This is a genomic window from Bosea vestrisii (assembly GCF_030144325.1).
Taxonomy (GTDB): Bacteria; Pseudomonadota; Alphaproteobacteria; order Rhizobiales; family Beijerinckiaceae; genus Allobosea; species Allobosea vestrisii_A.
In genome coordinates this window covers 5,884,862-5,934,299 of record NZ_CP126307.1, presented here as the reverse complement: position 1 = coordinate 5,934,299, position 49,438 = coordinate 5,884,862, and the positions used below count along the sequence as shown (strand labels likewise).

The following is a 49,438-nucleotide window of genomic DNA, read 5'->3' as shown; positions in this document are numbered from 1 at the left end:
TCTTCAGGCCGGCAGTATCAGGAGCGGATGCACGCGGCCGTTGAGGCAGGCCTTACCCTTGTTCCGCCTGCTCACCGGCACCTCCTGAATCAGCCCTAGGCTATGAGGCAGGGTGCGGCTCAAGTGGCCCGCCAACAAAAAAGGCCGCCGGCAGAACCGGCGGCCTTTCTATTCGCGAGCGTGGAGCTCAGTGGGCGACGAGACCCGTGGCCGCATCGTCCTCGGTGGCCTTGGACGTCGCCGCCTTCAGGTCCTCCTCCCAGACGATCGGAACAGGCTGGCGCACCAGCGCATGCTGCAGCACCTGCTCCATCCGCGAGACCGGGACGATCTCGAGCCCGTTCTTCACGGACTTCGGCAAATCGACCAGATCCTTGGCGTTGTCCTCGGGGATCAGCACCTTCTTGATACCACCGCGCAGGGCGGCCAAGAGCTTCTCCTTGAGGCCGCCGATCGGCAGCACCCTGCCCCGCAGCGTGATCTCGCCGGTCATGGCGACATCGCGGCGGACCGGGATGCCGGTCAGAACCGAGACGATAGCCGTGGCCATGCCGACGCCCGCCGACGGACCGTCCTTCGGGGTCGCTCCCTCGGGAAGGTGGACGTGGATGTCACGCCGGTCGAACAGCGGCGGCTCAATGCCGAAATCGATGGCGCGGGAGCGGACATAGGAGGCCGCCGCCGAGATCGATTCCTTCATCACATCGCGCAGATTGCCAGTGACGGTCATCTTGCCCTTGCCGGGCATCATCACGCCTTCGATCGTCAGCATCTCGCCGCCGACCTCAGTCCAGGCCAGGCCAGTAACGACACCCACCTGATCCTCGGTCTCGGCCTCGCCATAGCGATAACGCGGCGGACCGAGATACTCTTCCAGCACCGCAGGCGTGACCGCGACCTTCTTCTTCTTGGTCAGCACGATCTCCTTCACCGCCTTGCGGACGGTGTTGGCGAGCTCGCGCTCGAGGTTACGCACGCCAGCCTCGCGGGTATAGCGGCGGACCAGCGTCATCAGGGCCTCGTCGTCGATCGACCATTCCTTGGATTCGAGGCCATGCTTCTTGATCGTCCCCGGAATCAGGTGGCGGCGCGCGATCTCGGCCTTCTCGTCCTCGGTATAGCCGGCGATACGGATCACCTCCATGCGGTCCAGAAGGGCCGGCGGGATGTTCAGCGTGTTCGCCGTGGTCACGAACATCACGTTCGACAGGTCGTAGTCGACCTCGAGGTAATGGTCGTTGAAGGTCGAGTTCTGCTCGGGATCGAGTACCTCGAGCAGGGCCGCCGACGGGTCGCCGCGGAAGTCCTGACCCATCTTGTCGATCTCGTCGAGCAGGATGAGCGGGTTCGAGGTCTTGGCCTTCTTCATCGACTGGATGATCTTGCCGGGCATCGAGCCGATATAGGTGCGGCGGTGGCCGCGGATCTCGGCCTCGTCACGCACGCCGCCAAGCGACATGCGCACGAACTCGCGGCCGGTCGCCTTGGCGATCGACTTGCCGAGCGAGGTCTTGCCGACACCCGGAGGGCCGACGAGGCACAGGATCGGCCCGGCGAGCCGATTGGCGCGCTGCTGCACGGCGAGATATTCGACGATGCGGTCCTTGACCTTGTCGAGGCCGAAATGATCGTCGTCGAGCACCTTCTGGGCGGCAGCGAGATCCTTCTTGATCTTCGAGCGCTTCTGCCACGGGATGCCAAGCAGCCAGTCGAGGTAATTGCGCACGACAGTGGCTTCCGCCGACATCGGCGACATCTGGCGCAGCTTCTTGACCTCGGCGATCGCCTTGTCGCGCGCTTCCTTGGTCAGCTTGGTCTTGGCGATGCGCTCTTCCAGCTCGGCCAGCTCGTCACGGCCTTCCTCGCCGTCGCCGAGCTCCTTCTGGATCGCCTTCATCTGCTCGTTGAGATAATACTCGCGCTGGGTCTTCTCCATCTGGCGCTTGACGCGCGAGCGGATGCGCTTCTCGACCTGCAGCACCGACATCTCGCTCTCCATCAGGGAGAGCACCTTCTCGAGCCGGTGGGCGACGTTCATCACCTCGAGCACGGTCTGCCGGTCAGCGATCTTGACCGCGAGATGCGAAGCGACCGTATCGGCGAGCTTGGCCGGCTCGTCGATCTGGGAGACCGCTGCAACGATCTCGGGCGAGATCTTCTTGTTGAGCTTCACATAGTTCTCGAACTCGCTGATCACCGAGCGGGCCAGCGCCTCGACCTCGACCTTCTTGCCGGCCTCTTCGGCAAGCGCCTCGGCCTCGGCCTGATAGAAGTCGTCGGTGGCGGTGTAAGTCTGTGCCTTCGCCCGACCAATGCCCTCGACGAGCACCTTCACGGTCGAGTCAGGCAGCTTGAGCAACTGGAGCACGCGAGCGAGCGTGCCGATTTCATAGATGTCGCCGGTTTCCGGATCGTCGTCGCCAGCATTCTTCTGCGTGGCGAGCAGGATCAGGCCATCATTCTTGACGACTTCCTCAAGCGCGCGAATGGACTTCTCGCGGCCGACGAAGAGCGGCACGATCATGTGCGGGAATACGACGATGTCGCGCAGCGGCAGGACCGGATAGGTATCGGTCGTACCGGGGACAAGCGGGGCGCGGGGCGTCGAGCCAGTCATGTCTAGTCCTTCAAGTTTTCGCCCGGCCGACCCCCGAAAGGCAATCGAACGGACGTACCGCGCGACGCGACCATTCACGCCAGGCGCCCCTGCGGGCCACGCCCTCAACAGGCACGCGACTCTCGCAAGTGATCCTAAGGTGGAGGTTTCAACGCCGCCTTTCAAGCGACGCCCTCGCGAAGTCCACCGCAGCTTCCGCTGCCGGCCGCACACGAGGCCGTGAACCTGCCGCCAAGCCAAAACCAGATGATGGGCTGTCGTGCCCAGGCAGAGTCAAAAAGCAAAACGCGCGCCAGCGGCGCGCGTTCCAAACCGGGTCAGACGAGGGCTGAGATCAGGCCGAGGCCGACTTGGCCTCTTCTTCGCGGTCCGCATAAATAAACAGCGGACGCGACTTGGTCTCGACCGCCTCGGGGCCGATCACGACCTGCTCGACGCCTTCCAGCCCCGGCAGTTCGTACATGGTCTCGAGCAGGATGCCCTCCATGATCGAGCGCAGGCCACGCGCGCCGGTCTTGCGCTCGATCGCCTTGCGGGCGATCAGGCTGACCGCCTCGTCGGTGAAGGTCAGCTCGGTGTCCTCCATCTCGAACAGGCGCTGGTACTGCTTGACCAACGCGTTCTTGGGCTCGGTGAGGATGGTCTTGAGCGCGGCCTCGTCGAGGTCCTCGAGCGTCGCCAGCACAGGCAGGCGGCCGACGAACTCCGGGATCAGGCCGAACTTGAGCAGGTCCTCGGGCTCGACCTCGCGGAAGATCGCGCCGGTGCGCCGGTCGTCCGGCCCCTTCACGTTCGCGCCGAAGCCGATCGAGGTGCCCTTGCCGCGGCTGGAGATGATCTTGTCCAGCCCGGCGAAGGCGCCGCCGCAGATGAACAGGATGTTGGTGGTGTCGACCTGCAGGAATTCCTGCTGCGGATGCTTGCGCCCGCCCTGCGGCGGCACGGAGGCGACGGTGCCTTCCATGATCTTGAGCAGCGCCTGCTGGACGCCTTCGCCCGAGACATCGCGGGTGATCGAAGGGTTGTCGGACTTCCGGCTGATCTTGTCGATCTCGTCGATGTAGACGATGCCGCGCTGCGCCCGCTCGACATTGTAGTCGGAGGCCTGGAGCAGCTTCAGGATGATGTTCTCGACATCCTCGCCGACATAGCCGGCCTCGGTCAGCGTCGTCGCATCCGCCATGGTGAAGGGCACGTCGAGAATGCGCGCCAGCGTCTGCGCCAGCAGCGTCTTGCCCGAACCGGTTGGCCCGATCAGCAGGATGTTCGACTTGGCAAGCTCGACGTCATTGTGCTTCGAGGCGTGCGAGAGCCGCTTGTAGTGGTTGTGGACCGCGACCGAGAGGACCTTCTTGGCGTGGTCCTGGCCGATGACGTAGTCGTCGAGGACCTTGCGGATCTCCTTCGGAGTCGGCACGCCGTCCTTCGACTTCACCAGCGCGGACTTCGATTCCTCGCGGATGATGTCCATGCAGAGCTCGACGCATTCATCGCAGATGAACACCGTCGGGCCCGCGATCAGCTTGCGGACCTCATGCTGGCTCTTGCCGCAGAAGGAGCAGTAGAGCGTGCTCTTGGAATCGCCGCCGCTGGCCTTACTCATCATGATTCTCCATCTCGGAGGACGAAATCCGCCACCGAATAACGGCAGGCTGATGTCGTCTCCCCGTCATAATAGGCGCTCAGATCACGATTTTTAGGTTAACGCGTCGCTCTGGCGCAGGTGGCGACGAAACTGACCCAAAACCGGACCGCTCGAGCGCCTTGCTGCGCCCTTCCGATGCCCCATGCAAACATGGGGCCTAGTCTCTAGGCAATATGGTCCTTCGGGAGCCACTCGCCAACCCACAGGCGCGTCGTGCCGGGGTAGCCTTTTAAAGCACCGGCTTCCTCTGAAAACCGGTACCCACTTTTCCGGCGGATGCTTTAGGCGGCCGCCTCGTCCGCGCGCTTGTCGATGACCTTGTCGATCAGCCCGAAATCGCGCGCCTGCTCGGAGGTCATGAAGTTGTCGCGCTCCAGCGCCTGCTCGATCTCCTCGTAGGAGCGGCCGGTGTGCCTGACGTAGATCTCGTTCAGGCGCCGCTTCAGGCTCTCGACCTCGCGGGCATGGATCAGGATGTCAGTGACCTGGCCCTGGAAGCCGCCGGAGGGCTGATGGACCATGATCCGCGCGTTCGGCAGGGCAAAGCGCATGTCCTTGGCGCCTGCGGTCAGCAGGAGCGAGCCCATCGAGGCGGCCTGGCCGACGCAGAGCGTCGTCACCGGGCAGCGGATGAACTGCATGGTGTCGTAGATCGACAGGCCCGAGGTCACCACGCCGCCGGGCGAATTGATGTAGAAGGAGATTTCCTTCTTCGGGTTCTCGGCCTCGAGGAACAGGAGCTGCGCCACGATCAGCGAGGCAGAGTAATCCTCGACCGGGCCGGTCAGGAAGATGATGCGCTCGCGCAGCAGGCGCGAATAGATGTCGAAGGCGCGCTCGCCGCGGCTCGACTGCTCGACCACCATCGGGACGAGATTGTTATAAGTCTCGATCGGGTCACGCATCATGGTCGGTCCTTGGGGTCAAAGCGGGCGGGAATCAGCCGAGAGCGGCGAAACCCCACATAAGCATGCCGGCGGCAGCTGAAAAGGGAAGCGCCGCCCGGCAATGCGGGCGGCGCGAAATCGTAAATCAGGGACGTTGGGTCAGGCCGAAGCCTCGTCGTCCGCAACCTTCTTGGCCTTCTTCGCCTTGGCGGCCTTAGGCTTGGCCTCGGCCGTACCCTCTTCCTCGTCGTCGGCGAAAAGCACCTCGCGCGAAACCGACTTGTCGGAGACCTTCACCTGGCCGAGCAGATGGTCGACGACCTTCTCCTCGAAGATCGGGGCGCGGATCTCGGCGAGTGCCTGCGGGTTCTTGCGGTAGAACTCCCAGACTTCCTTCTCCTGGCCCGGGAACTGGCGAGCGCGCTGGATCAGCGCCTGCGTCACCTCGTCGTCAGCGATCTGGATCTTGGCCTGCTCGCCGATCTCCGCCAGCACCAGGCCGAGCCGCACGCGGCGCTCGGCGATCTTGCGGTACTCGGCGCGAGCCTCATCCTCGGTGGTATTCTCGTCGGCGAAGGTCTTGTTGGCGTTCTTCATATCCGCCTCGACCTGGCTCCAGACCGCAGCGAACTCCTGCTCGACCAGGGTCGGCGGCAACTCGAAGCTGTACTTGCCGTCGAGGGCGTCGAGGAGGCTCTTCTTGACCCTGCGACGCGACTGCTCGCCAAGCTCGCGGCCGACCTGCTCGCGGACAGCGGCCTTGAGCGCGTCGAGCGACTCCATGCCGAAACCCTTGGCAAGCTCGTCGTCGATCTTGAGCTCGCCCGGCGCCTGCACGTCGTCGACGGTGACGGCGAATTCGGCCGGCTTGCCGGCGAGATTCTCGGAGGCGTAGTTTTCGGGGAAGGTCACCGAGACGGTACGCTGCTCGCCTTTCTTCACGCCTTCGAGCTGCTCCTCGAAGCCAGGAATGAACTGGCCGGCGCCGAGCTCGAGCGGGATTTCCGAGCCGGTGCCGCCGTCGAAGGGCTTGCCCTCGAGCGTGCCGACGAAGGAGATCAGCAGGCGATCGCCCTTGGCCGCCTTGGCAGCGTCCTTCTTCGAGACGAAGCTGCGGTTCTGCGAAGCCATGCGCTCCAGCGCTGCGTCGACGTCAGCCTCGGGGACCTCGGCGACCGGCTTCTCGAGCGCGACGTCCGAGAGGTCGACGATCTCGATCTTCGGCAGCACCTCGAGCGCGACGGTGAAGGCGAGATCGCCCTTGGCCTCCATCGCGGCCTCGATCTCGTCCTTGTTCTCGGGGAACTTGATCTGCGGCTCGAAGGCGAGCTTGAGCTCGTTGTCGGCGATGATCTTCTGGTTGGCTTCGTTGACGGCGTTCTGCACCACATCAGCCATGACCGAGCGGCCATAGAGCCGGCGCAGATGGCCGACCGGGACCTTGCCGGGACGGAAGCCGTTGATCTTGGCCTTGCCCTGCAGGTCCTGAAGGCTGTTATCGAGCCTCGATTTGAGGTCGGTGGCGTTCAGCACCACCTGAAATTCGCGCTTGAGGCCCTGGGACAGGGTTTCCGTCACGTTCATCGTTCTGATCCGCCAACAGCTCTTTACTTCAATGTCCAAAGCGCGACGCCGGGTGACCGCCGCCGCGCTCGCGAAATCCGAATCCTGGTGCGGGCGGAGGGACTCGAACCCCCACGACTTTCGCCGCTGGTACCTAAAACCAGTGCGTCTACCAGTTCCGCCACGCCCGCCAACCCGGTGCGCCATATCGCAGTCTTCGCGACAGCAGCACCGTAGGCCGCGCCGCTATACCATTTCGGGCGCGTCATGCAGCAAAAAAATGCGACAGTTCTGCGAACGCCGCCGCCGCACGGCTTTGCGCTCGCCAGAATGGCGCGGCGAGGCTATGTCGCGAGGCATGAGCAAAGACGCTTCGCCGCCGGCCTCGCGCCCTCATCCCAGCCGACGCCTGGTTCTCGCACAGGGCGCCGGAGCCGCGACCCTGCTCAGCCCGCTTTCTGCACTGGCTCAGCAGCCGCCAAGCGCGCCGCAGCCAGTTGCCACTGGAGCGGCGCGAGAGCTGGTCGCGACCTCAGCCAAGGTGCGGCTGCGGCCTGCGCCAGCGCCCGAGACCGAGATCTGGGCCTTCGACGGAGCCACGCCGGGCCCGGTGCTGAGGGTGAAACAGGGCGAGGCATTGCGTCTCATCTTGCAGAATCGGACCGACAAGCCACTCTCCCTGCACTGGCACGGCCTGCGTGCCGATCACGCCATGGACGGCGTCGGCGGCTTCAGCCAGGAGCCGGTGCCGCCGGGCGGGCAGTTCGAATATCGGCTGACGCCGCCCGATTCCGGGACCTTCCTCTATCGGCCGATGCTGATCGGTGGCTCGTCCGAGCCGGCCGGGCGCGGACTCTCCGGCATGTTGATCGTCGAGGAGAAGGAACCGCCTGCGGTCGATCTCGACCTGCCCGCCTTGATCGGCGACTGGCTGCTCGGCGACGACCAGAAACTACTGCCCTTCGCCGCCGATGGACAAGACGGCGCCGCGGCCGGGCGGCTCGGCAGCTGGCTCACCGTCAACGGCAAGCCGCCGCCGCTGCCGGTCAAGCTCCCGCCCGGCGCTCGCGTCAGGCTTCGCCTCGCCAATGCCTGCAATGCGCGGATCATGCGATTGCGTTTCGACGAGATGAGGGCCTCGGTCGCAGCGGTCGACGGCCAGCCGACCGACACCTTCGAGCCGGTCCGGGGGCAGCTGCCTTTCGCGCCGGGCACACGTTACGACGTGATTTTCGACATGCCTGAGACGGTCGGGGCCGCAGTCAGCGTCACCGCGCTGATCGGGCCCGGCGTGCCGCTGGTTCGCTTCGTCTCGGACGGCGCGGCCAAGCCGGCGCGCGCGCCGATCGCCGCGATGCCGCTCAACCCGGCCCTGCCGGCAGCGGTTCGGCTGCAGGACGCGAAGCGTGCCGATATGGTGATCGAAGGCGGCGCCAGAATCACGCCCGAGAACAAGCTCGACCTCGTCGGTCTCGACCTCGCCAGGCCCTGGACCGTCAATGGCGGCCAGGGCGACCCGAAGGGCAAGCCGCTGCTCAGCGTGAAGCGCGGCGCGCCGGTCGTGATTGCCATCACCAACAAGACCGCCTTCCTGCAGCCGCTGCACGTCCACGGCCACAGCTTCCGCCTGCTGCACCCGCTCGATGACGGCTGGGAGCCCTATTTCCTCGACACGGTCCAAATCCCCGAGGGCAAGCGCCTGCACATCGCCTTCATCGCCGACAATCCCGGGCGCTGGCTGATCTCATCGACCGTGCTGGAGCGCTTCGACCGCGGGCTGTGGAGCTGGTTCGAGGTGACGTGAGGCGATGAGTGCAGGGCGGCGCGCCCTGCTCTGGCTGCTGGCGGCGTTCTATCTCGCTGCCGGGCTGCTGCATCTGCGCTCGCCTTCGGCCTTCCTGCCGATCGTGCCGGATTGGGTGCCGGCGCCGCAGCTGACTGTAATCGCGACAGGCATCGCTGAAATTATAGGAGCCCTCGGCCTGCTCATACCGCGGCTTCGCAAGACTGCGGGGATCGGGCTTGCGCTCTATGCGCTCTGCGTGCTCCCGGCCAATCTCAAGCATGCCTTCGAGGGCGTCGTGCTTTCAGAATTGCCCAGCAGCTGGTGGTATCACGGCCCTCGCCTCGCCTTCCAGCCGGTGCTGATCTGGGCGGCGCTCTACGCCTCGGCTGTCACGAACTGGCCATGGCGGCGCTTGCCACACAAGTGAGCGGCTTCTAAACCCGCGCCCTCAATCAGGAGCTCGCCATGACCGCCAACGCCATCGTCACCGTGGGCGCCGATCTCACCAAGCCCGTCCGCTTCGGCAACGGCCTGCCGCTCGCTTTGATCGCCGGCCCCTGCCAGATGGAAAGCCGGGACCATGCGCTCGAGGTCGCCCTGGCGCTGAAGGAGACCGCCGAGAAGCTCGGCATCGGCCTCGTCTTCAAGGCCTCCTTCGACAAGGCCAACCGCACCAGCGTGAAAGGCCAGCGCGGCATGGGCGTCGAGGCCGCCCTGCCCGTCTTCGCCGAGATCCGCGAACGGACCGGCATGCCGGTGCTGACCGATGTGCACGAGGCTGGCCAGTGCGCGCCGGTGGCCGAGGTGGTCGACGTGCTGCAGATCCCGGCCTTCCTCTGTCGGCAGACCGACCTGCTCGTCGCCGCCGCGAAGACCGGCCGCGTCGTCAACGTCAAGAAGGGCCAATTCCTGGCGCCCTGGGACATGGTCAATGTCGCCGCCAAGGTGACCGAGAGCGGCAATCCGAACGTGATGCTGACCGAGCGCGGCGCCTCCTTCGGCTACAACACGCTGGTCACCGATATGCGCAGCCTGCCGATCATGGCGGAGATCGGCGCTCCGGTGATCTTCGATGCGACCCATTCGGTGCAACAACCCGGCGGCAAGGGCGCCTCGACCGGCGGCCAGCGCGAATTCGTACCGGTGCTGGCGCGGGCTGCGGTCGCGGTCGGCGTCGCCGGCGTCTTCATCGAGACGCACCCGGACCCCGACAACGCGCCGTCGGATGGGCCGAACATGGTGCCGCTGCGCGACTTCCATGCGCTGATTGCAGAGCTGCAAGAGTTTGATCGGCTTGCCAAGCGCATAGCGCATTCTACGCTGGCGTATGTCTGACAACCCAGCAGCTTCGCCTCCGCCTGGTTCGCTCAATTCGCTCATCCTCGTGCTCGGGGCCTGCGGCTTTGCCTCGACCTTCACGATGCGCCTGCTCGATCCGCTGGTGCCGACGCTGGCGGCCGAGTTCGGCCGCAGCATCGCCCAGGTCGCCGCCGTCGCGACCGCATTCTCCTTCGCCTACGCCGTCGGCCAGCCTTTCCTCGGGCCGATCGCCGATTCGCTGGGCAAGCTCAGGACGATCGCGGCCTGCCTCGGCGGGCTCGCGTTGCTGTCGCTCGGAGTGGCATTCGTCGGGTCGTTCGAAGCGCTGACAGTCGTGCGCATGGTCGCCGGTATCGCGGCCGGAGGCATCATCCCGGTCGCGATGGCGGCGATCGGCGACCGGGCGCCCATGGCCGAGCGGCAGATCATGCTCGGCCGCTTCCTGGTGCTGATGATCGTCGGGCAGATGGTGGGCGCCGCCTGCTCGGGGTTGATCGCCGAGCACCTGGGCTGGCGCTACGTCTTCGTGATGGCGGCCGGCCTCGCCGCGATCGCCGGCATTCTGGTGCTGGTCGTGCTGAAGCCCAGGCCGGATGCGCGGCGCGCGCCGCTCAGCTTCGCCGGCGCGCTCGCGAACTATGCCGCCGTCTTCGCCAATCCGCGTTCGAAGCTGCTCTATGGGCTCGTGATCGTCGAGGGCAGCCTGATCTTCGGCATGCCGCCCTACATCGCGGCGATCCTGCAGGAGCGCGCCAGCGTCGGGCCGTCGCAGGCCGGCCTCGTCATCGCCGGCACTGGGCTCGGCGGCATCGTCTACGGTGTGCTGACCCGCATCCTGGTCGAGCGGCTCGGTCCGACCCGGATGACGACGCTAGGCGGCATCGTGATGGGCGTGGCCTTCGCTCTCTTCTCGCTCAGCTTCCTGCCCTGGTGGAGCGCGGTCGCGATCTTCACGCTGAACGGCTTCGGCTTCTTCCTGATGCATGGCACCTTCCAGGCGCAGGCGACCGAGCTCGCACCGACCGCGCGCGGCTCGGCGGTGGCGCTGTTCGCCTGCGCGCTGTTCTGCGGCCATGCGCTCGGGCCGGTACTGATGGGCGCTGCCCTGCATTTGTTCGGCACCAGCGGCGCGATCCTGCTTTTCGCTGCCGGAATCACGCTGCTCGGCTTCGCAACGCCGCGCATCCTGCCACTGGCGGGAAGCCGGACCTGAGCTTTTGCGCTGAGGCTCAGCGCCCGCGATAGGGCGCGACGCCTTGATCCGGCAGCCACAGGCCCTTCGGGACCTCGCCGGTCTGGAAGAACACGTCGATCGGGATGCCCCCGCGCGGATACCAGTAGCCGCCGATGCGGAACCATTTCGGCTCTAGGAGGTCGACCAGCGTCTTGCCGATGCCGACGGTGCAGTCCTCATGGAAGGCGCCGTGGTTGCGGAACGAGCCAAGATAGAGCTTGAGCGACTTCGATTCGACCAGCCAGTCACCCGGTAGGTAGTCGATCACCAGGATGCCGAAATCGGGTTGGCCGGTGACCGGGCAGATCGAGGTGAATTCCGGGCAGGTGAAGCGCGCGAGATAGTCGGTGCCGGCATGCGGGTTCGGCACGCGGTCGAGGCGGGCTTCCTCCGGCGAGCGCGGCAGGTCGCTCGCCTTGCCGAGCTGGAGGGTCGAGGCGTCGAGTGTCATGGCTTGGTCCTGAGCAAGTGGGCGTCCGTCGATCACGGCCGCTGGCGTTGCCGCGGCTTTTAATGCCCGGCCCGGATAAACGCCACCGCCCCTTCCCGTCGCCGCAGCTTGTGTCTAGAAGCGCGGCATCCCTTGCCCACCTCAGCTCCGGAGCCTGCCATGACCGCGATCATCGACATCATCGGCCGCCAGATCCTCGATTCCCGCGGCAACCCGACGGTCGAGGTCGATGTCGTGCTCGAAGACGGCTCGATGGGCCGCGCCGCAGTGCCGTCCGGCGCCTCCACCGGCGCGCATGAGGCGGTCGAGCTGCGAGACGGCGACAAGAGCCGTTATCTCGGCAAGGGCGTGCTGAAGGCGGTCGAGGCCGTCAATGTCGCGATCGCCGAGGCGCTGGTGGCGATGGATGCCGAGGACCAGGCCGCGATCGACCAGGCGATGATCGAGCTCGACGGCACGCCGAACAAGAGCAAGCTCGGCGCCAACGCCATTCTCGGCGTCTCGCTCGCCGTGGCCAAGGCCGCCGCCGAAGCCTCGGGCCTGCCGCTCTATCGCTATGTCGGCGGCACCTCGGCCCGCGTCCTGCCGGTGCCGATGATGAACATCGTCAATGGCGGCGCCCATGCCGACAACCCGATCGACTTCCAGGAATTCATGGTGATGCCGATCGGCGCTCCCTCCTTCGCCGAGGGGCTGCGGATGGGTGCCGAAATCTTCCACACGCTGAAGAAGGCGCTGCACGACGCCGGCCACAACACCAATGTCGGCGACGAGGGCGGCTTTGCCCCCAACATCAAGTCGGCGGAAGCGGCGCTCGACTTCGTCATGCAGGCGGTCGAGAAGGCCGGCTACAAGCCCGGTGAAGACGTCGCCCTGGCGCTCGACTGCGCCGCGACCGAGTTCTTCAAGGACGGCTCCTATGTCTATGAAGGCGAGCGCAAAACCCGCGATCCAAAGGCGCAGGCCAAGTACCTCGCCAAGCTGGTCGCCGGCTATCCGATCGTCTCGATCGAGGACGGCATGGCCGAGGACGACTGGGAGGGCTGGAAGGCGCTGACCGATCTCGTCGGCAACAAGTGCCAGCTGGTCGGCGACGACCTCTTCGTCACCAACGTCACGCGCCTGTCGCGGGGCATCAAGGAGAAGACGGCCAACTCGATCCTGGTCAAGGTCAACCAGATCGGCACGCTGACCGAGACGCTCGCCGCCGTCGAGATGGCGCAGCGTGCCGGCTACACCGCGGTGATGTCGCATCGCTCGGGCGAAACCGAGGACGCGACCATCGCCGACCTCGCGGTCGCGACCAATTGCGGGCAGATCAAGACCGGCTCGCTCGCCCGCTCCGACCGGACCGCGAAGTACAACCAGCTGCTTCGCATCGAGGAGGAATTGGGCGCTCAGGCGATCTATGCCGGGCGCTCGGCGCTGAAGGCCCTCGCCTGAGGCATCATGCTGCGCTGCAATAGGCAGCGCCATGCGGTTTGGCCCCTAACGGCAGCTCCGGCATCGCGCTAAGCCGGAGCATGCATCAAGCCGTTCCGCTTTCCGACGAGAAACTGCGCCGGCGCAGGCAGCTCGCCTTTGCCGGCATGGCCTTCGCCATGGTGATCTTCGGGGCGAATTTCGTCGTCAGCCGCCATGCGGTGTTGAACGGCCTGTCCTCGCACGACATGCTGGCGTTGCGCTTCGTCACCGCCGGCTTCCTGCTGTTGCCCAGCTTCGTGATGGCCGGGGGCCTGCGCGATTGCGCCGGTCTCGGCTGGAAGCGCGGCCTGATTCTGGCGGTCATGAGCGGCTTCCCGATGAGCTTCCTGCTCATGACCGGGCTGACCTTCGCCCCGGCAGCGCATGGCGCCGTGATCGGGCCCGGCACCGTCACGGTGATCGGCATCGTCGGCAGCGTCGTCCTGTTCGGCGCGCTGCTGACGCGGCAGCTCGTGCTCGGCGTCATCGCGGTGCTCATCGGCCTCGCCTGCCTCGGCATCGCCGGCACGACGCATTCCAACCCGAGAATCGTCTTCGGCGACCTCTGCTTTCTCGGCGTCGGACTGGTCTGGGGCGGCTATCCGCTGCTGATCCAGCTCTGGCGGGTCAATGCGCTCAAGGCCACGGCGGTGGTGTCCGTGCTGTCGATGGCCTATCTGCCGATCTACTTCGCCTTCTATTTCCGCGGCTTCGACGTCGCGCCCTGGTGGGTGCTGGTCCTGCACGCGATCAATCAGGGCGTGCTCAACGTCATCGTCGGCCTGTGGATCTGGAGCTGGTCGACGCCGGTACTCGGCCCCTCGGTCGCCGGGCGCTTTCCACCGATGATCCCTGTCGTCGGCACGCTGCTCGCCATCCCCGTGCTCGGCGAGATCCCGAGCGGGCTGCAGATCGGCGGTATCGCGCTGATCATCGCCGGACTGTTCGTCGCCTCATGGCGTCGCGCGGCGGCGCGCTAGCGCCATCAGGCCGAGATTCCAGACGATACAGACCAGCAGGCCGAGGCCAAGCGCCGCCCACGAGCCGATTGTCGGCGCCGTGGCGTGAACAGTGGCGAGTCCCAGCCCGAAGCCGAGCAGGCCGAGCGCACTGTTGGCGATGACGGCGGCGCTGGCCGGCCCGCCGATGCGCGGCTGCAAAATCGCGATCAGGCTCGACAATACGAGCGGCACGGCGGCAAGCACGCCCGACCATGTCGGCCCGACCGTGGCGCTCAAGGTGGTCACGACGCCGGTCAGCGTGGCCACGGTGGTGGCGCGCAGCGGCAGGACATACCAGAGCCGGCCCGGAGGCTTGGCCGGGCGCGCCGCGAGATAGGGCCGGAAAATTCCATGGAGCGCTGGGAATATGATGATCGTCAGCGCCAGGATTGCCGGAAAGGGCAAGGCGAGTTCGCGCAGCACAACAATCGCCGCGACCCAAGTGACCAACCCGGCGCCGAGACTGACGACCGTGCCGAAACGCTGCGCCAACAGAACGTAGACCAGCGACAGGCAGGCATTGCCAAGATTGGAGTTCATGCTGCCGAGTGCGCTGGCCGAGATGAAGGCCGCGTCATGGTCGAGCGCGAGGAAAGCCAGGACCGGCCCGGCCGAGATCGGCAGCGTCGCGATCATCGCTGCGAGCAGCGGCCCCGACCGTTCGGCCAGCAGAGAGCAGCTGACCACGATAGCGGCCGCGACCGCCATCTTGAGCAGCAGCAGGCCGAGCCAGGGATCGATCACGCCGGCTCGCCTCTGGCCCAGCCTTCCTTGGTTTCAGCGATGAAGTCCTCAAGGCGGCCGGCAGCGATGGCGGCGCGCAGGCCGGCCATCAGATCCTGATAGTAGGCCAGGTTGACCCAGGTCAGCAGCATCTTGCCGAGCATCTCCTCGGCCTTGACCAGATGATGCAGATAGGCCCGCGAATAGGTATTGGCCGCCTGGCAGGAGGATTGCGGATCGACCGGCCTGATATCCTCGGCATGCTTGGCATTCTTCAGGTTCATCCGGCCGAAGCGGGTGAAGATCTGGCCATGCCGGCCGGCTCTCGTCGGCATCACGCAGTCGAACATGTCGACGCCGCGCCTGACCGCCTCGACGATGTCGTCCGGCGTGCCGACACCCATCAGATAGCGCGGCTTCTCGCTCGGCAGATGCGGCTCGACCGTCTCGATCATGGCCAGCATGATGTCCTGCGGCTCGCCGACCGCAAGGCCGCCAATGGCGTAGCCCTTGAGGTCCATGGCGGCGAGCTCCCGCGCGCTCTCGACCCGCAGGGCCGGCACCGCCCCGCCCTGGACAATGCCGAACAGCGCCCTGCCCGCCGGATCGCCGAAGGCCGTCTTGCAGCGCTCGGCCCAGCGCAGCGAGAGCCGCATCGCCTTCTCCGCGACCTTGTCCTCGCAGGGCAGCGAGACGCATTCGTCGAGCTGCATGACGATGTCGGAGCCGAGCAGGTTCTGGATCTCGACCGAGCGCTCCGGGGTGAGCACATGCTTGGAGCCGTCGATATGCGACTGGAAGGTGACGCCCTCCTCGGTCAGCTTGCGCAGATTGGCGAGCGACATCACCTGGAAGCCGCCGGAATCGGTCAGGATCGGGTGCGGCCAGTTCATGAACTTGTGCAGGCCGCCGAGCCTGGCGACGCGCTCGGCGCCCGGCCGCAGCATCAGATGATAGGTGTTGCCGAGCACGACATCAGCGCCGAGCGCCTTGACCTGCTCGGGATACATGCCCTTGACCGTCGCGGCGGTGCCGACCGGCATGAAGGCCGGCGTGCGGATCACGCCACGCGGCATACGGACCTCGCCGGTGCGGGCGGCGCCGTCCCGGCCGAGGAGATGAAAGCTGAAATCCGTCGTCATGGGCGCCGGCCTAGCCCAGCGCCGCCTTTCGCGAAAGAGCCTTGCGCGCCGGGTGGGGCTGTGCCGGCAGCCGGGCGCTCAGCGCTTGGCGAACGCGGCTTCGTAGACGTCCGGCTTGAAGGCCAGGATGCGGCGGTCGCCGAGATCGAGCACCGGGCGCTTGATTATGGTCGGTTGCGCCAGCATCAACTTGATCGCCTTCTTCTCGTCGAGGCCCTGCTTGTCGGCCTCGGGCATCTCGCGGAAGGTCGTGCTCCCCTTGTTGAGCACCTTCTCCCAGCCGAGTTCCTTGCACCAGGCCTCGAGCCTGGGCTTGTCGATGCCGGAGACGCGATAGTCGTGGAAGGCGTAGGGGATCTTGTGCGCGTCGAGCCAGCTCCAGGCCTTCTTCATCGTGTCGCAGTTCTTGATGCCGTAGAGCGTGACCATCGTCCCGACCGTCCGTGATTGCCGTCGGCGCGGCGTGGCATGGGACATACCGGCGATCAAGCCGGCGCGGACAGCCGTCCACCGCGGAGCGGCCAGCGGGCGAGATGATCATGGTGGCCTGTGCCATGGACACTGCGGATCAGAACGAAGTCCCTCACGGTGAAGCTCAGACGAGGTATCTCGATCTGCGAAGCCGGTCGCCTGTCGTAGAGCAGAGTGATGTGGGGGGTGAACCGCGCGTCGACAGGTAAGTTCGCCGCCTGCATGGCGTCATGAAGACGTGTCTGGAGTGCGATCAAGGCGGGTAGCGTGTCGCTCGCCGTAAGAACAAGCGACCGCTTTCCGTACGAGCCACTAAACGCGGCCGTTTGGTCAAAAAAGATATCAAAGCCTGGCTCGTGAACTGAAGCACCAATCCGCTTCAGAAGATCGACGATTCCAGAGGGGGCTTCGCCAAATGCGCCGATACCGCACAGGCTGACATGATAGCGATCAGGCCCGATTAGTTTGCCACGCAGCCCCATTGATCGCCGCAGCTGACGTCCGAGCACGTCGACCGACTGAGTGATGTCGGGTGGCAGCACGACAGCAAAAAAGTAGCCGTTCCAAGCCGCACCAGATGGGCCCTCGGCCAGCGACGAGGGCTTGGTGGGTCCAGTGTTTCCACCTTCGCCGAATAGGTCGAACTGATCAGGAGATGATCTCCTCATCTTCCAAAAATAGAACAAAAGATGAACATTTGCAACCACGGAGCCGACTCCGTAAAGCCCTCACCCCGCAGCCCGGTATTCCGAGGGCGACACCCCAGCCCGCGTCGCGAAGAAGCGGGAGAAATAGGCGGGGTCGGAGAAGCCGAGCCGGAAGGCGACCTGCGAGACCGGCGAGCGGGTGTAGACGAGATCCCGCCGCGCCTCGATCATCAGCCGCCCCTGGATGACCCGCATGGCCGAATGGCCGAGCACCTCGCGGCAGACGCGGGTCAGATGCGGGCCGGTGACGCTGAGCGCTCGGGCATAGGCATCGAGCGGCTCATGTGTGTGGAAATGGCTTTCGACGCGCTCGATGAAGCGGCGGACAAGTGCGGCGCGGCCATCGCTCGCGCCGTTGTTCGCAACCGCGTGCGAGCGCGCGGTGCGGGCGAACCAGATCGCGATCAGGCGCGCATGGGCGGCCAGCGCGGGCTCGCGGCTTCCGCGGTTGCGGCCGAACTCGGCAAGCGCCGCTTCCATCGCCGCCGCTAGCTCGACGATGCTGCCGTCGTTCGGCCCGCGCCTGTCGACGAACACTTCGCCAAGCACGGCGCCGAGCGCGGGGTCGGCCTCGATCAGCGGCGTCAGGGTCGAGGTCGCGACACTGGCGACGAAGCCTTCGGTACCCGGCTCGAAGCGGAACTCGTGGATCGCCAGCGGCGGCAGCAGGAGGACGGTGCTGGGCGCGAGTTGATGCTCGTCACCGTCGATCCGAACCAGCCCGCCGCCAGTCGCAATCAGGAAGAACTGGGCCATGTCCTGGTGGCGATGGGGCTCGATCCGCCAGTCGCGCGGAGCGCTGCGCGCGCTGATGCGCTCGATATGCAGCGCATCAGGGAAGCGCTGATCCCGCGGCTCGTCATAGAGCCAGTAGGCGGGCACCGAGGCGAGCGTCATTCGAACCATCCGATGTTCGATTTGTCCAAGAGGTTGGGTGAAAGCTCCATTCCGGTCAAGCGCTCGCAATGGCAGATTCGTCTGAAAGTACCGGGGCTCGGCGAGCGCTGGATTCATGGGAGAACGCCATGCGCACGCAGGTCGTCATCGTCGGCGCCGGGCCGTCCGGCCTGCTGCTCGGCCAGCTGCTGAGCCGCCAGGGCATCGACAACGTCATCCTGGAACGCAAGAGCGCGGATTACGTGCTGTCGCGCATCCGCGCCGGCGTGCTCGAACAGGGCACGGTCGAGCTTCTGCACGAGGCTGGCGTCGGTGCGCGCCTTGCTGAAGAGGGCCTGCCGCATGACGGCTTCTCGCTCGCCTTCGAGGGGCGCCTGCAGCGCGTCGACCTCAAGGGCCTGACCGGCAAGCAGGTGACGGTCTATGGCCAGACCGAGGTTACGCAGGACCTGATGGAAGCAAGGCAGGCCGCCGGCACGACGACCTTCTACAAAGCCGAGGACGTCCAGCTGCACGATTTCGACAGCGCCTCGCCGCGCGTCAGCTTTATCTCCGAAGGCCGGCGGCGCGAGATCGCCTGCGACTTCATCGCCGGCTGCGACGGCTTCCACGGCGTCTGCCGCGCCTCGGTGCCATCAGGCGCGATCGAGACTTTCGAGCGCGTCTATCCCTTCGGCTGGCTCGGCCTGCTGACGGACCAGCCACCGGCGGCGCATGAGCTGGTCTATGCCAGCTCGCCCTTCGGCTTCGCATTGTGCTCGATGCGCTCGCAGACCCGCAGCCGCTACTATGTCCAGGTTCCGCTCGACGAGAAGGTCGAGGCCTGGTCGGACGAGCGCTTCTTCGACGAGTTGCGCCGGCGCGTGCCGGATGAAGTCGCGGCGGCGGTGACGTCGGGATCGTCGCTCGAGAAGAGCATCGCGCCGCTGCGAAGCTTCGTCACCGAGCCCTTGCGCTTCGGCCGGCTCTTCCTTGCCGGCGATGCCGGCCACATCGTGCCGCCGACCGGCGCCAAGGGGCTGAACCTTGCGGCGAGCGATGTGCGCTACCTGTTCGAGGCGTTGCGCGAACATTATGTCGAGCACTCCGATGCCGGGCTCGACGCCTATTCCGGCCGGGCGTTGGCGCGGGTCTGGAAGGCGGTGCGCTTCTCCTGGCAGATGACCAACCTGCTCCACCTCTTCCCGGAGGCGAGCACTTTCGACCAGCGCATCCGGCGGGCCGAGTTCGACTATCTTACGCAATCGTCGGCAGCGCTCGCCAGCGTCGCGGAGAACTATGTCGGCCTGCCCTATTGAGCTCGGACAGGCCGAGGCCGCCCGCGGTTATCGCGGCGGTAGTTTCTCATGTTTCAGGATGCCCGGAGGCAGATGGTCCCAAGGCTGGGCAACCGAATGCCAGAAGACCATCTCCGGCTTATAACGGCTGGGTTCGTCGAGGCTGCCGGCGCGCACGATGAACAGGTCGGGAATGTCCGGAAAGCTCAAATAGACGGGCGAGCCGCAGGTCGGGCAGAAGGCGCAGCGCTTGACCGTGCCGCCCTCCCCAACGACGTCCCAGGTCGTCGCCTCGCCTTCGACCGTGACCGGCGCGCCGACGAAACTCAGATAGGAGCTGTGGCCGGTGCCGCTCTGCTGCTGGCACTGGCGGCATTGGCAGTCATTGCTCTCGACCGGCTCGGCCGCGACCTCATAGCGGATCGCGCGGCAGGCGCAGCCGCCCTTGTAGGCATTGTTCATCGTCATCTCCTCGAAAGATCAGGGGCGGCCGACCTGTCAGCCCTGCTCGCCAGCGACGTCGCCGAGGCGCGGCAGAATAGTCTTCCAGCCGCGGCCCATATTCGTGAACGCGGCTTCGTTGCGCGGCAGCTCGAAGCCGGAATGGACGAGGCGCACGCGGGTGCCGCTCGCTGCCCGGGACAGTGTCCAGGTGACGATCGTATCGAGCCGGGAGCCGTAGCCGGCATTGCCGTCGTCGCCGCCCTTCCAGGAATAGGCCAGGCATTGGTTCGGGATCACCTCCAGCACCTGGCAGCGGATCGTGCCGTCCCAGGCGCCGGCCGGCGTCGTCCTGAAGGTGAAGCGCGTCCCCTCGACAGGAGCGAAGCCGAACGGCTCCATGATCCAGCGCGCGATCAGCGCGCTCGAGGTCAGCGCCTTCCAGATCGTCTCCGGGGCGTGCGGAAGGATTTCGTCGACGACGATGTCCTGCGTGGCAGGCTGCAGGTCGAGAGCGGTCATGGGTCGATCTCCTTGAGAAGAGTGCGGAGGTTGGCGAAGCGCTCGCGCCAGAAGACGCCGTAATGGCCGATCCAGTCGACGAGCGGCGCCAGCCCCTCCGGCTCGGCGCGATAGAAGACGTTACGGCCGTCCGGGCGCTCAGCGACGAGGCCGGCCTGCTTGAGCGATTTGAGGTGCTGGGAGATGGCGCCCTGCGTCACCCCGCTACCGCGGGTCAGTTCTGCGACGGTGATCTCGTCGCAAGCGGAAATCCGTTCGAACACGGCCCGCCGTGTCGGATCGGCGAGTGCGCGCATGACGGTGGAGACGGGGGCGATCTCAAGCATGTTAAATCAATTAGCGAATGCTAATTGATTAGTCAATGCTAATTTGTTGCCGTGAAAGAGACCGGCGACGGCACGCTGCCCCCGCCGGTCCCTTAGTTGATGCAGTTCGTCAGAAAATTACGCGGCGACGCGGTCAGCCGACGCCTCCGGCTTCGCAACGAAGGCCACTCTGAAGCCGAGATCGCAAGCCATTTCCGAGCTCACTCTTCCCTGAAGCTCGACCTCATCGAATCAGTCAGCGGCTGCATCAGATAGGCGATCGCAGTCCGCTCGCCGGTCGGCACATAGACCTCGGCCGGCATGCCCGGCCTGAGCTTGGCCCTGATCTTCGGAGGGAAGCCCGAGGCCGAGACGCTGACGCGCAGCTCATAGACCATCTGCTGTAGGACCTCGTCGCGCAACGCATCAGCCGCGATGGACTTCACCTCGCCGACGGTGAAGGGCGTCGCCCGCCCCTTGAACGAGGGCAGGCGCACCTCTGCAGCCATGCCCGGACGAAGATTGTTCACATCCATCGGCGAAACCTTGGCCGTGACGATGAGCTCGTCATCCTGCGGTACGATCTCCATCAGGGTCTCGCCCGGCTTGACCACCGCGCCCACCGTATGGACCTTCGAAGCGACGACCCGCCCGGCGCGGGGCGCGCGAACCTCCGCGCGCACCAGCACATCCTCGGCAATGCGCAGTTTTTCGCGGGCGTCGGCGAGCTTGACCCGGCACTCGGCGAGCTTCGTCGAAGCCTCTTCCACGGCACGAAGGCCGATCTGACCCATCTGAAGCCGGATTTCGTCAGTGGCGACCGACAAGCGCAACAAGTCCGCTTCCAGCGAGCCAGTGCGGCCCTGCAGCTCGGTCAGCGATCGCTTCAGCGGGTTGATCCGTGTCGCAGCGACATAACCCTTGTCGGCCAGAGGCCGCAGGTTGGTGAGCTCGTCGTTGATGCTGGCGGCCTGCCCGACGGTCGAGTCGCGCTGCGCCTCGGTCGACTGATACTGCCTCTCGGACTGCGTCAGCCGCTCCTTCAGGATCGAGACTTCGAGCTTCTGAGCGGATTGGCGTTCCTTGAACAGACGTTCCTGATCGAGCGTGATCCGGCGCGCTTCCTTGATGTCGGTGGCCTCGGCCAGTTCGCTCGGGAAGGTGATGCGATCGAGCCGGTCGATCTCGGCCGTGAGCCGCGCTTCCTCACCGAGCGCCTGCATCACGCCGAGCCGCGCGACGCTGCGCTGCGCGGCAGCGTGCGTCGCATCAAGGCGGACCAGGATCTCGCCGGCCTTGACCTCGGCGCCATCGCGGACCGCGATCGATTCGACGAGACCGCCTTCGAGATGCTGGACCGCCTTGCGATCGCTTTCCACGACCACGCTGCCATGCGCGACCACGGCGCTGTCGAGACGTGCGATCATCGACCAGAGGCCGCCCGCGCCCAGCGCGATGGCGACCACGACATAACCTTTCCGGACCGGGCTGCGCCAATCACCGGAGCCTTCTACAGGCGCACGGGTTCGCTCGAACCGCTGCCTTGCAGTCGCGAGCAGCCTCTCGCCGCGCTGGCGCCATTCCGGCCAATTCAGGACGGGTTTCATCCGCTTCAAGAAGGATCTCATCGCCGTGCCCACCTTGCTGCCGCGAGCGGCTCGACCTGCCCTGTCTGGCCGCGCTGCGGCGGCTGGATGCGCGCGCCGTCGCCCGGCTGCAGCAGCACCGGCAGGATCTCGTCGCGCAGGCCGACCCTGACGGCCTGGCCCTTCTGCATGAGGATGATCTTGTCGACCTGCGACAAGAGCTGCGGGCGATGGGTGATCACGACGACAATCGCACCAGCGGCACGCAAGCCCTTCAGGGCCCGCCCGAGCGCAGCATCGCCGTCCATGTCCAGATTGGCGTTCGGCTCATCGAGCACCACCAGTGCCGGCTGGCCGCGGAGTGCTCGCGCCAGCCCGATCCGTTGCCGCTGCCCACCGGACAGGATCGCCCCGCCCTCCCCGATCTGCGTCGCATAACCCTCAGGAAAGCCCTGGATCAGTTCGTGCGCCGAAGCGGCGGATGCAGCAGCGACGGCGACTTCGTCCGTGGCGGCAGGATCGAAGCGGGTGATGTTGTCGCGGACGCTTCCAGCGAAGAGCTCCACATCCTGCGGCAGATAGCCGAGGATACCGCCGCGTTGTTCATCGGAGAAGTGGCGGATGTCGTTGCCGTCGAGCCGGACGACACCCTGAACCGGTTGCCAGACACCGACCAAAGCCCGAGCCAGCGTGGATTTTCCCGAGCCGGTGAGGCCGACGACAGCAGCGATCTCGCCAGGCTCCACCTCGAACGAGACATTGTGCAGCAGCAGGGCGTTGCCGTTCGGGGCACGCACGCTCAGGCCTTCGACCCGCAACGAGCCGGCCGGATGGGGCAAGGTCATGGGTATGGCGCTATCGGAGGGCGCCTTCAACGTCGTGCCGAGTCGCTGGAAGGCGCTGCGGGCCGAGACGAAGCTTTTCCATTGGCTGACGGCGCCCTCGATCGGAGCGAGTGCCCGGCCCATGATCAGGGATGCGGCGAACATCGCGCCTGCCGCCATGCTCTGGTTGATCGCGAGATAGGCGCCCACGCCCAGGACCGCACTTTGGAGCGCCAGGCGCAACAGCTTCGTCACCGCCAGCAGGGTTCCGCCCCGATCGGCGGCAACCGTATGAAATGCAAGCGCCTGCCCGCGCTGGCGTTGCCATTCGCCGCGGATCGCCTGGCTCATGCCGAGTGCCTGGATGACCTCGGCGTTTCGAAGGGAAGCCGTCAGCCGGTCACTCGCCCCATGCCCAAGCTCCGACGCCTGGATCAGGGAGCCCTTGGTGACGCGCTCGTTCAGCAGCGCCACGCCCAGGATCGCGACCGCGCCGAGCGTGGCGACGAGGCCGATCGCCGGGTGGAGAATAAAGCAGAGGCCGAGGTAGATCGGTATCCAGGGCGCATCCATGAGCGCCGGCACGAGGCTGCCGGAGAGCGTCGCCCGCAAAGTTTCGACGTCACGAACAGGCAGTGTTGGCGAGCCCTTAGCATCAAGCGCACCACGAAAGGAGGCTTCGAAAGCCGGCTCGGACAGCGCCCGATCGACACACAGGCCAAGCTGGACGAGCGCGCGGCTACGGAAATGCTCGAGCGCGGCATAAGCGGCGAACAAGGCGAGCACGATCAGAGACAGCATGAGGAGCGTGGTGCCGTTCCGGCTCGTCAGCACCCGGTCGTAGATCTGCATCGTGTAGAGAGGGGAGACGAAGACGAAGAGATTGAGCACGAAGGAAAGCCCGAAGAGCGAAGCAAGTGCGGGCGTCAACTTGCGGACCGTTTGCGAGAGCATTCGTCGGTTTCCCTGGCGCGATCATGAGGCGCAAAAGAGTAAAGCCGGCCCGCAGCCGGTCAGACGGCAACAATTCGTAGCGAGCCGGAGATTTTTTGAGGCTTCATGACCCGGCTCCGTCGCGGAGCCGGGTCATCGCGGGCAGGACCCGCTTACCAGTGCCAGTGACTGGCGTGGTTCAGGGCGTGATTGTCGCCATCGTCGTCAGGCGACCGGAAATCCTGCAGCCCGTTGCGGCCACCGGCACGCTCGCCGCCGTCATCGCGACTGGTCGAGCTCTGCTGGAACCAGTTGCGGCCACCACCGTCATCGTCACCGCGTTGGGCCCAGTTTCCCTGGAACCCGCCACGCCCACCGCCGAAGCCGCCCCAGCCATGGTCCCCACCCCAGCCGGACCATCCTCCCGAATTTGACGGAGTATCCGGCACCGTCACTTCGGGGATCGTGATCACGTCCGGGGGATTTGAGACCGGCGTTTCGACTTGCGGTATTTCAGGCTGGGCGGTGATCGGCGGAACCTCCGTTACTGGCGGCGTGCCGCCACTATTCGGAAGCTCCGGCTCTGCCGTCACCGGCGGCGTGCCGTCAGTATTCGGAACCTCCGGTTCTGCGGTCACTGGCGGCGTGCCACCACTATTCGGGACCTCCGGCTCTGCCGTCACCGGCGGCGTGCCGCCATTATTCGGAGCCTCCGGCTCTGGCGTGACCGGTGGGGTGCCGCGCCCGCTCGGAGGCGTCACGGGCACATCGACATCGGGTGCCGTGACGACGCCCGTAGCGCCGATGGAACCGAATGGTGCCGATTCGACACCATGCGCCAACGCCGCTGATCCGGGTTTGAAGCTAAAATCACCGGCCCCGGCATTAACGAAGCCGCCGTCGCTCGTCGCGACACTGCCGGCATCGCCGCCGCGCTGTTGGAAGCCCGCCAGCGAGAGGTCGGCGACGGTCAACTCACCGCCATTGGGATTGTAGTAGACGTTGTCGTGGATCAGGCGCGCATCGGTCTGGTCGGTATCGATCGTGTTGCTACCGTCTTCCGGAAACCTCGATGAAGTTCTGGTAGGTCTGGTTTCCCGTGATCGGATGATCATCGGCAACGATCGTCGAAATCCCATACTTGCCGTTGTCCAGAAGCGTGTTGTCGTGGATCTGGTTGTTCGATCCGCCGTGGATGAGAATGCCGCTGAACGTCGTACCCTGGATGAAGTTGCCGTAAATCTGCGCATTACTCGCCATGTTGTCGAGATAGATGCCGGAACTCCAATTCTCCGCGAAGCCACCGTCCTTCGTGTTCAGGCCGCCGGTGTCGACGATGTGGTTATAGCGGATGATGTCGCCAGCCGCGCCAGAGTCATCGGCCGAGAACAGGTAGATGGCGCCGACATCAGGCGTCTCTTGGCCGGAATGGCGGATGTCGTTGTACTCGATGGTGTTACCGCCCGACGGATTGCCGGGATCGTAGTTGATCTCCGCGATGCCAAAGCGCGGCACATTGGTGATCGTGTTGTGATCGATCTGATTGCGCGCCGACTCCTCCATGGAGATCGAGCCATGCTGAACGAAAGCCTCGTTCGAGCGGTCGATGACGTTGTTCGAAATCTGATTGCCGCTCGTTCCCGGCGTCAGCGCGATGGCGCTCGACCAGATGTGCTCGAAACTGTTGCCCGAAACCAGATTTCCGTTGCTGTTGCCATGCAACGCGACGCCGATGCCGACGTTGATGAAGTGGTTTCCTTCCACCTTCAGCCCGGACGCGTCATGCGCCTCGATCGCCGCCGTGTTGGGGTCCCCTGTCTTGGCCGCGGTGTCGGTGAAGGTGATCTCCTTGAAGCCCACGTTCTTGGCGCCGTCGACGACGAACAGGCTGTGGTCGTCGGAGACGACGCCCCCTCGCCGGTGAAGCCCTCGGGCGCCTTGAACCGCATGGTCTGCGTGGCGCTGTCATAGGACCACTCGCCGACATCGTCCGGCGTTTTTTCCGAAACGTAGTAGCGGCTCGCGGCGCCAAGGTCGTAATTGGCTTCCGTCGTGAAGGTGATGACATTGCCTTGGATCGAGGCGATCGTCAGCTTGTCGTTGGCATAGCCGTTCTCGGCGAAGACCGAGATCGTCTGGCCGACCTTGGGCTCATGACCGGCCGGAAAATCCGACGGGTTGAACGCCATCGACTTCTGGGGATCGTATCCGTTCGGCAGGTCCTTCGCCCAGAGCCAGCCGCCCCGAACCGGGTCGTCCGGATCGACGTTGGGAAAACGGCTTTCCGTCTGCTTCACGCCGTTGAGGGTGAACTGCTCGACCTGGTCCGCGTCGACATGCGCCGTCCAGACGCCGTCGGCGCCTTTCGTCCAGCCGCTCACCGGCGTACCGCCGCTGATCACGACCTTCTCCCCGGGCATCGCCACGAAGGAGGAGCCGGAATCGGCAGCTGTCAGATGAAGGGCATCCTTCGCATAGTAGGTACCTCCAGCGAGGTAGACCGTGTCGGCACCCGCACTCTGGTGCATGGCTTGCAGCGCCCGCTCCAGTGTCTGGAAAGCCGACGTTTCGTCGAGTCCAGTATTCTTGTCGTTTCCAGTCGGCGAGATGTAGATTGTGGCCATAAAGGGGCTCCTTTTTTGGCTGGAACACATTAAGTGATCGCTGCCTAGATACCCTTGAGGCCTGATTCGGTTCTACCCGAAGCGATGAATCCTTACTCGGAAGGATTAGTTCATTCGAACTAATCGTCTTGTTTTGGTACAGTATTTCAATGGATTATTTCGTCGCCGGGTGTCACCGACCCTGTTGATGGAACGGCGCTGCCAGGCCCGAATCATCGCTTGCCCTCGTGGGCGGAGCCCTCAAATGGCCTTAATCTCGAAACCAGAAGGCGAATTCGCCGCTCAAGTCAACGCCGTCTGGTCCGATCCGGTTCCAGCGTCCGAATGACAGACCGTCAGGTGATGGTCGCAGAATTGGGCGCTCGCTGCCTGACGATCGACATAAGCCCGGAAGGCGGCCAACGTCGCCACCGGGCGTTGGCAGCCATCGCAGATGACCAGTGCTTCGGCTGACAGATCGCTCGGCAAGTGAACGGCGGGGGATCCGCAGCTCTGGCAGCTGAAGCCTCCGCCACGAGGTGGCGAAGGCGCTGCGGCATCCCGGGCCGCCAAAAGCGCGGCATAGCGGTGCGAGCGCCTGCTCATGCCGAGGCCTGATAGAAGGACTTGTAGTTGCGATAGACCCGCCCGCGATCGGAGACCTCGTAGCGGCCCTGCTCCTCGAGATCGACGCCGTTGAGCACGACGCCCGCGACGTCCAGCCCGAGCCTGGCGAGGTGATCGAGTGTTGCGGAGACGGTGCTCTTCAGCGTGTCGTTCCACCTGACGACATGCAGCACCGTGTCGGCGTGCTCGCGCAGCAAGGCGCTGTCGGCGGAGAGCAGCACAGGCGCCACTTCGAACAAGATCACGTCGTAGCGCGCCCGCGCCTCCCGAAGCATCGCCTCGAAAGCGGGGTTCGAATAGACGTTCTGGCTGTCGCGCAAACCGGAGGCGCGCCGAACCGTGGCGACCGGGCTGGTACCGGGACCGCTCATGTCGCCGACCTGCGGCAGGCACTGGTCGAGCAGCGCCTCGTGCGGGAAATTCTGGCCCAGCAGGAGACGCCGGGGCGAGCCGTCGATCACCAGGACCCGCTGTCCCATCATCGCCAGCACGCGCGCCATGGCGGAGGCCACGAAGGACTTGCCTTCTCCCGGCGCGGAAGAGGTTATCAGCACGAACTTAGGCGGATTGCTGGACGGAAACAGCTCGGCCACCATCGACCGCACCGCTTCGGCGAAGACCAGGCTCTCCAGCCCGCCCGGATAATGCTCGAGATTGGGAAGAAGGCCGACGCAATTGGTTCGAATCTCCGCGGCGAACTCGTTCTCGCTGCGGAAGCCACGATCCCGCTTCTCCAGCATATAGGAGAGCCCGGCGCCCGCCGTCAGCCCACCCATCAGGGCAAGCCCCAGCACCAGCGACGGCTTGGTCGAGCTCGGCAGCGAGGGAATATCGGCCGGCGCGACGATCTGGGCGATGATGGGCCGCAGTTCGCTCACGGCGCTCGCCTGCTGCTGCGCATCTGAAAGCTGCTTCAGGCGGTCGCGGGCGGCCGTTGCTTCGGCTTGCAGGGTTCGCAGCTGGCCTTCCAGGCCCCTCGCCTCGATCGACTTGGTCTGCAATGCCGCAACGCGCTCGTGCAGCGCAGCTTCGGCGGTGCGGGCTGCCGCGACGTCGGTCTCGATATTGGCGACGGATTGCGCCAGCTGCTTCTGCAGCCGTTCCTGCACAGCAGCCAACGACAGTCGCAGCCGCTGCACGGCGGGATGCCGCTCACCCGAGACCGCGACCATCTCGTCGAGAGCCCGGCGCGCCTTGCCCTCCTCGTCCAGGAGCTGCTGCACGACGGGGGATCCGCCGAGATCGGCCGTTTGGGGAATGTTGCCCGCGGCCAGAGAAACGCGCGCGCGCTGAAGCCGGGTCTCCTCCGCAAGTCGTGTAGCGGAGGTCGTGTTGAGTTGGGTCAGCATATCGCGAAGCTGCTGCTGCTGGATATCGGCGCCATCCTGGCCGAGCTCGACAAAGCCGGTTCTCACGCGGAAGGTCTCGATCTCCTTGTCGATCCGGCCGAGATTGGCGCGCGCCTCCTGCGCCTGAGCGCCGTACCACTGGCTCGAGCGTTGCGAGGCGTTGGTGGTGGCCTCCATCTTGCGGCGCAGATACTCGTTCCCGAAGGCATTGACGATCAGCGCCGCGCGGTCGGGATCCGTATCGCGATAGGTCAGCGTGACGAGATAGGCCTTCGTATCGTTGCTCACGCCGAGCGATGCGAGCAGTTTCTGGGCAGCGATATCGCGCGGCGTCGGCTCAGCCGCATCGCCAAAGCCGGAGAGGTCGCGCAAAGTCCTGCGCACGGACGAGGGAAAGATCAGTTCGGCAGCTCCCGCGAGAAGACCGGAGGACGGCGCCCTTGTCTCCTTGTCGAGGCCCAGGCGCGAAGCCACGGCACGAGCCGTCGCCAGCGAGCGGATGATGCGCGCCTCGCTTTCCACGAGCGTCGACGCATCGAGCGCGACGCTGCTCGCCTTGCCGCCTCCACCGCTGTCCTCTCGCGTGAAATCGAATTGCAGCACCAGATCGGCCGTGTAGCGCTGCGGCGTCACCATCAGGAAAAGGCTTGCCGCCAACATGGTCGCACAGGTGACGGCGAGGATCAGCAGCCGCCTCCTCCAGAGCATGGCGAGGAAGTCGAACGTCACCGCATCATAGTGTTTGGCGAGCGTCGCCGGAGCGCGGTGGCCCCGCATGTCGCTGAAGAGATCCATGGTCCCGTGCCTCGCCTGCTGAATTCACTCGAGATGCGGATCGCGGCCGGCCGGCGTCCGCTGGCCAGCTCCGGCGGAAGACGCCTGCACGCTATTTCGCCCCTCGCCCGAGAAGGACGGCCGGAACGGTCTGCAGCAGCACGTAGAAGTCCAGCCAGACCGACCAGTTGTGGATGTAGAAGCTGTCCTGCCGCTTTTGGACGGCGAGGTCGCCATCGCTTCGGTCCGTGACCTGCCAGAGACCGGTCAAGCCAGGTGGCACGCTGGTCCGCAGCGCCTGGAAGGCGGTGTCGAAGGACTGATTGTGATAGGCGGGGAACGGCCGCGGTCCGACGATGCTCATCTCTCCGCGCAGGACGTTCCAGAGCTGCGGCAGTTCGTCGAGGCTCGAGCGGCGAATGAACTGTCCGATCCGGGGCAGGATCCGGGGATCGTTCGACAGCTTGAAGAAGCGCTCCCATTCCTGCCGCGCCGCGACATCGGTTTCAAGATGGGCGGCGAGCCGCGCCTCCGCGTCGGCATACATGCTGCGCAGCTTGTAGACATTGAAGACGTGGCCGCTCCGGCCGACGCGCGGCTGTGTGTAGAAAGCAGGCCCGCCATCGACCGCCTTCACCGCGAGCGCGAGCACGGCAATCACCGGCAGGGCCAGAAGGGCGAGCGGTATCGCGACGATCAGATCGAGCGCCCGCTTCAGGCGCAGGTTGCGCGGCATGTGGATCGCGCTGCGCAGTTCGAGGCCGAGCAATCCGCCCATGGCCCGCAGCTGAGGATTCAGGACCTGGAGCGTCGAGGCATCGTGAACGACGAAGATCTGGCGCAATGGCAAGCGAGCGAGCCAATCCGCCTTCTCGACGTGGAGATCGCCCGATGCGCACAGGGCGACCTCGATCCCCGACGAGATGACACTGGCCTGGCCGCGGGTGATCACCGGGAGACCAGCAATGTCCGCCAGGTCGGACAGCGTCTCGGCCTCCTCATCCATGAGAATGGCGACGGGCTTCAGGCCGAGCTCCGGCCGCGAGGCCAGCTCACGGGCCAAGGCCACACATGCCGATATCGTCCCGTAGAGCACGGTCGGGGCGGCCCACAGGCCGCGCCGGACCAGCCCTCCCCTGATCAGCGCCTCGACATAATAGCCGAGCGGGACCATCAATCCCGCGCCAGCGATCACGAAGCCCCAGAGATGATTGGCTGGCTCATTGACCAGGAGCCAGGCGAACACCGCCGCAACAGCGGCGACATTGCCGAGCGCGCGCCGGCGCAGGCGATCGACCGGCTCGGCCCGGTCCGAGCCATACAACCCGTAGCCGGCCAGAGCACCGCATAGCGCCAGCGCCCAGACCAGGAGCAGGCTTGCCATGTTGGTGTCGGTATCGGACGCGGCCAGAGCCGCGCCGAGCTGCAGGACGCCCGCGACAATCGTCAGCGTGACGAGATCACCGATCAGAAACGCGGCGGCGACCAGTCGTCGCCGTGTTTCTGGAGCGACACTGACGCCGAGCCGCCGGCCCGGCTTTGCCATGCCGATCGAGGCGGGCACGACAGTCGTGACAACGTCCGGCATGGCAAGCTCCCAGGGGGTGTCGTTCAGCTACGCAGAAAGGTGAAGGCGCTATTGCGCCGCAATCGTGGAAACCTGCTCGATTCCAGCCTCGCGCTCGGCCCTCGCCTTCACTTCGCCCTCGATCCAGGCATAGGTCGGGATCAGCCCCTGCCCGAGATGGATCGTGGGCTCCCAGCCAAGCACCTCGCGCAGGCGGTTGTTGTCGCTGTTGCGGCCGCGCACGCCCTGAGGGCGGCTGGTGTTGAAGCGCTTGTGGATCGTCTTCCCGGCAATCCCAGCGATGATGTCGACGAGGCCGCTAACGTCGACCAGCTCGTCCGTGCCGAGATTGAGCGGCCCGGAATAATCCGAACGCATGATGCGGTAGATGCCTTCGACGCAATCGTCGATATACATGAAGGAACGGGTCTGCTTGCCGTCGCCCCAGACCTCGATCGCATCACCCGATTTCGCCAGCGCGACCTTGCGACAGATGGCAGCCGGCGCTTTCTCCTTGCCGCCATCCCAGGTGCCGAGCGGCCCGTAGACATTATGGAAGCGGACCAGCCGGGTCTGGAAGCCGTAGTCTTCGGTGAAGTATTCGCACAGCTTCTCGGTGTAGAGCTTCTCGAGTCCGTATCCCGGCTCGGGATCGGCAGGAAACGCATCGTCCTCCTTCAGCGGCACGACCGAGGGCACATCCTGGAGATGCTGCGGGTAGACACAGGCTGAGGACGAGAACAGGAAGCGCTTGACCTTGGCGTCGTATGCCGCCTTCAGCATCTGCGCGCTGATCATCGTGTTGTTGAACGTGATCGAGGCATGTGCGCCGGAGATGTAGCCGATGCCGCCCATGTCCGCAGCGAGGTTATAGACCTCGTCCATGCCGTGGGCGGCTTCGCGGCAATCCTCCATCTCGCGCAGGTCGAGAATGCGGAACTCGTCCGCCGAACTGGCCTGGTATTCTGGGTCTTTGATATCGACCCCTCGGACCCAATAGCCTCGATCCTTGAGATAATTGACAAGATGGAAGCCGATAAAGCCACCAGCGCCCGTAACCAGCACAGATTTCTTGGACATTACTTCGCTCCACTGAGAAATGCAATTCAGTGATAGCGTTTTTATCTTTTTAAATCAGGTGGTTAAACCGAACTATACCCCCTTTGAGACGACCTATCTCTTGGGGTTATCCGCGAGCTCAGCCTTCTGCCGGAGCAGTTGCAGGCTGGCGCCGAGCATGAACTGCGGAACGATCTTGCCGTAGCGACGCCAGAGCCGCCGCGGCTCCGACAGCAGCCTGAACAGCCATTCGAGCCCGCGCTTCTGCATCCAGGCCGGAGCCTGGCGCTTGGTGCCGGCGAGGAAATCGAAAGCGGCCCCGACGCCGATCATGACCGGTGCATCGATCCGGCCGAGATGTCCGGCCATCCAGTATTCTTGCTTGGGCGTACTGAGCCCGACCCAGACGATGTCCGGCCGCGCTTCGTTGATCATGCGCACGGTCTCTTCGTCCTCATCGGCAGAGGCCGGTCGAAACGGTGGTGAGAACGTGCCGGCGACAGCGAGCCCGGGAAAGCGTTCGGTGAGGCGCTCGCGCAGGCGCTCGGCAAGGCCCGGCGCGCCGCCGAAGTAGTACTGGCGGTAGCCCTTTTTGGGCCGACAGGGCCGAGAGCCGCAGCATCAGCTCGGGGCCGTAGACCCTCTCGGTGCCCACGTAACCGAGCTTGCGGGCCATCCAGACCAGGGGCATGCCGTCGGGGGTGGCCATTCCCGCCCCCTCGTGGATCGCCATCAGCTTCGGATCCGACTGGCTCTCGATCACGCCATGGACGCCGGTGATGCAGACGTAGTTCTGGGCCTTTCGTCCGATCCAGTCTTCGACCGTGCGCAGGGCATCCGCCATGGTGATGGCGCTGACATTCACGCCCATGATGCGGGCGCGCGGCAGCGGGCTTTGGGCTGTCATCAGCTCGCCCTCGCGACCTCGACCCGCCGCACGGGATCGTGCAACTTCGACAGCACGCCGTCGAAATAGGCGATCGTGCGCTCGAGCCCTTCCTGTAACGGCACTTTCGGCACCCAGTGCAGCAGCTCCTGCGCCTTGCTGATGTCGGGGCAGCGCTGGCGTGGGTCGTCCTGCGGCAGCGGCCTGTAGACGATTTGCGAGCGCGAACCGGTGAGCGCGATGATCATGTCCGCGATTTCGGCCATGGAGGTCTCGACCGGATTGCCGAGATTGACCGCGGTATCCAGCGGCTGGGTCACGTTCATCAGCCGCATCAACCCCTCGACCAGATCGTCGACGAAGCAGAAGGCGCGTGTCTGCCGGCCGTCGCCATAAAGCGTGATCGGCTCGTTGCGCAGCGCCTGGACGATAAAGTTGGAGACGACGCGGCCATCCTCGAGATTCATGCGGGGGCCATAGGTGTTGAAGATGCGCGCGATGCGGATCGCCACGCCGTGACGCCTCTTGTAGTCGTAGAAGAGCGTCTCGGCGCAGCGCTTGCCCTCGTCGTAGCAGGCACGCGGACCGCTGATGCTAACGAGCCCGCGATAGTCCTCGACCTGCGGATGGACGTCAGGATCGCCGTAGATCTCGCTGGTCGAGGCCTGCAGGATCGGGATGCCGAGCCGCTTGGCCATGCCCAGCATGTTGATCGCGCCGAGCACGCTCGTCTTGGTGGTCTGCACGGGATCGCGCTGATAGTGCACCGGCGAGGCCGGGCAGGCGAGATTGTAGATCTCGTCGACCTCGAGATAGAGCGGGAAGGTCACATCGTGCCTCACCGTCTCGAAGTTGGGCTGGCCGAGCAGCGCGCTCAGATTCTCGCGACGTCCCGTATAGTAGTTATCGACCGCGAGGACCTGATGGCCCTGGGCGACGAGGCGCTCACAGAGATGGCAACCGAGGAAACCGGCGCCGCCTGTGACGAGAATGCGCTTCTGCATGTCTGAACTCCGCCGGATCGTGCACGGGATGGAGCAGAAAGCTTTGCTGCAAGCACCTCATTCTCAAAGGACGCTTTGGGAGGTGAGCTTCCCGGCGGCAACGAGGAAGGGCTACTTCCCCTGCGACGCGACCTGGCGTCCTGGCGCAATGATGGCCGCCAGCCTCGACGATGGGATTAATCCCGTGGCGACACGGCTAGGCCTGAATGCCAACGCGGAAAGCAGAGCCGGTCCTGACATCCTCGCCCTTCGTCTCCTTGCGAGATTCGATTGAGCAGGACGGTCTAAGCTGATGTCGGACGCAGCGATTCATCACTGGGCTTCTCGCCCTGCATCCAGAGCGCCGGCCCGTGTTGGCCGATCGGGACGATATCGCCTCAGGCGCCTTCTCCTGGCGCTCTCCGCCTTCATGCTCTTCATGGCGCCGACGGTATCGGCCGCGGAACGCGAAGCCGCGGAGACACTCTCGATCGGCGACAAGGTCACGATCTCGGTCTTCGGCCAGACGGACCTCTCCGGCGATTTCGTGCTCGATGGGTCGGGCACGGTCAACATGCCCCTGGCCGGGCGCATAAGGGTCGCGGGTCTCACGGCGATGGAAGCGGAAGCGCGCATTCGCAGCGCCCTCATGGACGGCTATCTCAAGGATGCAGTCGTCAGCCTGCGGGTCGCCGAGCTGAAGCCGATCTACATCATGGGCGAGGTGCGCTCGCCGGGAACCTATCCGTTCCGGCACGGGCTCAATGTCCTGGGAGGCGTCGCGCTGGCCGGCGGCTATCGTGTCGGCGACGAGTCGCTCGCAGTTCTCAAATCCGAGCTTCTGCTCGCGGACGAACGCGAGCATATCCTCAACGCCTCCCTGCAGACGCTGGTGGCGAGGCGCCTCCGGCTGGAAGCCGAGCGCGACGGCGTGAAACAGCTCCTGCCCGATCCGCGCATTTATTCAGGCAGTGCCCAGCTCATGGCTGGCGAGCAGGAAATCCTAGACTTCCAGCGCCGGACGCGCGAGGGCGAGCGCGAATTGCTCAGCCAGCAGGTCGCACGGCTCGCATCCGAGAGGACCGCTCTGACGGAACAGGGCGAGCTGGCCGAACGTCAGGTCGAGCTGACGAAGGAGCAATCCTCCGAGTACAACAAGCTCGCCGTGAGCGGCCATGCGCTGCGAACCGTGCAGGTCGAGCGCGAGCGCGAACATGCCCGGGCCCGCAGCGATGCCGCCCGTATCCGGGCCGAGCTCGCAAAGAACGAAACCGCGAAGGGTGAGCTGACGCTTCGGCTGCGGGAACTCGACACAACCTATATGCGCCGTGTCGTCATGGAGCTCCAGGAAACGCGGCAGAAGATCCTCGAGGTCGAGCGCAGCCTTCCGGTCGCCCGCGAGATCGCCGAAAGTCGGCGCCGCCGGATGATCGCAAGCGAAGGTTCCAGCGCGGCGAGCGACTGGGATATCCGGATCACGCGGCAGGCCGGCCTCACGCCGGTGACGATCCAGGCGAAATTCGAAACCTCGCTGCAACCGGGCGACATCGTCCAGGTCGCTCCGAAAGCGCGCGCGATCGAGAGTAGGCTTCCAGGAGGGGAGGCACAGACGCCGATGCGCTCGCTCACCGGCCTCGCCAGCCAGCAATGACCGATCCCTTCTCTATGACCCGCTGACCGATCCAGAGCGGCAGAGCAGCGGAGACACTCCACTTGTTGAAACGGAGAGGTCCTTGACGAGCTCGGAGAAGCACAGCCGGGAAGGCCATAGCAGCGAGCGCGCCTCCCCGTCGCTTCCGGCGGTCCGGCATGCTGCCTTCGCGAAACATTGGCTCGCGGTCGACGAGGGAGGCGCCGAACTCACGAAAGCGGCTTTTGGCACGCCGGCCAAACGGGCTCCCCAGCGGCTTGCGCTGCATGAGACGGCACCGCCTCGCCCCTCGGTCGGCACGCCGCAAGGCACATCCGCACCAAGCCGCCTGAGATCGACAGTGCTCCTGCTGCTGCTCGCCCTGGCGGTGCTCTTCGCCGAGCCCGCGGCCAGACTGCTGGCGCGGGCTCTCTCACTGCGATCAGAGCCCTCCGGCGCGACCGCGATTCTGCCACCAGCCAAAGCGGAGCCGTCCAGACCGGGCGCCCGCCCCCGGACGACGCGTGCGAGTGAGGCTTGATCGATGACCGTCATGGCCGCCTGGAAGCAAAATCTGCGGCTGGCCGCCCGCACGGCCTCGGTCAGCTGGCCCGGCATCGCCCAGCTGCGCCAACGGCTCTACCAGGCCCGGTTTCGCGCAGGCAGATATCACTGCGGCTACAGCGGAAGGTATGACAGTTTCCAGGCTGCGGAGCGCGCCCTGCCAGTCGGCCTCGCGGGCTTTGACCACACCGCCATGACCGATATCGACCACTACACCACCGCAGCCGGCGGCTTCGAACCGATGCCGGCGACCGAGTATCCGGTTCTGCTGTGGCTGCGCGGCGCGTTGGACGACGGTGCGCGGAGCCTGCTCGATCTGGGCGGCTATGTCGGGCACGCCTTCCGCCAATATGATCGCTACCTCACCTTCCCGGATGAGTTCCGCTGGACCGTCTTCGACCTGCCCCACATCACCCAGGCCGGGCAGGCCATATCCGCTCGGCAGCCCACGCCACGCCTGCGCTTCACCAACGCTGTCGAAGACGGCTGCGGCATGGACATCCTGCTCGCGGCTGGCTCGCTGCAATACCTTCCCGAAAACTATCTGCACGAGCGACTGGAGGCCTGGGCGGTTCGTCCCCGGCACGTCATCGTCCAGCGGACGCCGCTCCACACGCGACAGTCTTTCGTCACGATCCAGTCCGTCATCACGAGGACAGGCCAAGTCTCGTTTTGTCCTTATAGCCTCGCATCGCGCTCGCGTTTCATCGATGGCCTGCTCGCGCTCGGCTATGAGCTCGTGGATTCATGGGAGAAGCCGCGCAGCCTCGACGTGCCGTTCCATCCGGAATGCCATGTCGAGACCTATTCAGGGCTCTACTTCCGGCTGAGGCCCTGACACGGGCTCCGCAACCCACCGCATCCACACCCCATTAGGTGTGCCTCGCTCGGCTGGACTCGCTCAGCGCCTGCCGCTCGCGCGGAATCTACCTCCCCCTGGGGAGATGGCGTTACTCCGACTGCTCCCATTTTGTCGTGCAGGCTTGGCGCATAGCCTTTCCTGCATGACACAGACCATCGACAGGAAAGCCACCCGCAAGGCTTCAGCTCGTCGCGAGTCACGGGCACCCGCTGCTCCCGCCCTCGCTGAAGCTCCGCGCCGACGTGCCGTCCAGCCGGCAGCTCCGCGACCCGATAAGTCCGGGATCGCAATCGCCCCGCCCGCGCCGACGACGGTGGTCGAGCTCTTCGCCGCGCAAGTCGCTGCTCAACCGCGCGCCGTTGCGCTCTCCCTGGGCGCCGCCAGCCTGTCCTATGCCGAACTCGACGAGCACGCCGAGCGACTGGCCGACCGGCTGACCGCCATGGGCGCAGGGCCAGGCACGATCGTCGGACTCTGCCTGCCACGCTCGCTCGACCTGATCGTGGCGCTGCTCGCCATCCTGAAAAGCGGCGCCGCCTATCTACCGCTCGACCCGGCCTATCCGGGCGAGCGCCTCGCTTTCATGGTCGAGGATGCGGACGCCCCGATCATCATCGCATCCGAACACTTTGACTGGCTGCCAGCTGGTCGACAGCGGCTCGACCCGCATCACCCTGGAGAGGTCGATGTGGCGCATGCCCCGGCCCCGAGATGCCCGGCAGCGGCCGATGGCCTCGCCTATGTGATCTATACCTCGGGCTCGACCGGCAAGCCAAAGGGTGTTGCCATCGAGCATGCCGCCATTACGCGGCTCTTCAGTGCGACGCAGGCCTGGTTCGGCTTTCGGCCCGCCGATGTCTGGACCTTGTTCCATTCAGTATCGTTCGATTTCTCGGTCTGGGAGATCTGGGGGGCGCTGCTGCACGGCGGACGTCTCGTGATCGTGCCGGAGAGCACGACGCGAGACCCCGTCGCCTTCCTGCGCCTGCTCGCAGATGAGGGCGTCACGGTGCTCAACCAGACACCGTCCGCCTTCGCCGCGCTCGATCGGTCCGATCACGACCGACACGGGCGCGATCAGCTGTCCCTGCGGCTCGTCATCTTCGGCGGCGAGGCGCTGGACCCGCGACGCCTCGCCGACTGGTACCAGCGCCGCGGCGAGCATGCGCATCTGGTCAACATGTACGGGATCACGGAAACGACGGTGCACGTCACCTATCGTCCCCTCTCTCCTGCCGAAACCGAAGCACGGTCGAGCCTGATCGGGCGGCCGATCCCGGACCTTGAACTCCTGCTGCTCGATGGCGAAACCATGCTTCCGGTGCCGCGTGGCGAGATCGGCGAGATCTTCGTCGCGGGAGCCGGGCTCGCCCGCGGTTATCTGAACAGACCGGAGCTGACCGCCGCGCGCTTCGTGCCGCATCCGCAGCAGCCCGGCGCCCGCCTCTACCGCTCGGGTGACCTCGCCCGCCAGGTCGATGACGACGACTACGAATATCTCGGCCGGGCCGACCAGCAGGTGAAGATCCGGGGCTTCCGCGTCGAGCTCGGCGAGATCGAGACGGCGCTGATGTCCCATCCCGCGATCAGGCAGGCCGCGGTGCTGCTCCGTTCCGATGACGGGCATGAGCGTCTCGTCGGCTACCTTGTTGCAGGCAGCACGGAGCGTCCCTCGCCGGCTGCGCTGAAGGCCCATCTGGGCGAGATGCTGCCTGATCACATGGTGCCGGCGGCCTTCGTCTTCGTGCCCGACATACCCCTGACCGTGAACGGCAAGCTCGATCGCGCCGCGCTACCGGCGCCGGGCCGCGCGCGACCGGAAACTGCCGCCCCCTATGCTGCGCCCCCGCAACCCGATGGAACATCGGTTTGCGGAGGCCGTTGCAGCTGTTTTCCAGGTCGATCTCGTAGGCATCGACGACAATTTCTTCGATATCGGCGGCAATTCGTTGCTGATCGCCGAGCTCCATCGACGCCTTGTCCGGGATCTGCCCTGGTTCGCCCTGGTCGACCTGTACCGCTTTCCGAATGTGCGCGCCCTTGCCGGCCATCTGACCCCACAGAAGCCCAGTGTGCTCGGCAGCCTTGCCGCGGCGCGCGAGCGCGGATTGCGTTCGCGCGGCCTGAGCAACCCGTTCCCCGAAAGCGTGTCGATCGGCGGCTCCCATGACTGACCCGCTTCCCGAGCGCGCCATCGCCATCATCGGCATGGCCGGGCGTTTTCCCGGCGCACCGAACGTCGGCAGTTTCTGGCAGAACCTGCTGAATGGCGTCGAATCCATCACCAGGTTCGATCCCGCCGAGCTCGAGGACAATTTCGACGCGGCGACGCGTGCACTTCCGAATTTTGTTCCGGCGCGACCCGTTCTCGACGGTGTCGATCTGTTCGATGCGCCCTTCTTCGGCATGCTGCCGCGCGAGGCCGCGCTCACCGATCCGCAGCAGCGCCTGCTGCTGGAATGCGCCTGGGAAGCGCTCGAGGACGCCGGCTACGATCCCGCATTGCCCGGCCAGTGCATCGGCGTCTTCGCCGGCGCCACCTCCAGCACCTATCTGCTGCAGAACCTGCTGCACGACCGCCCGGCCATCGCCGACTACACCTCAGGCTTCCAGGTCGGCAACCTGTCGATGCTGGTCGGCGCCGCCGCGGATTTCACGGCGACGCGCATCGGCTACAAGCTCGGCCTCACCGGTCCCTGCGTCGCCGTCCAGTCCGCCTGCTCGACCTCCCTGCTGGCCGTTGCCCAGGCCGTGCAGAGCCTGCTCTGCCATGGCTGCGACATGGCGCTGGCCGGCGGCGTCTCGATCACCTTCCCGCAACAGCGCGGCTATCTCGCCCAGGAGGGCGGCATCGTCTCGGCGGACGGCCATTGCCGCCCCTTCGACGCCGGCGCCAACGGCACGATCTTCGGCAGCGGCGCCGGACTTGTCGTCTTGAAGCGGCTGGAGGACGCGGTTGCGGATCGCGACCAGATCTACGCCGTCATCCGCGGCGTCGGCGTCAACAATGACGGCGCCGGCAAGGTCGGCTTCACCGCACCGAGCGTCGACGGCCAGGCGGCGGCGATCGCCATGGCCCACGCCGCCGCCGACGTCGAAGCGCGCTCGATCGGCTATGTCGAATGCCACGGCACCGGCACGCCGATGGGCGACCCGATCGAGGTCGCCGGGCTCACCGCCGCCTTCCGCCTGACGAGCGAGGATCGCGGCTTCTGCGCGCTCGGCTCGGTCAAATCCAATATCGGCCATCTCGATGCCGCAGCCGGCGTCACCGGACTGATCAAGGCCTCGCTCGCGGTGAAGAGCGGAACACTGCCGGCGAGCCTGCACGTCACGCAGCCGAACCCCGCGCTCGAGCTGCCCGACAGCCCGTTCTTCATCGCCGACCATAGGCAGGAATGGTCCGGACAGGACGGGCCCCGCCGCGCCGGCGTCAGCGCCTTCGGGTTCGGCGGAACCAATGTCCACCTCGTGCTGGAGCAGGCTCCCGCAAGAGAAACCGTGGCGCCGGCCCGCCGCAACCAGCTCCTGACGCTCTCGACCCGCAGCGCTGCGGCGCTCGGCCGGGCCCGGGACAGGCTCGCCGAGCATCTCGAAGCCCATCCCGAGCAGGGCCTTGCCGACATCGCTTTCACCTTGCAGACGGGGCGGCGGTCCTTCCCGCACCGGCTCGCAGTCGTTGCCGGCAGCCATGGCGAAGCCGCCGCTGCCTTGCGTAAGCAGAATGCCGAACGCGCCACCGCGGTCACCGGCGCAGGCGATCTCGTCTTCATGTTCCCGGGACAGGGATCGCAATATCCCCAGATGGCGCGAGAGCTCCATGCGGGCGAACCGGTCTTCCGCCGGACGGTCGATCTTTGCTGCGAGCTGCTGAAGCCCGAGCTCGGGCTCGACCTGCGCAGCGTGCTCTATCCGAGCAATGGCGGCGATCCCGCGCGGCTGTCGGCAACGCTGCTCGCCCAGCCCGCGATCTTCACGGTCGAGTACGCGCTGGCACAGCTTCTGATGAGCTGGGGCCTGCAGCCTTCCGCGATGATCGGCCACAGCGTCGGTGAATTCGCCGCCGCCTGCCTCGCCGGCGTCTTCTCGCTGGAGGACGCGCTGTCGCTCGTCGCCAAGCGCGGCCGGATGATGCAGGAGCTGCCTGGCGGTGCGATGCTCGCCGTGCGCCTGCCCGATACGGAGGTTGCAGCGCTCGCCCGAAACGGCGTCTGCGTGGCGGCCATCAATGCGCCTGGCATGAGCGTGCTCGCCGGTCCGTTCGAACCGATCGAAGCGCTGGAAGCCGAGCTGGCACAGCGCGGGGTGACCCATCGCCGCTTGCAGACCTCTCATGCCTTCCACTCCGGCATGATCGAGCCGTTGATCGCGCCCTTCACCGAGGCTGTCGCAGCCATTCGCCTCCAGCCGCCGGAGCTTCCCTACATCTCCGGCGTGACAGGTGACTGGGTCAGCGCCGAACAGGCGACCGACCCCTCCTACTGGGCGAGACATGCCCGCGAGCCAGTCCGCTTCGCCGACGGCATCGCCACCCTGGCGCGCGGCCTCTCTCCCGTATTGCTTGAGGTGGGGCCCGGCGCCGCTCTGGCCAGTTTCGCGTTGCAAGGTGCCGGCGCGGGCCGGGCCGTCATCTCCTGTCTGCCCGATGCGCAAGGCGATGCCGAAGGCATGCTCGCCGGGGGGCTCGGACGCCTCTGGACCGCCGGTATCATGCCGGAATGGTCGGCTTATCAGGCCGACAGCAGGCCGCGCCGCGTCTCGCTGCCGACCTACCCGTTCGAACGCAGCCGGCACTGGGTCGAAGCACCAGTCGCCTCGGCCACCACCTCTGTGGCCGCACCTGCGGCTGCCCCCGATGAACCTCTTCCCACTCAACCCGAGCAGGAACCGGCCATGGACCGCCACGCTGACACCGACATCCCCTTGGGCCGTTCGGACCTAGGCAGCCGGGTCGCCGCGATCTTCGAGAACCTCTCGGGGCGGTCGTTCAGTGCTGACGAGACCGGCGCCAGCTTCCTCGAGCTCGGCTTCGACTCCTTGCTCCTGACGCAGGCTGCGCAGAGCCTCCAGACGACCTTCGGCGTCCAGATCCGCTTCCGCCAGCTGCTCGACGATCTGCCGAGCGTCGACGAGGTGACGCGCCACATCGCCGAGCTTCGCCCACAGGAAGCCGAGAAACCGGCCGCCGCCATTCAAGTCGCGGTGCCGGCTCCGCCTTCCCCAACCGCCGCCATTCCCATCACGGCTGCGCCTGCGATCCCCGCCGCGCGACCGGTCGGCTCTGGCCTGGACGCGCTGATGCGAGAGCAGCTCGACGTGATGTCGCGGTTGATGGAGCGTCAGCTCCAGGCGCTGGGCGGCCAGGCCGCGGCGCCGGCCATCGAGGCAGCAGCGCCTGTCTTGCAGCCCTCGCCTGCCCTGCCGCTTCCGGCGGCCGCACAGCCTCAGCCAGCGCTCGCATCTTCGCCCGCGGCGAGCAGCGCCACGGCCAGTCCGGCGGCACGCTTCAAGCCGCTGATCCGCACCGGCAACGAAACCCTGACCGAGGCCCAGCGCGGCCATATCGCGCGGCTGACGAAGCTCTATGTCGGCAAGACCCCGGCCTCGAAGCGGCTGGCGGACCAGCACCGTCCGGTCCTGGCCGACCCCCGCACCGTCTCCGGCTTCGCCGCGGACTGGAAGGAAATGGTCTACCCGATCGTCTCCGCCCGGGCGAAGGGCGCCAAGATCTGGGATGTCGACGGCAACAGCTATATCGACCTCGTCAACGGTTACGGCCAGACCGCCTTCGGCCATGCGCCGGATTTCGTCGTCGAGGCGGTCCAGGCCCAGTTGAACGACGGCTTCGCCATCGGGCCGCAATCGCCGCTCGCGCACGAGGCCTCAACGCTGTTCTGCGAATTGACCGGCCACGCCCGCGTCGCCTTCTGCAATACCGGCTCGGAAGCCGTGATGGCGGCGATGCGTGTCGCCCGCACCGTCACCGGCCGCGACCGGATCGTGGCCTTCTCCGGCGCCTATCACGGCCAGTTCGACGAGGTCCTGGTCCGCGGCGTCGGTACTGGCGAGCAGCGCCGTTCCGTGCCTGCCGCACCGGGTATTCCGGCGGAGGCCGTCGGACGCCTGACCGTGCTGGATTACGGCACGGATGAGAGCCTTGCCTGGTTGCGCGAGCATGCGTACGAGCTCGCCGCCGTCCTAGTCGAGCCGGTGCAGAGTCGCCGGCCGGGCTATCTGCCCGTCGCCTTCCTCAAGGAATTGCGCGCAATCACCGAACAGGCCGGCACAGCCCTGGTCTTCGACGAGGTCGTCACAGGCTTCCGCGTCCATCCCGCCGGCGTGCAGGCCCTGCTCGGCATCCGGCCCGACCTCGCCACCTATGGCAAGGTCGTCGGCGGCGGCCTACCGGTCGGCCTCCTGGCGGGCGAACCCCGCTTCATGGATGCGCTCGACGGCGGCGCCTGGCGCTTCGGCGACGACAGCGCGCCGGAGGTCGGTGTTACTTTCTTCGCTGGAACCTTCGTCAGGCATCCGCTTGCGCTCGCGGCGACCGTCGCCGTGCTGAAGCACGTCAAGGAAAAAGGGCCGGCGCTGACCGATGCCCTGACACAGCGCATGCAGCGCCTCGTCGAGGATCTGCGGAGCGTCTTTGCGAAGGTCGGCTGGGATGTGCCGATCGAGAGCTATGGCAGCGTGGCCTATTTCGAGCCGGGCCGCGATCACCGGCTCGGTAGCCTGCTACACTACCACCTGCGGGCCCGCGGCATCTTCATCCAGGAGCACTATCCCTGCTTCCTGACGACCCAGCACGGCGATGCCGAGATCGCTGCGATCGTCGCCGCCTTCGAGGACAGCCTCGACCTCATGCGCCGGGACGGAATGCTGCCCGGAGGGACAGCCGAAAGCCGCCCGTCGGATAGCCCCGTCGTACCGTCGGAGATCGAGCTTCCACTGACCGAGGCCCAGACGGAGATCTGGCTGTCGGATCAGACCGGCCCTGAAGCCAGTGCCGCCTTCAATGAATCCGTCAGCCTGACGCTCGAAGGCGACATCGATGCGCTCCGCCTCGCCGAAGCGGTCAGGCAGGTCGCTGCGAGGCACGCGATCCTTCAGGCGCGGTTCTCTGCGGATGGCGAGATGATGCGGATCTCGCCCTCGGGAATCTTCCCGGTCGCGATCAGCGACCTGCGCAGCGAGCCGGATCCGCAGGCCGCCCTCCGCGCCCGGATCGAGGCCTATGCGACCCGCCCTTACGACCTCGTTCAGGGGCCGGTCGCGGAAGCCGAGATCATCCGTCTCGGCGAGCAGAAGCACGTGCTGATCCTCTCGGCGCATCACATCGTCTGTGACGGCTGGTCGACAAACGTCCTGCTCGACGAGATCGCGACCGCCTACCGCTCCGGCCTGGATTCCCTGACGGCGCCGATGTCCTTTGCGGAATATGCGGCTTTGACCCGTCAGGACGCGCGCACGGAAGAAGCCGCGGCCTACTGGACCCAGATGTTCGCGGAGCTTCCGGCTCCGCTCGAACTGCCGACCGACCGGCCGCGGCAGGCTCAGCGCAGCTTTCGTGGCGACACGCGCACGAGCTTCGTCGACGCCGAGCTCTATCGTAATGTGAAGGCAGCAGGCGCAAAGCGCCGGCGGACGCTCTTCGCCACGCTCTTCACCGCCTTCCAGGTACTGCTGTTGCGGCTCTCCGGCCAGCGCGATCTCGTCATCGGCGTTCCCGCTGCCGGTCAGTCTCTGCTCGAAGGTCTCTCCCCGGTCGGCCATTGTGTCAACTTCCTGCCGATCCGCGGCGGGATCGACCCGGCTGAGCCGTTCTCGACCCATCTCGACATGATCGGTCGCGTCGTCCTCGACGCCTATGATCATCAGAGCTTCACGCTCGGCGCGCTTTTGAAGCGGCTGCGCGTCCCGCCGGTGTCCGGCAGGCTGCCGCTCGTGGAAGTGCAGTTCAATCTCGAGCGACTCGCGGGAAATCTCGACTTCGGCGCCGGGATCAGCGCTAGTGCCGTGCCGAACCCGAAGGCGTTCTCGACCTTCGATCTCTACTTCAACATCGGCGAAGCCGATGACGGCCTGCGGATCGACTGCTGCTATGGCGCCGACCTCTTCGATCCCGAGACCATTGACCGCTGGCTCGGCCACTACCGTACGCTGCTCGCCGCCTTCGTCGCCAATCCCGATACGGTCATCGCAGCGATGCCGCTGATCGAGGGGCAAGAGCGGCAACGGCTCGTCTCCGACATCAACGATACGCAGGTTACGTTCCAGCTCGATGACGGAACGGTCCAGGCTTTTGAACGGCAGGTTCAGCAGCAACCAGACGCGATTGCCGTATCTTGCGGCGACCAGCAGCTCTCCTACGCCGCCCTAAACACCTGGGCCGACCGGATCGCAGCCGAGTTGACCGCCCGCGTCGACGTACCGGAAAGCCGCATCGGCCTGCTGATCGAACGCTCGCCTGCGTTGGTGGCCGGCATGCTGGGAGCACTCAAGGCGGGCTTCCCCTATGTGCCACTCGACCCCGTGATGCCGAAAGCGCGCATCCAGCGAATCCTGCGGGATTCGGAGGCCGTCGCTCTCCTGACCGCGGGCTCGCTAGACCCGGCCATCGTCGAGCCCGACGAGGGCGTCATGCTCATCGATGTCGACCAGACCACGGCCAACCTGGCCGGGATCAGGACGGCGACGACGACGCCCGATCATCTGGCCTATGTCATTTACACCTCGGGCTCGACCGGCGCGCCGAAGGGCGTCGAGATCACCCATGGCGGGCTGTCCAATCTCCTGTTCGCGATGGCGCGCGAGCCCGGCTTTGCCAGCACGGACATCATGCTCGCCGTCACGACCGTGACCTTCGACATCGCCGCGCTGGAATTGCTGCTGCCGCTGATCCAGGGCGGCCAGGTCGCGATCGCAACCGCGGACGAGACCAAGGACGGTGCCGAGCTGTTGGCACGGCTGGAGCAGAGCGGCGCGAGCGTGCTGCAGGCAACGCCGATGACCTGGCGCCTGCTGCTCGAAGCCGGCTTCCGTTCGCGGCCGGGCTTGCGCATGCTTTGTGGTGGCGAAGCGCTGCCTCTCGATCTCGCCAGCAAGCTGCTCGAAGGCGGCGGCGAGCTCTGGAACATGTATGGCCCGACCGAAACCACGATCTGGTCATCGGTCGCCCGCGTCCAGCCGGAGGACGAGGTCATCACGATCGGCCTGCCGATCGCCAACACGCAGTTCTACATTGTCGACGGCAACAATGAGCCCGTCGGCGTCGGTATTCCGGGCGAGCTGCTGATTGGCGGCGCCGGCCTTGCGCGCGGCTATGCCAACAATCCGAAACTCACGGCGACCAGCTTTATCGCCAATCCGGTCGACCCCGATACGAGTGCAAAGGCCTACCGCACCGGCGACCGCGCCAAATACCTTCCCGACGGCCGCATCCTGCATCTCGGGCGCCTCGACCATCAGGTGAAGCTGCGCGGCTTCCGCATCGAGCCCGGCGAGATCGAGGCCGTCCTCGCCCGCAAAACCGGCATCGTCTCGGCCGTGATCCTGCGCGAGGACGTGCCCGGCGAGCCGCGGCTGGTCTGCTACTATGTCACCGGCGGGGAGAGCCCACCACCGGCCGAATTGCGGGCCACGCTGGCGCAGGAATTGCCGGACTACATGACCCCGACTGCCTGGGTCGGCCTGCCCGCCCTGCCGCTGAACCAGAGCGGAAAGCTCGATCGCGCCGCACTTCCGGCGCCTGACGCCCAGAGCGCACCGGCGAAGGCAGACAAGGTCATGCCGCGAACGCTCGTCGAGGAGACGCTGATCCGCATCTGGGCCGAGGTGCTGCGGCGCGAGGATATTGGTGTCGATGACGACCTGTTCGATCTCGGCGCCGACTCCCTCAGCATCTTCCAGATCACCAGTCGCGCCCGCCGCGAAGGCCTCAAGCTCGCCGCCCGGGATTTCTTCCGGAACCGGACGATCGCCGCGGTCGCAGCAGCACTTCCCGAGGGGGCCACCCCCCGAAGTCACCGCCCCTGCCGCGACGTTCTGGAAGCGGCCATGGCGGCGCCCCCGCGATGAAGCGCAATCGGGCGAGCAGAGCCCTGTCTCACAGCGCGAGAGAGGGTGAACGAGGCCATGGCAAATCAGTTCACGCGCGAACCGGAACCCCATATCCACGAGCCGGACCGTATCGTCGCGTCGGCGCGGTGCTCGTCGGCGCAGGAGCGCTACTGGGAGATCGACGCCAAGGATCCGGGCACGCCGGCGCTCAACATCGCCGTCAAATGGCGGATCCGGGGCCACCTGGATGCTGCTCTCGCGCAGGATGCCTTCCAGGCGATCCTTGACCGCCACGAATCCCTGCGGACCGCGATACGGCTGGAGGACGGCCGCCCCGTTCAGGCCATCGCCGAGCACGTGGCCTTCAAGCTGCCGGAGATCGACCTGTCCGGCCTGCCCGAGGCGGACCGGACCAGGGAGGCCGATCGCATCGCCCAAGGCGAAGCGTGCACGCGCTTCGATCTCAGCGAAGCTCCGCTGCTGCGGGCGACATTGCTGCGCAAGAGCCGCGCCGAGGCCGTGATCCTGGTCGTCGCGCACCATATCGTCAGCGACGGCTGGTCGATGGGCATCATCGCCAAGGATTTTGTAGCGGCCTATCAGGCGCTCGGCCGTGGCCGCGAACCGGTCCTCTCCGAACTCCCTCTCCAATATTCGGACTTCGCCGAGGGAAGCCATGACGGCATGGCGGACGGTGAGCTCGCCCGGGAGGAAGCCTATTGGCAACGCCAGCTCGCCGATCTGCCTCTCGTCGAGGTGCCGGGCGATCGCCAGCGGCCTGCGATGCGAAGCACGCATGGCGCCTCGCTCTCGCGGCTGCTTCCGCGCGCCCTGACCTCGGGACTGGCCGATCTGGCTCGCAAGGAAGGTACGACCTTCTTTTCAGCAGCTTACGCCGTTCTCCTGACGTTGCTCCGGCAACGCACCGGTGCCTCCGACATCGTGCTGAGCACGCAGATGGCGAACCGCGACGATGTCGAGCTGGAGGCGATCGTCGGTCCCTTCGTCAACACGTTGGTTCTGCGGACCAAAGTCTCCGAAGAGCAGAGTTTTCTCGATCTTTGCCATGCCGCCCGCGACACGTTCGAGGAGGCGGTCGATCATCATCAATGGCCGTTCGACAAGCTCGTATCGCTGCTCCCCGGCAGTGGTGACGCCAGCCGACCGCCGGTCTCGGTCAACTTCATCGTCCAGCGAGCCTTCATCGGCGAGCTCGCCAATGACAGCTTCCAGCTATCAGGAATTCCCTCGCCCCTGCCGGGTGCGCTCTACGATCTCAACTTCATCCTGGTCGAACGCGAGGAAGGCTGGCGCCTGACCTGCGAGTACCATCGCGACCTCTATGACGAGGCGACCGCAAGCGAGCTGGTGGCGCAATTCCAGAGCCTGGCGGAGGCGCTCGTCGCCAACCCGACCGCGCGTCTGCCGCGGCCGGTGCCGACCTCCTTGCCGATCGCGTCGCCGCTCTGGCTTCCCGCCACGCCGGCCCAGCCGCCGGTGATCGACGCTACGGCTCTGCGTCGGACCTGGCTGCAGCAGACCGGTACGCAGCCGACCGTGTTCGCGCTCAACCATACGGCCCACAACCTGCGTCTCTATCGGCCGCTATCGCATGAGCTCGGCCCCGATCAGCCCTTCGCCGCGCTGCAACTGCTCGATCCCCTCGTGAACGGAATGGCCCCTGCCTCGATCGAGCAGTTGGCAGCCGCTTATTGCGAGGCGATCATGGCGACCAAGCCAGCTGACCGGTATCGGCTTGCCGGCTTCTGCCGGTCCGGCGTGATCGCCCTCGAAGTGGCGAGGCAACTGGTGGCGAGCGGGAAGCAAGTCGATCTGGTGGTGCTGATCGACTGCTGGGCGCCCGGCTACTTCCTGCGACAGCCCTACAGCGCGCGCCTGCTCTTCAGATTGAAACGCGCGGGCCGCTTCGCCCGGCGGTTCTGGCAGGCCGGACCGCGAAGCTTCGTGACGCGCATGTCTTTCTGGCTGCAATCGACCGCGGCTATCCGGCGAGCCAAGCGCCTGATCTTCTGGCGTGCGGCCGAGGAAGCGGCTGACGAAGCCGATTTCTGGCGGACGACCGACGAGCTCGAGGCCCTGGTCCAACGCTATGCGTTGCCCAGTTATGACGGACGCGTGCTGATCTTCCGAAGCGGCGCGATCCCGCCAGGTTGGCCACCAGATGCAACCTTGGGCTGGGGAGATCATCTGGCGCCAGACACCCTCTGCTTCGCCGTCGACGGCGAGGGCCACGAAGGAGCGTTCTCCGAAGCCGGCTCGAGGACCATGGCCGAACGGATCGTCGAGGCCGTGCGCCAGAACCGGTTCTGACAGGTAGCGTTTTTTTTCGGCAGGGTCAGGGTCGAGCCATCCAGATCGGGGACCAGCCGCGATGTCGCGCGGCCAGCGTGCCGCAATAGCCCGGCGCTGGCTGGAGATCGGCCAGTTGCCAGAGGTCAGCCTCAGCCGGGTCGGATTCGACCGCGAGCAGTCGCGCACCCGTCGGATCGAGCGATACCTCGAAGCTTGACGGCGAGCCATTGAGGCCGACGCCGATCGCTTTCAAGCAGGCTTCCTTGCGCGTCCAGCAACGAATGAAGGATTCCTGACGCAGAGTCGGCGCCAGAGCCGAGAGGGTTGCGAACTCTCGCGGCGCAAGGCACCCCGCCAGGAGGT

The 49,438-nt window shown here is 65.9% G+C and carries 37 protein-coding genes, 1 tRNA gene and 1 pseudogene (1 of these 39 only partly in view); 13 read left to right on the top strand and 26 right to left on the bottom strand.

All coding sequences use genetic code 11. The features are described from left to right. Positions 1-187: 187 nt before the first annotated feature. The 5 genes from lon to QO058_RS29125 form a co-directional block, all read right to left on the bottom strand. Entirely contained in the window at positions 188-2,617 is a 2,430-nt protein-coding gene (lon, locus tag QO058_RS29145) for an endopeptidase La (RefSeq protein ID WP_284169729.1), read from the bottom strand. Positions 2,618-2,951: 334 nt separating this feature from the next. Next, complete coding sequence (gene clpX / locus QO058_RS29140; protein WP_284169728.1) at positions 2,952-4,220, bottom strand: ATP-dependent Clp protease ATP-binding subunit ClpX; 1,269 nt, start codon at positions 4,218-4,220, stop codon at positions 2,952-2,954. Between the two features lie 323 nt (positions 4,221-4,543). Then, on the bottom strand, positions 4,544-5,167 hold the full coding sequence (locus tag QO058_RS29135; RefSeq protein WP_284169727.1) for an ATP-dependent Clp protease proteolytic subunit: 624 nt from the start codon (positions 5,165-5,167) through the stop codon (positions 4,544-4,546). Between the two features lie 141 nt (positions 5,168-5,308). Continuing rightward, positions 5,309-6,733 (bottom strand): trigger factor, encoded by a 1,425-nt coding sequence (gene tig, locus QO058_RS29130; RefSeq protein WP_284169726.1) that lies wholly within the window; start codon positions 6,731-6,733, stop codon positions 5,309-5,311. A gap of 85 nt (positions 6,734-6,818) precedes the next feature. After that, positions 6,819-6,903 (bottom strand) — tRNA-Leu (locus QO058_RS29125). A 167-nt stretch (positions 6,904-7,070) separates the two neighbouring features. Here QO058_RS29125 and QO058_RS29120 point away from each other — a divergent pair. From QO058_RS29120 to QO058_RS29105, 4 genes are read left to right on the top strand one after another with little or no spacing between them, the layout of a single operon-like run. After that, entirely contained in the window at positions 7,071-8,516 is a 1,446-nt protein-coding gene (locus tag QO058_RS29120) for a multicopper oxidase family protein (protein ID WP_284169725.1), read from the top strand. A gap of 4 nt (positions 8,517-8,520) precedes the next feature. After that, positions 8,521-8,925, top strand: a complete 405-nt coding sequence (locus QO058_RS29115) for a DoxX family protein (protein ID WP_284169724.1) — start codon at positions 8,521-8,523, stop codon at positions 8,923-8,925. Positions 8,926-8,963: 38 nt separating this feature from the next. Beyond that, entirely contained in the window at positions 8,964-9,833 is an 870-nt protein-coding gene (gene kdsA, locus QO058_RS29110) for a 3-deoxy-8-phosphooctulonate synthase (RefSeq protein ID WP_284169723.1), read from the top strand. Then, positions 9,826-11,031, top strand: coding sequence for an MFS transporter (locus tag QO058_RS29105; RefSeq protein WP_284169722.1), 1,206 nt, complete (start codon positions 9,826-9,828; stop codon positions 11,029-11,031). Before kdsA ends, QO058_RS29105 begins: the two co-directional genes overlap by 8 nt. Positions 11,032-11,047: 16 nt before the next feature. Here QO058_RS29105 and queF read toward each other — a convergent pair whose 3' ends face one another. After that, positions 11,048-11,503, bottom strand: a complete 456-nt coding sequence (queF, locus tag QO058_RS29100; RefSeq protein ID WP_284169721.1) for a preQ(1) synthase — start codon at positions 11,501-11,503, stop codon at positions 11,048-11,050. Between the two features lie 159 nt (positions 11,504-11,662). On the opposite strand from queF, the gene eno reads away from it, so the two are divergent. Beyond that, positions 11,663-12,946, top strand: coding sequence for a phosphopyruvate hydratase (eno, locus tag QO058_RS29095; protein WP_284169720.1), 1,284 nt, complete (start codon positions 11,663-11,665; stop codon positions 12,944-12,946). Between the two features lie 80 nt (positions 12,947-13,026). Further along, on the top strand, positions 13,027-13,947 hold the full coding sequence (locus QO058_RS29090; protein WP_284169719.1) for a DMT family transporter: 921 nt from the start codon (positions 13,027-13,029) through the stop codon (positions 13,945-13,947). On the opposite strand, the gene QO058_RS29085 is transcribed toward QO058_RS29090, so the two are convergent. The 5 genes from QO058_RS29085 to QO058_RS29065 all read right to left on the bottom strand — a co-directional run bounded on the left by QO058_RS29085 (position 13,921) and on the right by QO058_RS29065 (position 17,908). After that, positions 13,921-14,712, bottom strand: coding sequence for a hypothetical protein (locus QO058_RS29085; protein ID WP_284169718.1), 792 nt, complete (start codon positions 14,710-14,712; stop codon positions 13,921-13,923). The genes QO058_RS29090 and QO058_RS29085 overlap by 27 nt on opposite strands. Next, on the bottom strand, positions 14,709-15,833 hold the full coding sequence (gene tgt / locus QO058_RS29080; protein ID WP_284169717.1) for a tRNA guanosine(34) transglycosylase Tgt: 1,125 nt from the start codon (positions 15,831-15,833) through the stop codon (positions 14,709-14,711). Before tgt ends, QO058_RS29085 begins: the two co-directional genes overlap by 4 nt. Before the next feature lie 78 nt (positions 15,834-15,911). Further along, the gene (locus tag QO058_RS29075) at positions 15,912-16,262 is read right to left on the bottom strand and encodes an ArsC family reductase (RefSeq protein WP_284169716.1); all 351 of its coding nucleotides are present in this window, start codon (positions 16,260-16,262) and stop codon (positions 15,912-15,914) included. 56 nt (positions 16,263-16,318) lie between these two features. Next, on the bottom strand, positions 16,319-17,011 hold the full coding sequence (locus QO058_RS29070) for a 2'-5' RNA ligase family protein (RefSeq protein WP_284169715.1): 693 nt from the start codon (positions 17,009-17,011) through the stop codon (positions 16,319-16,321). Positions 17,012-17,032: 21 nt separating this feature from the next. Then, positions 17,033-17,908 carry a helix-turn-helix domain-containing protein gene (locus tag QO058_RS29065; protein WP_284169714.1) on the bottom strand — a complete coding sequence of 292 codons (876 nt, stop codon included), beginning with the start codon at positions 17,906-17,908 and terminating at the stop codon, positions 17,033-17,035. Positions 17,909-18,036: 128 nt separating this feature from the next. Between QO058_RS29065 and pobA the strand changes: the two genes are divergently transcribed. Further along, the gene (gene pobA / locus QO058_RS29060; protein ID WP_284169713.1) at positions 18,037-19,206 is read left to right on the top strand and encodes a 4-hydroxybenzoate 3-monooxygenase; all 1,170 of its coding nucleotides are present in this window, start codon (positions 18,037-18,039) and stop codon (positions 19,204-19,206) included. 27 nt (positions 19,207-19,233) lie between these two features. On the opposite strand, the gene QO058_RS29055 is transcribed toward pobA, so the two are convergent. The 14 genes from QO058_RS29055 to QO058_RS28990 all read right to left on the bottom strand — a co-directional run bounded on the left by QO058_RS29055 (position 19,234) and on the right by QO058_RS28990 (position 33,665). Beyond that, positions 19,234-19,647 (bottom strand): GFA family protein, encoded by a 414-nt coding sequence (locus QO058_RS29055; protein WP_284169712.1) that lies wholly within the window; start codon positions 19,645-19,647, stop codon positions 19,234-19,236. A 36-nt stretch (positions 19,648-19,683) separates the two neighbouring features. Further along, positions 19,684-20,148: an SRPBCC family protein gene (locus QO058_RS29050; protein ID WP_284169711.1), complete on the bottom strand. Its 465-nt coding sequence runs from the start codon at positions 20,146-20,148 to the stop codon at positions 19,684-19,686. Further along, on the bottom strand, positions 20,145-20,474 hold the full coding sequence (locus QO058_RS29045) for an ArsR/SmtB family transcription factor (RefSeq protein WP_284169710.1): 330 nt from the start codon (positions 20,472-20,474) through the stop codon (positions 20,145-20,147). The genes QO058_RS29050 and QO058_RS29045 overlap by 4 nt, the downstream gene beginning before the upstream one ends. Before the next feature lie 200 nt (positions 20,475-20,674). Then, a complete protein-coding gene (locus QO058_RS29040; RefSeq protein WP_284173059.1) occupies positions 20,675-22,060 on the bottom strand; it encodes an HlyD family type I secretion periplasmic adaptor subunit in 1,386 nt (461 codons plus the stop codon). Between the two features lie 17 nt (positions 22,061-22,077). Then, complete coding sequence (locus tag QO058_RS29035) at positions 22,078-23,817, bottom strand: type I secretion system permease/ATPase (protein ID WP_284169709.1); 1,740 nt, start codon at positions 23,815-23,817, stop codon at positions 22,078-22,080. A gap of 152 nt (positions 23,818-23,969) precedes the next feature. Then, complete coding sequence (locus QO058_RS29030; protein ID WP_284169708.1) at positions 23,970-24,917, bottom strand: hypothetical protein; 948 nt, start codon at positions 24,915-24,917, stop codon at positions 23,970-23,972. Next, positions 24,847-25,656, bottom strand: a complete 810-nt coding sequence (locus tag QO058_RS29025) for a right-handed parallel beta-helix repeat-containing protein (protein WP_284169707.1) — start codon at positions 25,654-25,656, stop codon at positions 24,847-24,849. The genes QO058_RS29030 and QO058_RS29025 overlap by 71 nt, the downstream gene beginning before the upstream one ends. Beyond that, positions 25,563-26,450, bottom strand: a complete 888-nt coding sequence (locus tag QO058_RS29020; RefSeq protein WP_284169706.1) for a hypothetical protein — start codon at positions 26,448-26,450, stop codon at positions 25,563-25,565. Before QO058_RS29020 ends, QO058_RS29025 begins: the two co-directional genes overlap by 94 nt. 551 nt (positions 26,451-27,001) lie before the next feature. Continuing rightward, positions 27,002-29,170, bottom strand: a complete 2,169-nt coding sequence (locus QO058_RS29015; protein ID WP_284169705.1) for a GumC family protein — start codon at positions 29,168-29,170, stop codon at positions 27,002-27,004. A gap of 91 nt (positions 29,171-29,261) precedes the next feature. After that, positions 29,262-30,737 (bottom strand): exopolysaccharide biosynthesis polyprenyl glycosylphosphotransferase, encoded by a 1,476-nt coding sequence (locus QO058_RS29010; protein WP_284169704.1) that lies wholly within the window; start codon positions 30,735-30,737, stop codon positions 29,262-29,264. A 48-nt stretch (positions 30,738-30,785) separates the two neighbouring features. Next, positions 30,786-31,796, bottom strand: coding sequence for an NAD-dependent epimerase/dehydratase family protein (locus QO058_RS29005; RefSeq protein WP_284169703.1), 1,011 nt, complete (start codon positions 31,794-31,796; stop codon positions 30,786-30,788). Between the two features lie 93 nt (positions 31,797-31,889). Further along, positions 31,890-32,315 (bottom strand): WecB/TagA/CpsF family glycosyltransferase, encoded by a 426-nt coding sequence (locus QO058_RS29000; protein WP_284173058.1) that lies wholly within the window; start codon positions 32,313-32,315, stop codon positions 31,890-31,892. Beyond that, entirely contained in the window at positions 32,230-32,682 is a 453-nt protein-coding gene (locus QO058_RS28995; protein ID WP_284169702.1) for a WecB/TagA/CpsF family glycosyltransferase, read from the bottom strand. Before QO058_RS28995 ends, QO058_RS29000 begins: the two co-directional genes overlap by 86 nt. Continuing rightward, complete coding sequence (locus QO058_RS28990; protein WP_284169701.1) at positions 32,682-33,665, bottom strand: UDP-glucuronic acid decarboxylase family protein; 984 nt, start codon at positions 33,663-33,665, stop codon at positions 32,682-32,684. Before QO058_RS28990 ends, QO058_RS28995 begins: the two co-directional genes overlap by 1 nt. Before the next feature lie 409 nt (positions 33,666-34,074). Here QO058_RS28990 and QO058_RS28985 point away from each other — a divergent pair, with 409 nt between their 5' ends. From QO058_RS28985 to QO058_RS28965, 6 genes and pseudogenes are all read left to right on the top strand, one after another. Next, the gene (locus QO058_RS28985; protein ID WP_284169700.1) at positions 34,075-35,295 is read left to right on the top strand and encodes a polysaccharide biosynthesis/export family protein; all 1,221 of its coding nucleotides are present in this window, start codon (positions 34,075-34,077) and stop codon (positions 35,293-35,295) included. A 523-nt stretch (positions 35,296-35,818) separates the two neighbouring features. Continuing rightward, a complete protein-coding gene (locus tag QO058_RS28980; protein WP_284169699.1) occupies positions 35,819-36,676 on the top strand; it encodes a methyltransferase, TIGR04325 family in 858 nt (285 codons plus the stop codon). A gap of 106 nt (positions 36,677-36,782) precedes the next feature. Beyond that, a pseudogene (locus QO058_RS28975) lies at positions 36,783-38,465 on the top strand (amino acid adenylation domain-containing protein); the annotation flags it as partial. A 70-nt stretch (positions 38,466-38,535) separates the two neighbouring features. Next, positions 38,536-38,874: a phosphopantetheine-binding protein gene (locus tag QO058_RS31565; RefSeq protein WP_432212086.1), complete on the top strand. Its 339-nt coding sequence runs from the start codon at positions 38,536-38,538 to the stop codon at positions 38,872-38,874. Then, on the top strand, positions 38,867-46,780 hold the full coding sequence (locus tag QO058_RS28970; protein WP_284169697.1) for a hybrid non-ribosomal peptide synthetase/type I polyketide synthase: 7,914 nt from the start codon (positions 38,867-38,869) through the stop codon (positions 46,778-46,780). The genes QO058_RS31565 and QO058_RS28970 overlap by 8 nt, the downstream gene beginning before the upstream one ends. Before the next feature lie 57 nt (positions 46,781-46,837). Next, on the top strand, positions 46,838-49,093 hold the full coding sequence (locus QO058_RS28965) for a condensation domain-containing protein (RefSeq protein WP_284169696.1): 2,256 nt from the start codon (positions 46,838-46,840) through the stop codon (positions 49,091-49,093). Between the two features lie 25 nt (positions 49,094-49,118). On the opposite strand, the gene QO058_RS28960 is transcribed toward QO058_RS28965, so the two are convergent. Next, positions 49,119-49,438 carry the 3' end of a 4'-phosphopantetheinyl transferase family protein gene (locus QO058_RS28960; RefSeq protein ID WP_284169695.1) on the bottom strand. It continues 379 nt past the right edge of the window, so only the last 320 of its 699 coding nucleotides appear in the window; its start codon lies off the right edge, out of view; its stop codon occupies positions 49,119-49,121.

Bases quoted from the DNA above. Each gene is read 5' to 3' on its own strand.
- pobA (WP_284169713.1), top strand. From the start codon at position 18,037: ATGCGCACGCAGGTCGTCATCGTCGGCGCCGGGCCGTCCGGCCTGCTG.
- QO058_RS29010 (WP_284169704.1), bottom strand. From the start codon at position 30,737: ATGCCGGACGTTGTCACGACTGTCGTGCCCGCCTCGATCGGCATGGCA.
- QO058_RS29040 (WP_284173059.1), bottom strand. From the start codon at position 22,060: ATGAAACCCGTCCTGAATTGGCCGGAATGGCGCCAGCGCGGCGAGAGG.
- QO058_RS29065 (WP_284169714.1), bottom strand. From the start codon at position 17,908: ATGACGCTCGCCTCGGTGCCCGCCTACTGGCTCTATGACGAGCCGCGG.
- clpX (WP_284169728.1), bottom strand. From the start codon at position 4,220: ATGAGTAAGGCCAGCGGCGGCGATTCCAAGAGCACGCTCTACTGCTCC.
- tig (WP_284169726.1), bottom strand. From the start codon at position 6,733: ATGAACGTGACGGAAACCCTGTCCCAGGGCCTCAAGCGCGAATTTCAG.
- eno (WP_284169720.1), top strand. From the start codon at position 11,663: ATGACCGCGATCATCGACATCATCGGCCGCCAGATCCTCGATTCCCGC.
- queF (WP_284169721.1), bottom strand. From the start codon at position 11,503: ATGACACTCGACGCCTCGACCCTCCAGCTCGGCAAGGCGAGCGACCTG.
- QO058_RS28995 (WP_284169702.1), bottom strand. From the start codon at position 32,682: ATGACAGCCCAAAGCCCGCTGCCGCGCGCCCGCATCATGGGCGTGAAT.
- QO058_RS29090 (WP_284169719.1), top strand. From the start codon at position 13,027: ATGCATCAAGCCGTTCCGCTTTCCGACGAGAAACTGCGCCGGCGCAGG.
- QO058_RS29005 (WP_284169703.1), bottom strand. From the start codon at position 31,796: ATGTCCAAGAAATCTGTGCTGGTTACGGGCGCTGGTGGCTTTATCGGC.
- QO058_RS29135 (WP_284169727.1), bottom strand. From the start codon at position 5,167: ATGCGTGACCCGATCGAGACTTATAACAATCTCGTCCCGATGGTGGTC.
- QO058_RS28970 (WP_284169697.1), top strand. From the start codon at position 38,867: ATGACTGACCCGCTTCCCGAGCGCGCCATCGCCATCATCGGCATGGCC.
- QO058_RS29020 (WP_284169706.1), bottom strand. From the start codon at position 26,450: ATGTGTTCCAGCCAAAAAAGGAGCCCCTTTATGGCCACAATCTACATC.
- QO058_RS29115 (WP_284169724.1), top strand. From the start codon at position 8,521: ATGAGTGCAGGGCGGCGCGCCCTGCTCTGGCTGCTGGCGGCGTTCTAT.
- QO058_RS29035 (WP_284169709.1), bottom strand. From the start codon at position 23,817: ATGCTCTCGCAAACGGTCCGCAAGTTGACGCCCGCACTTGCTTCGCTC.
- QO058_RS29045 (WP_284169710.1), bottom strand. From the start codon at position 20,474: ATGCTTGAGATCGCCCCCGTCTCCACCGTCATGCGCGCACTCGCCGAT.
- QO058_RS29105 (WP_284169722.1), top strand. From the start codon at position 9,826: ATGTCTGACAACCCAGCAGCTTCGCCTCCGCCTGGTTCGCTCAATTCG.
- kdsA (WP_284169723.1), top strand. From the start codon at position 8,964: ATGACCGCCAACGCCATCGTCACCGTGGGCGCCGATCTCACCAAGCCC.
- QO058_RS29055 (WP_284169712.1), bottom strand. From the start codon at position 19,647: ATGAACAATGCCTACAAGGGCGGCTGCGCCTGCCGCGCGATCCGCTAT.
- QO058_RS29075 (WP_284169716.1), bottom strand. From the start codon at position 16,262: ATGGTCACGCTCTACGGCATCAAGAACTGCGACACGATGAAGAAGGCC.
- lon (WP_284169729.1), bottom strand. From the start codon at position 2,617: ATGACTGGCTCGACGCCCCGCGCCCCGCTTGTCCCCGGTACGACCGAT.
- QO058_RS28985 (WP_284169700.1), top strand. From the start codon at position 34,075: ATGCTCTTCATGGCGCCGACGGTATCGGCCGCGGAACGCGAAGCCGCG.
- QO058_RS29015 (WP_284169705.1), bottom strand. From the start codon at position 29,170: ATGGATCTCTTCAGCGACATGCGGGGCCACCGCGCTCCGGCGACGCTC.
- QO058_RS28965 (WP_284169696.1), top strand. From the start codon at position 46,838: ATGGCAAATCAGTTCACGCGCGAACCGGAACCCCATATCCACGAGCCG.
- QO058_RS28990 (WP_284169701.1), bottom strand. From the start codon at position 33,665: ATGCAGAAGCGCATTCTCGTCACAGGCGGCGCCGGTTTCCTCGGTTGC.
- tgt (WP_284169717.1), bottom strand. From the start codon at position 15,833: ATGACGACGGATTTCAGCTTTCATCTCCTCGGCCGGGACGGCGCCGCC.
- QO058_RS28980 (WP_284169699.1), top strand. From the start codon at position 35,819: ATGACCGTCATGGCCGCCTGGAAGCAAAATCTGCGGCTGGCCGCCCGC.
- QO058_RS29050 (WP_284169711.1), bottom strand. From the start codon at position 20,148: ATGACCGCTCTCGACCTGCAGCCTGCCACGCAGGACATCGTCGTCGAC.
- QO058_RS31565 (WP_432212086.1), top strand. From the start codon at position 38,536: ATGCTGCGCCCCCGCAACCCGATGGAACATCGGTTTGCGGAGGCCGTT.
- QO058_RS29120 (WP_284169725.1), top strand. From the start codon at position 7,071: ATGAGCAAAGACGCTTCGCCGCCGGCCTCGCGCCCTCATCCCAGCCGA.